This is a genomic window from Brevibacterium sp. UBA7493, assembly GCF_002479565.1.
Classification (GTDB): Bacteria; Actinomycetota; Actinomycetes; order Actinomycetales; family Brevibacteriaceae; genus Brevibacterium; species Brevibacterium luteolum.
Genome location: NZ_DLOD01000014.1, coordinates 57,672 through 115,342 on the forward strand (window position 1 = coordinate 57,672; position 57,671 = coordinate 115,342).

Below are 57,671 nucleotides of genomic sequence, written 5' to 3' on the forward strand. Positions count from 1 at the left end.
GCCGAGGTGGTCGACGCCGCCGCCTCCACAGATCTGAATGTGGTCCGCATCGACACGCTGTCCGATGCCCACGCTGCGGTCGAGGACATCGCCGCAGGAAACACCGACAGCCTTCCGCAGTGCGACGCCCAGCAGGGCGCGCGATGACACCGCTTCGACGAAAGGGAACGAGTGACGTTTTCCGCCGGTCAACCCCGTAAGCCCGGTTCGCCCGGTCGGCCGCAAGGGCGGTCGACGAAGGTCTCGCCGCTGGTCCTCACGCTCATCGGCGTGGCCGTGGTGCTGGGCTTGTTCGTCGTGTTCGCGCAGGTCTACACCGACATCCTGTGGTTCGATCAGCTCGGCTTCCTGCAGGTGTTCACCACCGAATGGGTCACGAAGATCATTCTGTTCGTCGTCGGGGTGCTCCTCATGGCCGCACCGCTGTGGCTGTGCCTGAACCTGGCCCACCGCAAGCGGCCGGTCTATGTGCCCACGACGCCGCAGCAGGAGAACCTCGACCGCTACCGCGAGGCCATCGAGCCGCTGCGCGCAGTCGTCACCGTCGTCGCCTCGCTCGTCGTCGGTGTGCTTGGCGGCATCGCCCTGTCAGCCTCCTGGCAGCAGGTGCAGATGTTCCTGCACTCCACCCCGTTCGGGATCAAGGATCCCGAGTTCGGCCACGACGTGTCCTTCTTCGTCTTCCAGCTGCCGGTCATCCGCCTCGTCGTCGACTACCTCGGAATGGTCGCGCTGCTGGCCTTCATCGGTTCGCTGGTCGCCCACTACCTGTTCGGCGGGCTGCGCCCCGGCGAGCAGCGCGGTCTCGACATGACCCGCGCGGCTCAGGTGCAGATCGCCGTGACCGCCGGCGTGCTCATCCTGCTGCAGGCCGCCCGCCTGTTCGTGCTGCGCTACGAGTCGCTGACCAACACCAGCGGTATCGTCACCGGTGCCACCTACACGACCAGCAACATCACGCTGCCCGCGATGCTCATCATCGCCCTGGCCGCGCTCGTCGTCGCGCTGCTGTTCCTTGCCAACGCCTTCCGCAGCATGTGGAAGCTCTCGATCGTCTCGGTCATCATGCTGCTCGTCCTCGGCGCCGTGTCGGTCATCGGCCTGCCGGCTGCCGTGCAGCAGTTCCAGGTCTCGCCTTCTGAGCAGTCCCTGGAGCGCGAGTTCATCCAGCGCAACCTCGACGCCACCCGCATCGCCTACGGCATCCAGGACGTCGATGTGATCCCGTACTCGCCGACCACCGAAGGTGAGCCCGGCGCGCTGCGCGCCGATGCCGAGACCGCCGCCTCGGTGCGTCTGCTCGACCCGAACCTGGTGTCCGATACGTTCCGCCAGCTGCAGCAGCAGCGCCCGTTCTACAGCTTCCCCGAACAGCTCGACGTCGACCGCTACCGCGTCGACGGTGAGATGCAGGACACAGTCATCGCGCTGCGTGAGCTCAACCCGGAATCGCAGGCGGAATCCTCGTGGCTCAACCAGGCCGTCGTCTACACCCACGGTTTCGGTGTCGTCGCCGCGTACGGCAACCGTCAGGGCAATGACGGACAGCCGTCCTTCCTCGAAGCAAACATCCCGCCGACCGGTGAGCTCGGCGAGTACGAGCCGCGCATCTACTTCGGAGAGCGCTCACCGCTGTACTCGATCGTCGGCGCACCTGACGGCGCCGACCCGCGCGAGATCGACTATCCCGCCGATGGCGACGACGGTGAGGCGCAGGTGTACAACACGTTCTCCGGTGAGGGCGGGCCGTCGGTCGGCAACTTCTTCAACCGTCTCGTCTACGCCGTGAAGTTCCAGGACGAGCAGATCGTCCTCTCCGATGCGGTCAACGACGAATCCCAGATCCTGTATGAGCGCACCCCGCGCGAGCGCATCAAGCGCGTCGCCCCGTTCCTCGAAGTCGACGGCGACCCCTACCCGGCTGTCATCGACGGGCGCATCAAGTGGATCGTCGATGCGTACACGACGAGCCCGCACTACCCGTACTCGACCCCGCAGGTGCTGCAGGACGCCACCCAGGACTCGAACACCGAGCGAAGCGGCAGTCAGCAGGCGCTGCCGCCGCAGCAGGTGAACTACATCCGCAACTCGGTCAAGGTCACCGTCGACGCCTATGACGGCGAAGTCGACCTCTACGAGTGGGAAGATGACGACCCGGTGCTCAAAACCTGGATGAAGATCTTCCCGGGCCTGTTCAAGTCCACCGATGAGATGAGCGCAGACCTCATGGCGCACGTGCGCTACCCCGAGGACCTGTTCAAGGTGCAGCGCCAGCTGCTCACCCGCTACCACGTCGACGACGCGAACTCCTTCTACACCGGCCAGGACTTCTGGACGCTGCCGACCGACCCGACGGTCAACCAGGAGCGCAACCTCCTGCAGCCGCCGTTCTACCTGACGCTGCGCATGCCCGGCCAGGAGAAGCCGTCGTTCTCGCTGACCTCGTCGTTCATCCCGCGCCAGGCGCAGGGCCAGACGCGCAACAACCTCACCGGGTTCCTGGCGGCTAACGCCGATGCCGGTGAGGAGGCCGGAACGAAGAGTGAGGACTACGGCCGGCTGCGTCTGCTGCAGCTGCCGCGCAACACGACGTTCCCCGGCCCGGGCCAGGCTCAGAACAACTTCAACACCGAGCCTGAGATCCAGTCGAGCCTCAACCTGCTGCGCCAGGGTGAGTCGCAGGTGCAGAACGGCAACCTGCTGACCCTGCCGGTGGCCGGCGGCCTGCTGTACATCCAGCCGGTCTACGTCCGCTCGGCCGGTGAGACCTCCTACCCGGTGCTGCAGCGCGTGCTTGTGGCCTTCGGCGAGCAGATCGGCTTCGCCCCGACTCTCGATGCCGCCCTTGACCAGGTGTTCGGCGGTGACTCTGGTGCCCAGGCCGGTGACGCCGGGCAGGCGCCTGAGGAGGATGAGGAAGGCGCTACTGGCGGCACGCAGCCGGGGGAGACTGCTGACCAGGCTCTCGCCAACGCCCTCGACAAGGCCAAGCGGGCTATGGAGGACTCCGACAAGGCCCTGCAGGACGGGGACTTCGCCTCCTACGGCGAAGCGCAGCAGCGTCTGCGCGAGGCCCTCGATGAGGCGATGAAGGCGGAGAACGAGGCCTCACCGGCTGACAGCGAAACCGAACCCGGTGACGCTGCCACCGACGGCGGCAACTGAACCTGCCGGCCCCACGCCCGAGGCGGCGGTCACCACTGCGGTGACCGCCGCCTCGGCGATTCAGGCAGTGTTAACAAGGTCACCATCAGGGATTTGGACGCACGTCAGGACTGCCGTATAGTAGAACGTGCGCCGCGGGGTGGAGCAGCTCGGTAGCTCGCCGGGCTCATAACCCGGAGGTCGGAGGTTCAAATCCTCCCCCCGCCACCACGGAGGAACCCTCAGCCACTGGCTGGGGGTTCCTCTCATTCACGATGCCGCCGAGCAGCTCCCCGAGGGAGATGTCGAGAGCGCTCGCGATCATCAGTAGCTCCGGGGCCGTGAATGAGAGTTGCCCGCGCAGGCGCTTTGATACAACCGACTGGCTGAGACCAAGGACGTCCGACAGCCATGCCTGTCGCAGGCCGCGGCGGGCCAACCATGCTCGGATCTCTCCACTTACTTTCAGATTCGCTTCCAACTGAAACGCGGTCGCGTCTGCGGTAGTTGTCATGTGACCAGGGTACCGCTGATTGTGCATGTTGGCTGCACGGGAAAGAAGAAATATTCACTACACGACACGACATGCTTGTCGTGTAGTCATGTGGTGACTATCGTAGCGACCATGAGATACCAGGATGCACTCAGAGGCAACATCAAGGCGGAGCTTGGTCGATCGAATCGGAAGGCGAAGGAGGCTGCGGCGGCGATTGGACTCGCGCCCGGCGTGTTCTCGTCTCGGCTGAATGGACGTACCGAGTGGCGAGTGGGCGAGCTCATTCAGCTAGCGATTGCACTGCGGATTCCGTTCGACAGGCTTGTAGAAGGGGTCGACGAGGACCAGCGTGAGTCCGGTGAGGTGAGTGTCTGATGAGCACCGCTCTGGTCAGCTCGTTCACCGCTGCCGAGGCCCGGGAGTTTACGGAAGAGCTCAAAGGCGATTACGGAGCGCTCCGCTCGAAGATCGACGCGGCGTGGCGTGGTCGCATTTGGACTGCTCTGGGGTACGTGTCCTGGCAGGACTATCTCGATGCTGAGTTTGTCGACGTGTCACTTAGACCCCCGAAAGAGCTTGAAGAGCAGGTCATCACTGAGCTGCGGGCTGCCGGGATGAGTATCCGAGGAATTGCTGCCGCGACTGAATTCAGTGAGGCAACCGTCCGGCGGCGGCTTGACCAGGCAACTGCGTCAAATGACGCAGTTGATCGAGTCATCGGTCTCGACGGGCGTGAGCGGCCAGCAAGGATGCCGGAGAAGGCAACTGGAGCTCGGACGGTCACTCCGGAGCGATCTGGGCCGGAGATCCTCGACGCGGAGATCATCGAGGAACCGGACACGTCCAACGGTCAGCTGACCGGGGGTGACCGCCTGGCCGGCGACCTCGGGATTGAGCCGGTCACGGTGGACATGACCGGTCACCAGGGACTGAGCCGACACCAGATCAACCGCCTGATCACGGAGCTGCACACGAGCGGATCGGCGCCCTTGCCGGTCGCGAAGAAGCGCGCCAAGACGCTGGAGCTGGCGCTGTCGTCCGGTCACGTCGATCCGGCCGGACTCGACACTGACCGGCTGGACGACCTCGCGGTCGAGGTCGCGGACACGATGGCGGTCCTGTCCGACCTGTTGGCGGTCATGGCCGGACACGAGTCCGGTCAGGTGACCGCTGCGTTGGGCAACCCGGACACTCTCGGGTCGGTCGAGAAGACGGCCACGAACCTCAGCGCAGTCACTCACGGTAACGCCAGGAGGGCGCGAGCATGAGCGCGAACAAGACGCCCAAGAAGCCCAAGACCGGCCGCGACGAGGCGGCACCGGCCCTGCCGGAAGCACCGACGCGAGTCATCCGCGTGAGCCGGCAGAAGGTGCGAGACGAGGTGTTCCGACACGACTGGAACTCGATCTCGGACACGGAACGAGCAGCGCGTGTGGCCGCGATCAGTGCGGCCGCGATGCCCGAGGGTCCGACGATTGGCCCCACCCGATGACCACGCGCGAGACAAGGCGAGGTGACGAGCAGTGACCGCAGAAACGACTCGCTGGGTGAGCAGTGAACAGACCGCCGGGGCGGGCGAGCCTGTATCCATCCCGCAGGCCGATGACGGCCGAGGAAGCACGGTGGCCCCGCTCCCGGGGAGGAGCGAGGCCACCACTACCGGAACGGGCGATGCAAGAGGTATTTCGATCACCGATCACGGTACGGGCAACGCTACCGGAGAAGACGTGCCGTCGTCACTGCGGATAACGAAGACCTCCCGGATCAACCCGGATGATCCACGGTTCATCCGCACGATCACCGCTGGTGTCGCCTTCGCTGGGCTGGTCGCTTTCGCAATCAGCTTCGTCGCGCTGATGGAGGTCGCGGCGTGGCTGGGGCTGCCGGAATGGATGCACTGGTCAGTCCCTGCGTTCATCGATACCGGCATCCTCGTGTACGCCGGATCGGTGCTGATCCACAAGGCCCGAGGGGAGAGGACGTGGCTGTCGTGGCTGATGCTCGGGGTGTTCACGGGCCTGTCGATCGTGGCGAACACCGCCCACTCCCTCGCGTACGGCGACACGACGGGAGAGTCGTGGCAGCCGGTTGTTGGCGCGGTGATCGCGGGCATGGTGCCGGTGGCGGTGTTCACCGCGACCGAGCAGCTCTCGCGTGTGGCGGTGGAGGATCCGATCTCCCGGCGACGAGAGCTGCAGGCGGAAGCCGAGTGGCATGCCGAGCAGGCCGATCGGGAGCGCAACCGGCTGGAGAGGGAAACTCGGCAGGAGCGGGCGGCCCAGGACGCCGCGATCGCGCGTGAGGAGCACGAGACCAGGCTGGCGGTGCTGCGTGCACAGCGTGACGTGCGGGTGGAACAGGCTGCGGTCCTCGCTGCTGAGGGGAAGTTCGAACTGCCCACGGTTTCTCGTCCTCTGCACCTGGTGACTGCGCAGGAGACACATGGTGCCAAGTCCTCCACAGAAGCGAGCGGGGGCGCTCGGCGGGCACGTCCGGGGAGGACCTCGAGGAGGTGGCTGCGTTCGTCGCTCAGCGCACCGCGGTTGGTGAGGACACGAGCGGGGCGGACCTTGGACGTGAGTTCGGGTTCAGCGACAAGACCGGTCGGCGGCGGCTGGCGAAGCTGCGCGAGGAACGTCCGGACGTGTTCATCGAAGCCCCGGCCGACGACGGTGCGGTCGGGGCAGGGCAGAGGGAGTCGTGATGATCGACGGACAGTTCGACCTGCTTGACGAGCTCCTGGAGCTGGTCGAGGGCCAGGATCCGGAACAGGTCCGGAGGGACGTCGAGGACCAGCGTCCTCGTAGCGAGAAGGACGAGAGGAGGACTGGTCGTGGCGACTGACATGTTGACGTGGGCGAGACGGCAGGTGTTCGAGCCGATGAACCTGTCGAGCTCGGAACGGTTCGTACTGCTCCTGTTGGCCGATAACTCGTCATGGGATGAGGAGACGGGCCGCTGGTACGCCTTCCCCTTCCAGAAGACACTGGCGCGGGAGTCCGGGCTCTCGGAGCGGACCGTGAAGCGGGCGATCAGCCGGCTGCTGGAATTGGGATTGATCAGCACCGAGCGTCGTAAGCGGGTATCGGGCTTCATCGCTGGCAACGGGTACGTGTTCCACCCGGAAGTGGTCGCGGAGCCGATTGCGAGGACCGTCGATGACGCTGTCGAGGCGGTCGAGGAGCGGAAACCGGGGCCTGGATTCTCAAGTGGGGTCACAGTGTCCTCCCTTGAGATTGCAGGAGGGGACACAGTGGCACCTCCTGTGGTGGCAGGAGGGGACACCATGACCCCTGACCCACACGATCCGCATGATCCCAGGAGGGGACACAGTGTCCTCTCGGGTCCCCAGGGGACACCATGTCCCCTCGGAGGGGACACAGTGGCACTTCCCACGCGCGCGAATAGGGAGGACGTGCGCGCGCGTCTTAACCGTCATAGTGAATCGTCATCTTCTTCCACGGGTGCGGCGGCGGCAGGAGCCGTCTATGACGAAGACGACGATCAGAGCTCATCGCAGCCGAACCCAACCACCCACGAGACCAGGCGGGCTGCCGACGACGAGGCACGGGCGGAGCTGGGGCGTTGGCGAGGGGTGGACCTCGGTGTGCTGGGTGCGCAGGTGGTCGAAGCCACCGGCCTTGAGTCCGGTCGTGACGAGCTGGTGTGGCTGGTCGACGCGATCCTCGCGCGGTCACGTCGCCAGGTCGGCCGTCCGGCGAGCTTCGTGCGCACCGCAATCACCAATGATCCGGCAGGCACCCGCGCAGAGCTGTTGGCCCGGTTTGGGGCGACCCCGGCCGCGGTCGAGGGGTCGGCTGGTGGGGTGCAGCGGAAGAAGTCACCTCCGTGCCCGATCCCGGAGCACGCGGAGCAGGGACTGCTGAAGGTGAACTGTCCGGCGTGCCGGGGGATCTGGGAAGACCCCTTCCCCGCGGTGATCAAGCGGAGCGTGTTCGAATAGCTCGGCGGTGTGGTGCAGGAGCGAGTGCTGCGCGCCGCCGGGGTGGAAATCCTCGACGACGAGAGGGCGACCGCCTGAGCGGGCGGACGCATTGGGGGAGCTGGCGATGCAAGAGGCAGAAGACCAGATGCTGAGGGCGGGCAGTGACGAGTCGCCGTTCACCGGGGAAGAACTGATGGCGGCCGTCGACCAGGCTCGCGTGAGAGTGATCACTCCAAAGCTCCGCGGTGTGGGACTGTCCCGGTGGGCTGATGACGTCGCCGGTGAGGTCGCGTTGTCGGCTTGGAAGTCCCGTGGGCGTTTCGACCCGAACCTGGGGGCGCTTCAGAGCTGGGTGAACCGGATCGCTCAGTACCGGAGCGCGGACCGGATCGAAGCGGAGTCGAAGCGCAACGGCGATCTGCTGGCGGAGCGGGACGGTGACGGGCTGTCAGTCGAGGAGCAGCTGGTACGGGCCGAGGGTGACCGGAGTGACCAGGTGGCTGACGTGGCAGAGACGGTCGCTGAACGGCTGGCGATCGAAGAATGGCTGCGACCGATCATGTTCACCGCGGCACGGGTGATGGACCCCACGGCGTTCGTGCACGGGCTGCACACGCACATGTTGTTGGGACTGCCGCACGGATAGGTGACAGTCGGGGTGTCAGGCCGCGAGGGCCGCGGTGGGGTTCATGATGGTCTCGTATTCGATGGGGGTCAATCGGCTCAGGCGAGTCAGTCGATCGTGTCTCCCTGGACCGGGCCTTCGCGGTTCGACGCCCAGCCCAGTGCCGGGGCGACGTGCTGCGCGAAGGAGTGGAGCAGGCGTGCGTTCAAGTCGACGCCCAGCTGCGAGGGGATCGTGAGCATGAGGGTGTCCGCGCTCATGACGGCCGCGTCGTTCTTCAGCTCGTCGATGAGTTCGTCCGGCTCGCCCACGTATGTGCGGCCGAAGGTGGAACGGAACCCGTCGATGATGCCCACCTGATCCGAGCCCTGGCCCTGGCGCAGCTGATAGAACTGCTGATCTTCGGCGCTCACGACCGGGAAAACGCTGCGGCTCACGGACACGCGCGGCGTGTGTGCGTGTCCCGCGCTCGCCCACTCCCGGCGGTAGAGATCGATCTGCTCCGCCTGGAGGTCGCCGAACGCCTGTCCGGTCGCCTCTGTCAGCAGCGTCGAGCTCATGAGGTTGACGCCCTTCTGCGCCGCCCAGACCGCGGTGTCGCGGGAACCCGCACCCCACCACAGTCGCTCCTGGAGGCCGGGGGAATGGGGCTCGAGCGGCAGTTTCTGACCGGGCCCGAACTGCGCGGGATCTGCCGGCGCGATCGGTCGGCCGGAGATCGCCTCGAGCACTCGGTCGAAGGTCGCTCGTGCGATGTCGGCTCCGCGGGGATCTTCGGAGCCGGTGTAGCCGAAGGACTCCCACCCGCGCAGCGCGGGCTCGGGTGAGCCGCGGGACACGCCCAGCGCGATCCGGTTGTTCGCGATGAGGTCGAGCGCGGCGGCCTCCTCGGCGAAATAGAGGGGATTCTCGTAGCGCAGATCGATGACCCCGGTGCCCACCTCGAGGCGCTGGGTGCGTGCCGCGATCGCGGACAGCAGCGGGAACGGTGAGGCTGCCTGCCGCGCGAAGTGGTGGACGCGGAAGTACGCGCCGTTCACCCCGATCTCGTCCGCTGCGACCGAGAGGTCGATCGCCTGGGTGAGCATGTCGCGTGCGGTGTATCCGCTGGCGGGGGCTCCGTAGTGACCGAAGCTGAGGAATCCGAAGGCCTTCATGCCAGGTGAACGCCGGCAGTCGCAGACTGATTCCCCGTGAGTGTGCGACCCAGCCGCACCGAACGGACGATAAGCTCCGCATATGGGACTGACACACATGCAGGTGACGATGCCGCGTGCGTGATCCCCGGACTCCCTCGACGCCCGATGCTCCGCTGCCGGCCACGCCCTGGGCGGTCGTCGTCGCCCTGTCCTTCGCGGCGACCAGCGTGTCCTTCATGCAGACGCTCGTCGTCCCCATCCAGAACCACCTGCCGGAGCTCCTGGACTCGACCCGCAGCGCCACCGCGTGGGTCCTGACCGTCTCCCTCGTCGCCGCCGCCGTCACGACCCCGATATCCGGACGCCTCGCCGACCTGTGGGGCAAGCGCCGCGTCCTCCTCGCCCTCGTCGTCCTCCTCATCCTGGGCTCCCTCATCGCCGCGCTCGCGCCGGGACTCTGGTGGCTGCTGCTGGGACGCGCCCTCCAGGGCGTGAGCATGGGCGTCATCGCCGTGGGCATCTCCATCCTGGGCGACCTGCCGGACCGCCGCCTCAGCGTCACCGGCATCGCGTTCGTGAGCGCCAGCCTGGGCTTCGGCGGCGCACTGGGACTGCCGCTGGCCGCCTGGATCGTCCAGGTGGGCGACTGGAAGGCCCTCTTCTGGTCGACGGTCGGACTGGGCGTCGCCAATCTGCTCGTCGTCTGGTTCACCGTTCCCCGCTCGCCGGGCACGGGCCGCAGGGTGGACCTCCTGGGTGCGGCCGGCCTCGGTGTCGGCCTGTCCGGCATTCTCATCGCGGTCTCGCAGGGACCGCTCTGGGGCTGGACCTCGCCGTTGACCCTGGGCGTCGTCGGGGGAGGAGTCCTCGTGCTGGCCGGGTGGGTCCTCTTCGAGCTGAGGCTGGACGAGCCGATCGTCGACCTGCGCCAGTTCTCCCGCAGGCCGGTCCTGTTCACCAACCTGGGCGCCGTCGCGCTGGGATTCTCCTTCTTCGTCATGGAGGTCGCCTACCTCCAGATCCTGGAGCTGCCCGCGCACACTGAGGCCGGCCTGGGCCTGACCATGTTCGAGTCCAGCATGGCCTTGGTGCCGCCCTCGCTCGCCATGATGGCGGCCGCCCCCGTGGGTGCACGGATCACGAACCGCTACGGAGCCCGAGTCTCCACCTGCACCGGCGCCCTCGTGGGGGCCGCGGGCTACGGCCTCGTCCTGCTCTGGCAGGACGAGGTGTGGCACTTCATCCTCGCCGGCACCGTGTCCTGCGTGGGCGTGGCGGTCGCGTACGCGGCGATCCCCACGCTCATCATGGCGGAGGTCCCGCGCGAGGCGACGGGGTCCGCCGTGGGCGTCAACGCGCTCATGCGCAGCGTCGGCACCAGTTCCGGTGCGACGGTCACCGGCATGGTGCTCGCCTCCCGTGTCGTCATTGCCGACGGCGCCGAGGTCCCGGTCCTGTCCGCGTTCCTCACCACCTTCACCGCCGGAGCCGTCGCAGCGCTCGCCTGCGTCGTGCTGGTCTGGTTGTCGCAGGGCTCCGGTCGAGGAGAACGCGCCGCCGCCCGATGACAACGGCGCGAAAGTAGGTAGACTGGTCTACCTACTGACTGGCCGGCGAGTGGGGATGACATGGGTGCAGCGCGCGAACGACTGCTGGAGGCCGCGGCCAAGCGGTTCTACGACCGGGGGATCACCGCGACGGGGATCGACACGATCATCGCTGAGGCCGACGTCGCGAAGAAGAGCCTCTACAACAACTTCGCCTCCAAGGCAGACCTGGTGGATGCCTACATCGAGGAGCGGCACCAGGAGTGGCTCGAACTCCACGCCGTCCGTGCCGCCGCTGCGTCGACGGCGGCCGATCGTGTGCTGGCGGTCTTCGACGCATACCTGGACCACGCGAACGGCGCCTACGAGTTCGGCTTCCGCGGTTGTGGGCTCCTCAATGCGGCCGCAGAGCTCCCCTCCGGTGCGCCCGGGCGTGCGGCGGTTCGACGGCACAAAGAGCACGTCGAACGGATACTCGCAGACGACCTCGGCGCACTGACGGATCCGGATACCGCACGGGAGACGGCGGAGCACTTCAGCTTCCTGCTCGAGGGGGCCGTCGCCCGAGCGGGACTCGAGGGGACCTCGGACCGCCTGAAGCGGGCGCGCGGGATCGCTGCACGCATGATCACCGCGCTGTGAGCCGGACGTCTCTGTCCGGCGTCCTTGCCGTCCTCGTCGCAGCCGTCCTGTGGGGCACCACGGGGACTGCGGCGACTTTCGCCCCGGGCGTGGGTCCGCTGGCGATGGGAGCGGCCGCCCTGGGCGTGGGCGGCCTCCTGCAGGGGCTCATCGCGGTTCCCGCGCTGCTGCGGGAGCGTGCGGCAGTGGGTCTGCACACGGGCACGATCCTCGCGGGCGCTGCAGGTGTCGCGATCTACCCGCTGGCGTTCTACAGCTCCATGCACCTGGCCGGGGTGGCGATCGGCACCGTCGTCTCGCTGGGGTCCGCCCCGATCGCGTCCGGCCTCCTCGAGATGGTGCTGGAGCGCAGGCGACCCAGCACGTGGTGGGTGCTCGCCGCGGTCCTGGGCATCGGAGGCAGTGCGGTGCTGTGCGTCGCGAAGATGCACTACGCGCCCGCAGACCTCATGCGCACGGCGGCGGGTGTGGGTCTGGGCCTGGTCGCCGGCGCCACGTACGCCCTCTACTCCTGGAGCGCGCACCGCCTCATGCAGCGGGGTGTGGGGCGCGCCGCCGCGATGGGCTCGATCTTCGGCCTGGGCGGACTGGCGCTCATGCCAGTCCTGGCGACCACCGGAGCACCGCTGTTCGCTTCGACGCAGGCGTTCACGGTGGGTGCCTACATGGCACTCGTGCCCATGTTCCTGGGCTACCTGGCATTCGGGTTCGGCCTCACCCGCGTCTCCGCCAGCACCGCGACGACTCTCACCCTCACCGAGCCGGCGGTCGCGGCCGTCCTGGCCGTGACGATCGTGGGCGAGCGGCTGCCGCTCATCGGTTGGGCCGGGATCGCCGCGATCTGCGTCTCCCTCCTGGTCCTCGCGGTCGCGCCTGCGACCCCGCCCGCCGGTGATCGGGCCGGTACGGCAGGTGTCGCACCCGGCCCAGGTGGGACGGTGGCGAGTCCATGACGAGCACGGCAGTCTGAGTGCATGAGCACCGCGGGCATCGTGCTCGCGTTCTCCCTCGTGTCCTCCGTCGTCCAGCCCGTCTCCGGGGCGCTGGGCGACCGGTGGACGATGCGCTGGCTCATCCCCGTCAGCATCCTGTAGGCCGGGGCGGGGATCGCGGCGGTGGGCGTCGTCGACTCGTTCTGGTTCACCGCGATCGCGGCATCCGTGTCCGGCGTGGGCGTCGCCGCCTACCACCCGGCCGGTGCCGGCAGGGCGCGGGAGATCAGCGACGGCGAGCACGTCCTCATGTCGTGGTTCTCCCTGGGCGGGAACCTGGGCTTCGCGCTGGCGCCCCTGGTCGTCGCCGAGACCATCGGGGCGCTGGGTCTGCGAGCCAGCCCGCTGCTCCTGATCCCCCGGCCGGTGGCGGGGCGCTTCATCGCGCTCGCCTCCGTCGTCCTCTACGCGCTGCCGGCGCTCGCGTGGATCATGCTGGTGGGACTGCGGGACCCGTGAGGACGGTGGGACTCAGAGGCCGTACTGGCGGGCGGTGGCCAGCGCCTCCTCGAGCGACCCGGATTCCAGTTTGCGGTAGAGGCTGCGAACCTGCGATCGCACCGTGTTCTCCGACCGCATCTGCTGCTGCGCGATCTCCGCGCGGGTGAGCCCCTGACGCAGGGCGTCGAGGACGTCCGCTTCGCGCGGAGTGAGCACGGGGCGGCGGCGCTCCGCGACGAAGTGGGCGGGTATCTGGCGCAGCCGGTCCTGGGGCACCGGGTCGAGGCGCTGCAGGTGCTCTTCCGCAAGGGCGCCGTGGAGGCGCAGGAGCACGAGGTCGGGGAGTTCTCCCCGGCCGTGGGCCACCTCGGTGACCAGGTGGTCGATGATGTCCTCCCGGTCGTGACGGCCCAGGATCGCCTGCAGCTGCAGGGCGAGGTTCCGCCAGCGCGTGCCGGTCGTCTCGACGCGGGCACGCGTGAGGAGTGACGCGGCGCGGTCGGCGTCACCCATCAGCAGTGCGCGATGGGATCGCAGGACCGCCAGCGGGGCGAAGCCCGTCATCGCGTCGTCCTCCGCCTCCACGTCGAGCGGCAGCAGTGCCCCGTCGGTCGCGGCAGCGTGCTCGATGAGCCCCAGCAGCTGCCGCGCCAGCGGCATCGTGGCCGGATGCGCGTACTCGTACCGCACCCGGTGCGCCAGCGACAGGGCCTTCTCCGGCTCACCGTGGGCCAGATCCCGCAGCGCCAAGGTATACGCGTGGATCTGCCACGTCTCGTCCTGATCGGGCTCCGCCGGAAGCGTCCGGAGGATGTCATCCGCGCGGGGGAGGTCCAGCTCCGTCAGCGCCACCAATGCGCGGGCGAGGACGGCGGACCGACCCACGGTGGCCCGGCCCCAGCCCACGCGGTCGATCGACTGCGCATGCATCTCGATCCAGTGGCGCGCCTCCTCCGTGTCGCCGCGCAGCGCGCTGATGACGGCCAGCTTCGAGCTGCAGTCCGCCAGCAGGAACATGCGGTCCGTGCCGTCGACGCGGCGGTAGCCCTCCAGGCTGGCCTTGTACGCGCCGGCCAGGTCGCCCGCGAACTCCAGCGCGACTCCAGCGTGGAGATGGAGGATGCTCGCCAGCTGCGGACTGATCCGACGCGTGGTCTCGACACGCCGGGTCGCTGCCAGCAACCGGCGGGCGGCGTCCGCCGCATGCAGGTCGTGACCCATGATCCGCAGGTATCCGACCTCGACGAGGCCGTACGACAGTGCCTGGATCCCCGGTTCGCGGTACAGCGCGGTCATACGCGTGCGGATGCGCTGCGCGGCGGCGTCGTGGGCGTACTCCACGGAACCGTCGGGCAGGATGAAGTTCATCCCCTGGGGGCCCGCCCCCGCGAGGATGTACAGCGCCGCCGTGCCGAAGTCCCCCAGCAGGTGGTTCAGCATCCGTCTGGGGATCATCTCCAGGGCTTTCCGGAGGGTCCGGGCGTCCGAGGTGAACAGGTCCGCCCAGCGCTCTTCCAGCAGGCGTGCCAGCACGCCCCACTGGCGCGAGGCCCACGCACGGCTGATCGCCGGCAGTGCGCCCTCCGCATCCGCGACCGCCTCGATGGCCTTGGGCGCCAGTTCCGCGGACAGGGCGGCATCGTTGCGGTGGACGAGTTCCTTCATCCCGGACCGGATGAGGTCCGGCATGATGAGGCCCCCGTCTCCGTCGTCCACCAGCAGGCCGACCTCCTCGAAGGTCGACAGCGACGGGGCCCGGCCGTGCACTTCGTCGAAGTACACCTCGAGCGTGTGGTCCGTGATCGGCTCGAGGTAGGCGGCCTTCGCCATGTTCCAGCCCTCATCGATGCGCTCGATCCAGTGCGCCAGCGACGGCATGAGCGCTGTGAGGGCAGGGGTCGACGCTGCACCGTCCTGCGCGAGGGCATAGGCGGGGTCCAGCCAGCCTCCCGTCTGCTGGTGCACCTGCTGGGCGGGGAGGCCGGCCGCGTCTCCGGACGGGGTGAGCGAGGCGATCTCATCGGGCGTCAGCAGCAGATCGGAGACCTCCTCCTGTGCCCAGTCGACCAGCGCGAGCGATCCCCAGTCCAGGTCGAGGGAGTCGATGATGACGGCGACCCGCGACGGAGGGGCCGTGGGAGTGGCGGGGTCGGGTGACAGCACTGCGAGCGCCTGCGCGAGGGTGGATGCCGTCGTGAAGCCGGTGTGGGGCGGGGGGATGGTCTCGTCCGTCACGAAGACGACCGGGACGTCCTGCTGCTGGGACCAGGAACGGGCGAACCAGAGGCGTCCGGTGCCGTGGGGTGCGTGGATGACGAGGACCGTCTCCGTGCCGCGGAGCCGGGCGGAGAACCGTTCCCGGGAGGGGTGCGGGTGCGAGGCGATGTAGGAGGGCGGCACGCTGCGAACGATCACAGACGGCGCTCCCTCCTTCTTCGGAATGCGAACGGACCTCGCACTGAGATACGATCGTACTAGGTGGAATCAGCTTCGCCTCAGGGGGTGAATTCCAGGGTGAATCATCCGCTGGATTCCCAGGAAACGCTCAGTTCGTGCGCATGCGATCACTAGTCTCATGCCGTCGCTCCTGGTGACGGCAGCGCTGCGGATCACGCTTCGGTCGTCTCTCGACACGGGGCGCACAGTGCTGGGTCCCCCTGGGAGTCGAGACCCGAACCCCGCGATCGCCGGAAGCGCAGTCGCTCGTGCACGAATCGGAAGGAAATCCATGTCTCCACGTCCACCCGTACCCCGGGCGGCGCTCGCGCGACCCTGGGCTCTGCTGTTGACGCTGCTGCTGGCGCTCAGCTCCCTGCTGGTGCCCCAGCAGGCCTTCGCGAACGGCAGCGAGCCCTCGGACGGCAGCCCGATCGTCTTCACCGACATCAGCTTCGAGAACGACGCGTTCGCCAGCGGCACGCAGCAGCGGCTCAATGTCGAGTGGAAGATCGAGGACCGGGCGCAGAACCCCGTCCGCGTCGAGCTGGCGCTGCCGGCAGGACTCTCCGCGAGCAACGACCGCTTCGGTCTGGCCGGGCCCGACGGCGAGACCGCCGGTGAGTGCACCGTCCAGAACAACACGATCACGTGCACCGCTGATGAGGACTTCATCAACGCGAACCCGTACGAAGTCTCCGGTGACTTCTTCCTCCGGGTGACCGTGACGGAGAACAACAAGGAGACGGTCGAGCGCACGTTCGACATCGGCGGGTTCGACAACACCGTGACCCTGCACCGCAACGTCAACTGGTGCACGGAGGACTGCACGTCCGGCCAGCAGCGGCCCGGCAAGCGGGGCTGGTACGACAACATCAACGACCGGATCGTCTGGACCGTGGGCCTGCCCGCGGGGGATCAGGGCATGAAGGCCGGCGAGACGGTCACTGTCACGGACATTATGGACGAGGACGACTACACCCTGCTGCGCGAGGGCGCATACCCGCGCGTGCTCGAGGCGAAGTCGAAGTCGTACAACTCGTGGGGTCGCGAGGGCCTGGACTACCGGACGATGGATGCCGGGAAGGTGCAGTGGAGCGATGACTACCGCACTGCGACCTTCACGACCGAGTCCGGCCTGGGCTCCGACTACTCGCGCGGTTCCTGCGACGTGGTCGACGGCATCAAGTCCGACTGCACCCGCGGCACCGACGGCACCTTCTACGAAGTGCAGTGGCACGTCGAGGTGAACACGCCCGGCGACCTCCAGCCCAACGGCGACCGCCTCTTCTACAACGGCGCGGAGTACACCATCGCGGGTGAGAAGAAGACGATCGAGAAGGTCCAGACGCGTCGCCAGACCGGTGGCGGCAACATCGTGGGCCGCAACTTCGGCAAGTTCCAGGTGACGAAGGAGCTCCAGGGCGACACGACCCTCAACCCCCAGTTCGAGGTGACGTACAGCTACCAGGAGAAGGGCCAGGAGAGGAAGACCGTCACGAAGACGTTCCGCGCCGGCGACACTTTCACCAGCGAGGAGATCTTCCGCGACACCACCGTCACGATCGAGGAGATCAAGCCGACGGACCCGGACAACGTCACGTGGGACGACCCGGTCTCCACCGATGAGTTCGGCGACCCCGTCACGGAACTGACCTTCAGCGTCGAGAACGGGAACCTGGGGAACATCACGAAGCTGAAGCTCACCAACCGGGCGATGCTGGAGCGGGGGAGCTTCAAGGCCGCGAAGGCGATCGAGAACCCGGACGACGTCCCGCTGTCGGACGACCTGGAGTACACGCTCGCGTACAGCTACCCGGCGAACGGGGAAAAGGGCTTCCCGGCGGGTTCCGGCACGCTCACGCTGCCGGCCGACGGCACCGTCGTGGAGAGCGGGAAGCTCCCCGTGGGCGCAGAGCTGACGCTCGAGGAGATCAACTTGCCGCAGGTCCCGGGCGGCACGTGGGAGCAGCCCACGCTATCGCAGGACACGCTCACCATCGGTGAGGACGAGGTCGTGACGGTCGACGTGACGAACACGATCACGCAGGACCTGGGCAGCTTCCAGGTCACGAAGTCGACCTCGGGTGACGGCCAGGAGCTCATCCCGGAGGGCACGGAGTTCACCGTGACCTACAGCTACGAGGGCATCCATGGCTTCGACGGCGGCTCCGGTGAGCTGACCGTCAAGGCGGGCGAGACCTCCGCACCCAGCGCGGACATCCCCGCGGGCGCCACGGTGACCCTCGAAGAGCTCAACCCGGTGGACCCGGAGGGCGGCACGTGGGGCGATCCGCAGTTCAGCGAGACGACCTTCACGATCCAGAAGGACCAGGTCATCACGATCGACCTGGACAACCCGATCACCTTGAACGAGGGCACCTTCTCCGTCACCAAGGCGGTCGAGGGCGATGCAGCTCATCTCGTGGGCGAGGACGTCGCGTTCACGGTGGACTACGACTACACGCTGCCGGAGGGACTCTCCGCGGACCCCGCAACGGGATCCGGGACGCTGACCGTCCTGAACGACGGCCAGTCCGTCACCGCTGATCCGCTGCCGTACGGCACGGAGGTGGCCCTGTCCGAGGTCGAGCCCGGCCCGATCGCCGCGGCGACGTGGACCGGTTCCGAGTTCGACCACTCCACCTTCACGATCGGTGACGAGACCAGCTTCGCGGTGACGCTCACGAACTCGATCGAACTGGACCTGGGCGCGTTCAGCGTGCAGAAGTCCGTGACCGGCAACGGCGCGCACCTGGTGGGCGAGGGCACCGAGTTCACGGTGAACTGGTCGTACCCGGAGGGCGAGGGTTTCGAGGCCGACAGCGGAACGCTCACGGTCACCGCCGGAGGCGAGCCCGTCACGGTGTCGGACCTGCCCACCGGCGCCCAGGTGACCCTCGAGGAGGAGATGCCGTCGAACCCCGAGGGCGGCACCTACACGGGCGCGTCCTGGGATCCGGGCAACACGCTCACGATCGGCAAGGACACGACCGCTGAGATCGGACTGGAGAACACGATCGAGCTCAACACCGGCGACTTCTCCGTCGTCAAGGTGCTGGACGGCTCGGGCGCCGGCCTGATCTCCGAGGACGCTACGTTCACGGTCGACTACGAGTACGAGTCCGGCCCCGGTTTCGAGGCCGGTTCCGGGCAGCTCCAGCTGAACGCAGACGGCGAGCCCGTCTCCAGCGGTCCGCTTCCCTACGGCGCAGAGGTCCACCTGAGCGAGGCGACTCCGGTCGATGTCGAGGGCGCGACCTGGTCCTCGTACGAGTTCAGCCCGTCCGTCGTCACGATCGGTGACGGCAAGACTGCCGAGGTGACGCTCACGAACACCTTCGGCCTGAACGACGGCTACTTCTCCGTCTCGAAGGCGCTCGAGGGACCGGGCTCCGGCCTGGTGCCCGCGGACACCGAGTTTGTCGTGGAGTACTCGTACCCGGCCGGCAACGGCTTCGAGGCCGGCAGTGGCTCGCTGACGGTCAAGGCCGATGGCGAGGCCGTCACCTCTGAGGCTCTGCCGTACGGTGCGGTCGTGACGCTGGCGGAGGTGGAGCCCGTGAAGATCGAGGGTGGCACGTGGGTGGACTTCGCGTTCTCCACGGACACGCTCACGATCGGCGACGGGACGACCGTCGAGGTGTTGCTGACGAACACGCACGACCTCAACGGCGGACACTTCTCCATCCTCAAGGTCCTCGAGGGGTCGGGTACCGCGCTGGTGGACCCGCTGACCGAGTTCACCGTGGAGTACTCGTACCCGGCCGGCAACGGCTTCGAGGCCGGCAGCGGTGAGCTGACGGTCCGGGCCGACGGCACCGTCGTCACCAGCGACGCCCTGCCGTTCGGGGCTGAGGTCACGCTCGCGGAGGTCGCGCCCGTCGCGATCGAGGGCGGGACGTGGTCGGGCCACGAGTTCTCGAAGGACACCTTCTCGATCGGTGACAGGACGACCGTCGAGGTCACCCTCACCAACACGATCGAGGCGGACATTCCGGAGGAGGAGCCCTGCACCCCGGGCGACGACACCACCCCGGGTGACGACGACGGCTCGAGCGACGAGTGCGCACCGGGAGAGGAGGGGAAGCAGGACGACGACGCGGGCAAGGGCGGCGACGGGACTCTCCCGCGCACCGGAACCTCGGTCATCGGAGCGCTCCTGGCGGGCATGACGCTCCTGGCACTGGGTGTGCTGCTGAGCGCTCGCGCGTCGCGTCGCACGAAGGCCTGACCGGCTCCGGCTGTGACGGGCGGGGTCTGCACCCAGGGCCCGCCCGTCACGCCGGTTCAGCATGAGGAAGGGGATCCGATCACCGATCGGATCCCCTTCCTCATCCCCTCAGGGAGTCATCCCCTCTGGGCTTGACACATCTCAGGGCTTCACGCCACGCGACCGTCAGGCCCCCGGACGGTGGGGGAGTGCCGCCTCCTGGAAGAGCTGCTCCGCGATCGCGTCGAAGTCGATGTCCTCCTCCACGTACCAGTCGTTCATGTCCTCGTAGCCGCCGCCGTCCTCGATCCCGGCCTCGGCGACGATCCCCTGCCACTTCTCGACGGCCTCGGCCGTGCGCGCGCGGACGTCCGTGCCGATGATTCCCGATTCCTGGATCTCCTCGAAGAGCGCATCGTTGGTCTCGCCGATCTTCTTGTCCGTGTCCTCCGCCATCGGGCTGATCTCACCGCCGGCCTCCACCAGCTGGACCATCGAGCGGGCATGGCCCTCCGCGATGACCGCATTGCTGTCCGCGAAACCGTCCATCTGCGAGTCGAAGATGATCTGCTGGTAGGCCAGCGGCAGCTTCTTGAATCCGGTGCCGGCCAGGTTCGCACCCGCGGATCGGCCGGAGAGGCTGTTCTTCTCCGATGTGTAGGCCACGTGCTTGCCCACCTCGAACAGCCCGCTCTCCTCCGAGGGGAGGGTCTGGGCGAACGTGCAGTCGACCGTCCCGCGCTGCAGCGCCTCGAACACCTCGACGTACTCCATCGAGACGGGGGAGGCGCCCATGGCCGTCACCTGGTTCTCGTGCGCCACGCTCGCCACACGGATCTGACGACCCTTCATGTCGTCCAGCGACGTGCCCTCGTCCGCGCAGACGGACACGTACGAGCCGGTGCTGATCATGGGGGTGAGCGGAACGAGTCCCTGCTCCTCGTAGTTGTCCAGCAGCTCCTGCGAGTTCCACGCGAGGTCCACCAGTGCGGCGTTGCCCACCATCTCGCCCACGACGGGGGAGTTGGGCATGCCGGCCGTCGCGGTGGCGAGCGCGTTGAACTGCGGATGCTCCGTGGGGTTGTAGATGGGCAGGGCGTAGCAGACGTCGACGCGACCGTCCTGCAGCGCATCGTCGATCTCCCCGTACCCGGCGATCGCCTGGCCCCAGACGACGTCGACGGTGATCTTCCCGCCGGAACGCTCCTCCACGTACTCCTTGAAGCCGTGGCCGTTGCGCGCGGAGACCGACTGCGGGGACTGCGCGCCGGCCTGATACGTGATCTCGACGGGCTCCAGATCCTCCAGGACTGCGTCGACCTCCTCCTGCGATGCGCCGAATTCGAACCCGTCGCCTCCGCCTGCACCTCCGCCGCCGGAGGACCCGGCGCTGCCGGCGCATCCGCTGGCGACCAGGCCGATCGCTGCGATCGCGGCGATCCCCGCGGTCCTCACTGTGTTCACTGCTGCCATGCTCGTCACTCTCCGTTGAGTCGTCCGCACCTTCATCGGGCCGGCGGGCCGTGCCACTGTGCACGCTCGACAGTCACCCTGTCCCCGCCTCGGAAGACAGTAGCAACGGATCAAGCGAAAATCGAGATCAATTTCAACTCCGTGACCGGGCTGAGATCCGGACCGTGGCAGGGCTCCGGCCTCCGTGCGACTACTGTGGTGCGACAGACGAACAGGGTGCGACGGGCGACCACTGGAGGGGAGCGCATGGAGACGGGATCGGTCTACGACCGGATCAGGGAGAAGATCGTGCGCAACGACCTGCGCCCCGGGACCAAGATCAACATCGACGCGCTGGTGCGCGAACTGGGCGTGTCCCAGACCCCGGTGCGCGAGGCGCTCCACCACCTCGAGGGCGACGGGCTGGTCGAGCGCGTCAAGGGTCGCGGGTACTCCACCACCGCACTGCTGGACGCCATCGAGTTCCGGCACATGTTCGAGGTGCGGATGCTCCTGGAGCCGTGGTCCGCGCGCGTCCTGTCCTCCGACCGCATGACGAACCCCGGTGGCGACCTGGTGCGCCAGGTGGACGACTTCCGTGCCAGCGGGCAGGTCTCCCGCACCCACCTGGCGATGCACGATGAGCTGTTCCACAAGACGATCCAGCAGGCCACCGGGAACTCGTTCCTCTTCGCCGCGTTCGAGAGCCTCCACGCGCAGCTGCATCTCTTCCGCCTCTACGGCGATGACATCGAGGGCTCCCGGACGCTGGGGGAGCACTTCGACGTGACGCTCGACGAGCACCGGGATATCGCCCGTGCTGTCGCAGAGTGTCGTCCGGACGACGCAGAGGCCGCGATGCGCCTCCACCTGGAGAACTCCCTGCAGCGCTTCGCGCCCCAGATGTCCGGCGGAGCCGCACCCGGCACGACGGTGGCCGGCGTGCCCTCTGGGCGGATCCGTGGCCGTCTCCTCTGACGGAACCGGACTGGACCCGACCCCGCCGGGAGCTGGGCGGGCCGGTCACGCGCGGCGGCCTCGGGCGCGTCCGCAGTGCCCGCAGACATACCTGTGTGCGGGGGCCCATTCGGCTCCCACGTCGTATAGGATCACGGTGTTCTGTATGCGATGCGGCGGGCGCGGCCCCGTCCGCCCCTCACCGAAGGTGGTAGCGATGTCATCGGAGACATTGTCAGCTCCCGACGAGTCGCCCGTCGCCGGAGTGCACGCCTACCCGGGCACCCACACCCGCGGCTACAACCCGGACGGCTTCCCCGGCAGTGCGGTCGCCGGCGATGACGCGGACGGCATCGCCCGCGCGGACGACGGGTTCGTCCCGCTGCGGTGGCGGTCGCAGGAGTGGTTCGACAACCCCAATGAGCCGGACTCCACGATCCTCATACTGGAGCGCTACCTCAACTACGGGCTCAGCCAGGAGGAGTTGCAGTCGGGCAGGCCGATCATCGGCATCGCCCAGACCGGCAGCGACTTGGTGCCGTGCAACCGCCACCACATCGAGCTGGCGAAGCGCGTGCGCGAGGGAATCCGCGAGGCCGGCGGCATCTGCTTCGAGTTCCCCGTCCACCCCATCCAGGAGACGGGCAAGCGCCCCACCGCTGCGCTGGACCGCAATCTCCAGTACCTGGGCCTCGTCGAGACCCTCCACGGCTACCCGCTGGACGGGGTCGTCCTCACGACCGGCTGCGACAAGACGACGCCGGCGCTGCTCATGGCCGCCGCGACCGTCGACATCCCCGCGATCGTCCTGTCCGGCGGACCCATGCTCAACGGCTGGTACAAGGGCCGCCGCGTGGGCACCGGCACGATCGACTGGGAGGCGCGCGATCTGTTCGCCGCCGGGAAGATCGACAAGAACGAGTACTGGCAGATGGTCAAGCAGTCCTCGCCGTCGATCGGCCACTGCAACACGATGGGCACCGCCTCGACCATGAACGCGGTCGCGGAGGCTCTGGGCATGAGCCTGCCCGGCTGCTCCGCGATCCCCGCGCCCTACCAGGAGCGCCCCACGATCGCGTATCAGACCGGCCGCCAGATCGTGGAGATGGCGTACGCGGACCGCAAGCCGTCGGACGTCATGACGCGCGAGTCCTTCCTCAACGCGATCCGTGTGTGCTCGGAGATCGGCGGCTCGTCGAACGCGCCGTGGCATCTCATCGCGATCGCCCGTCACCTGGGCGTCGAGCTGGACCTGGACGACTGGCAGGAGCACGGGCACGAGGTGCCGCTGCTGGTCGACATGCAGCCGGCCGGCCGCTTCCTGGGCGAGGAGTTCTTCCGCGCCGGCGGCGTCCCCGCGGTCGTCAACGAGCTCATGAAGCAGGGTCTCCTCCACGAGGACGCGCTCACCGTCAACGGCCGCACGATCGGCGACAACTGCCGGGACACGACCGTGACGGACCGCGAGGTCATCCGCGACATCGGTGAGCCCCTCGTCGAGGCCGCCGGCTTCCAGGTCATGACCGGTTTCCCGCACCGATCGGCGTTTGGTGGCGGTTTGCCTCTGGTTCCGATCTGCGTGGCCCGTGTCTCAATAGGGTCGTCGAGTAATAGTACTACGACATTGTTTGATGCGCCTAGATGCTGTTACTCTCGCTAGAGAGCGTCGTGATGTCGTTCGTGGCCTCCAAAGATCAGCATCAACGAGGCAACTGTCGAGCCGATTGCGATTAGCCAGGTCCATCCGTCTACGCCGAAGCCGAAGATCGCGATCCAGGAGAAGATCGCGGTGCCGATGAGCGCGACGGGTAGGAGCCGGAGGGCGGTGGCGATGGCGAATAGGCCAGCGAGGCCGAGGACGAGGATTATTGCGATGTCCAACATGGCTGACTCCTTCGTCTAGGTACTTGGATTCTGAGAGTAGCTTCCGCCTCTGACGCAGCGGGGCCAATAGCTCGAAGGTGAGCAGTACGAGCACGGTGAGCATTGCGAATGCAGCGTCGAAGGCCGTCTGAAGTCGGTCCGTTAACCCGGAGGTCGAAGGTTCAAATCCTCCCCCCGCCACGAGAAAAGGCCCGCTGACCAGCAGAAATGCCAGGTCAGCGGGCTTTCTGCTCACTCAGAAAATGATCGGCTGCAGTGGTCAGCGGTGGCGTGCCTCGACCGTCCGGCAGGAGACGGACATCACGTGGAGTGCTGTGTGCACCGGCGGTCGTGGTGAGCCGATTGCACGCCGCTGACCGCTGGATGCAAGAATGACCTGGTGAAATCCTCCGCCGCCTACGTACTCGTCGTCATCGGCATCGTCGCCGCCGGCTTCAACCTGCGGCCCGGCGTCACCGGGCTCTCGCCGCTGCTTGACATGATGGCGCAGCCGCTGGGCTTGACCGCCGCATTCCTCGCCTTGATCGGGATGCTGCCCCCGCTCATCTTCGGCATCGCCGGATTCTTCACTCCGCGCCTGACGATCCGCTGGGGTGCTGTGAGCGTCATCAGCCTGGCGATGATTATCATCGCTGCCGGTCTGGCCATCCGGAGCGCCACCGGCTCACCGGTGGTCTTCCTGCTGCTCTCAGCGTTCGCGCTCATCGGCATGGGCATCGGCAACGTCGTCATCCCACCGCTGGTGAAGGGATTCTTCCCCACCCGGATCGGTCTGTTCTCGACCATCCACGTCGCAGCCCTGCAGTTCGGGACGTTCATCCCACCGGTGCTGGCGGTTCCGCTGGCGCAGGGACTGGGATGGCGGGGTTCACTGGCAGCGTGGTCGCTCGCCGCTGCCGTCCCCGCCGCGATCTGGCTGCTGCTGTGGATCCGGCGCGTCACCCCGGAAACCACGCCGAGCACGGCTGTGGTTTCGTCTGGCCGCTACCTGGAGCTCTTGGGCAGCAGCCGGGCGTGGGCGCTTATGCTCATGACCGGCATCACCTCGTTCAACAACTTCATCCTCTTCACGTGGCTGCCGCTGATCTTCGTGCGTGCCGGCCAGTCCGAGAGTTTCGGTGGGGCGATGCTCTCACTGGTCACCGCGATCCCGTTCCTCCTCGGACTGGTGCTGCCGATGTTCGCCGAACGCGTGCGCAGCCCGGTGGCTGTCGTCCTGGGATTCTCCGCCTGCCTGGCCGCCGGCTATCTTGGGCTGTGGCTGGCACCGGCTGCCGCACCAGTGCTGTGGACGGTGCTGCTGGGACTGGGGATCTCGACCTTCCCACTGGCGTTGACCCTCATCAGCCTGCGCTCCTCAAGTGCGGAGTCAGCCGCGGCCCTGTCCGGATTCGTCCAGGGGCTCGGCTACTGCCTGGCGGCCACCGGTCCGCTCATCTTCGGCTTCCTCGTCCAGTCCAACGTCGTCTGGCCGGCCTTCGCACTCGTCCTCGGCTCGGTCGCCGTCAAGGCCTTCGTCGCCGCACGCGCCTGCCAGCCCGGGGCGATCAGCTGAGCTTCTCGGCTGCTGACCGCACACGGCGTGCGGCCTCAGCGGTCTCCTCTTTGCTCTTGCAGAAGGAGTAGCGGATCGTCTGGGCGAAAGTCTCACGGGCCGGGGTGCCGGCTGCGCACAGCGAGGGTCCAGGGATCCCGGTGAAGCCGAACTCGCGGGTCAGCCGTTCGTTGAGGGCATAGGCGTCCTCATCGGTGGTGCCGGCGAAGTCGACGAGTGTGAAGTAACCGCCCTGCGGCTGGGAGACCCGCACACCGGGCAGCTGCTCGAATGCCGGCACGAGGATCTCCGAACGGGCAGCAAGACTCTGTGCTGAGCGGTGGGCGAAGTCCTCATGTTCGTTCAGGGCTGCAGCGACCGCCGGCTGGAAGGGTGCCCCGCCGGTGAAGCAGAAGTACTGCTTGACCGCCTGGATCGCTTCGCGCACCTCAGGTGCCGCGACCGTCCAGCCGATCTTCCAGCCGGTGATGTTGAAGCTCTTGCCAGCTGATGAGATCGACACCACCCGGGAGGGATCGTCGACGATGCTGGCCAGCGCCACGTGCGTGCGAGCGCCGAAGACGAGGTACTCGTAGACCTCGTCGGTGAGAATCCACGCGTCGTTGTCCACTGCGGCCTCGTAGATGCGGGTGAGCATCTCAGCGGTGAACACGAGCCCGGTCGGGTTGTGCGGGGTGTTGACGATGATCGCTGCCGTCTGCGGGCCGATGGTGCGTTCGAAGGCCTCCCAGTCAGGGGTGAAGCCGCCCTCGCCGTCCTCGATGAGCCCGACGGTGCGCAGCTTTCCGCCGGCCAGTGCGGTGGCGGCAGCGTAGGAGTCGTAGAAGGGCTCGAAGACGATGACCTCGCCGCCGCGGGGGACGAGGGCGACGATCGCGGCGCTGAGTCCCTCGGTTGCGCCGATGGTGATGAGCACCTCGTCAGCCGAGACGTCCTGTCCGTAGCAGCGGCGGCGCTGCTCGGCCACGGCGTCGATGAGCATACGGTGGCCCTGGCCTGGGGCGTACTGGTTGACTCCGGCGCGCATCGCCTCGGTCGCGGCGTCGATGAGGAAATCCGGCGTCGGGTCTCCCGGTGATCCCTGCCCGAGGTTGACCGCATCGTGCTGCCCGGCCAGGGTGGTCATCTGCCCGAAGATCGTCTCGCCGATCGACCCGTCGGCATTCACCAGCCCAGCCGCGGTGGCCATCTGGTGCCACGTCGGGGCCGCATACAGGTCGGGGTGGGCAGCGCCGCGGCTGCCGGACTGGGTGCCATCAGACATGGGTGAGAACCTCCGTGTGCAGTAGTCCGTTGGTGGCCAGGCCGTTGGCGCCGAAGGGCCCAGGCTGGCCGCCGAGATCGGTGAAGGAGCCGCCGGCTTCGGTGACGATCGGCACGAGCGCGGCCATATCGTAGAGTTCGAGCTCCGGTTCGCAGGCGACGTCGACGGTGCCTTCGGCGACCATCATGTACGACCAGAAGTCGCCGTAGGCCCGGGTGCGCCACACCTGGTCGGTCAGCGCGATGAACTTCTCGCGGTCCCGGTGGGAGGCCCATCCGGTCAGCGAGGAGTACGACAGAGACGCATCGGCGAGATCGCTCACCGTCGAGACCTGCAGGCGCTCAGGCTCGCCGCCGCCGAGACCAGCAGCCAGTGTGCGGTAGGCGCCGTGACCGGCGGCGGCATGCCAGCGCATCCCGAGGGCGGGGGCGCTGACGACACCGACGAGGGGTGTCTTGCCGTCGTAGAGGGCGATGAGGGTGGCGTAGACGGGCACTCCGCGCACGAAGTTCTTCGTCCCGTCGATCGGGTCGACGATCCAGCGCCGCGATGCCTGCCCGCGGCTGCCGAACTCCTCCCCGTAGAACGAATCGTCCGGCCGGTGCTCGGCGATCTTGGTGCGCAGCATCTGCTCGACAGCTTGATCGGCATCGGTGACCGGTGTCAGATCCGGCTTCGTCGAGACGTGGAAGTCATGCGTCCGGAAGCGCGGCAGGCTGATCGCATCGGCGGCATCGGCCAGGCGCAGCGCGAGTTCGAGATCGTCCATGGTGACACTGTAGCGGTGCCGCTGAGAGCACTTGCCGCCTGGTCGGCATATGGAAAAGGCAGGCGTCAGGGGAGTGGTTCAGTAGGCCGGCTGCTGCAGCCCGCTGAGCAGCCGGCGCAGGGAGGCAAGCCGCTGCGGCCCGGCATCCCCGGCCTTGCCCTCGGCGACCCACGCATCGAGGGCGCAGTCCGGTGCGTCATCGAGGTGTGTGCATCCGCGCGGGCAGTAGGCGGTGGCCTCGACGAGCTCGTCGAAGGCGGTGAGCACGCTGTCGATGTCGACGTGGGCGAGCCCAAAGCTGCGCACTCCGGGTGTGTCGATGAGCCAGCCGGCGTCCGGCAGCGGCAGGCACAGCGCCGAGGACGAGGTGTGGCGGCCGCGTCCGGTGACGGCGTTGACGTCGCCGATCGCCCGGTCGGCTGCCGGGATGATCTCGTTCATGAGCGTCGACTTGCCCACCCCGGAATGCCCGACGAGCACCGACAACCGTCCGGTCAGCTCCGGCAGCAGCTGCCTGATATGTGGGCGGCCGGTGGCGTCGAAGCCGCAGGCCACCACCCGCACGCCGGCAGCGGCATAGTAGTCGCGGATCGCATCGATCGGCGCCAGATCGAGCTTGGTGACCGCGATGAGCGGTTCCATATCGGCGTCGAAGGCGGCGACGAGCGCCCGGTCGATGAGCCCCCACGAGGGTTCGGGGTCGGCTGCGGCGGTGACGATGACGAGCTGGTCGGCGTTGGCCACGAGCACCCGCTCGGTCGCGTCGGTGTCATCAGCGCTGCGGCGCAGCAGCGTCTGCCGGTCGAGGATCTCGACGATGCGGGCCATCGTGCCATCCGCACCCGAGGTGTCGCCGACCACCCGGACCCGGTCGCCGGGGACGATGGAGCGGCGGCGCAGACGCGACGAGCGCACGCAGGTGACGATCGGCCCGTCGACTGGCGCCTGCCCGTCATCGTCGTGGACGACGACGCGGTAGCGGCCGCGGTCGACGGCCGTGACCATCGCCGTCGGGGCATCCGAATAGTCCGGGCGCTCCTTGGTCCGCGGCCGGGAGCCTTTGCGGTTGGGCCTGGGCCGGTAGTCGTCTTCGGTGAAGTTGTCGTACCGTCTGCCCATGCTCAGCGCTCGCCTGCCAGCATGCCCGACCACAGCTGCGTGAAGTCAGGCATCGTCTTGGCCACCGTGCCGGCGTCGATGACCTCGACGCCGTCGACGCACAGGCCGAGCACCGCTGCGGCCATCACCATCCGGTGATCGTGATACGTCTCGAACTGCCCACCGGACCGTGCCGGGGCGTGGATCGTGAGGGCATCAGCATGTTCGGTCACCTTCGCACCCAGCCTGCCGAGTTCGGCGGCGAGAGCGGCCAGCCGGTCGGTTTCGTGTCCGCGCAGATGCCCGATGCCGCGCAGCCGGCTCTCACCGTCAGCACACGCAGCGACAGCGGCGGTGACGGGGGTGAGCTCGCCGACAGCCGAGAGATCGACGTCGATCGGGGCCACCGCCTCGGGCCCGGTGACGCACAGGGTGCCGTCAGTCAACTCGACCTGGGCGCCGAAGCTCTCAGCCAGGCCGCGGAAGGCATCACCGGCCTGCGTCGTCTCGGCAGGCCAGTGCGGCACGCACACCTGCCCGCCGGTGACGATCGCAGCGGCGAGGAAGGTCGCGGCGTTCGACAGGTCCGGCTCAACCGTGACGGTGAACCCGCGCGGCCGGCCAGGAGCGACCGTCCACTCGTGCTCACCGGTGGCGGAGGCGTCGATGCCGGCCAGACGCATCGTCTCCAGGGTCATCTCGATGTGCGGGCGCGAGGGCACAGCGTCGCCGGTGTGGACGAGGGTGAGCCCGTCGTCGAACAGGCAGCCGGCCAGCAGCAGCCCGGAGACGAACTGGCTGGAGGCCGAGGCGTCGATCTCGATCCGCCCGCCGGCCACGCCGCCGGGGGAGTGCAGGTCGAAGGGCAGCGAAGTCGCACCGGCGGTGATCTCGACGCCGAGGTCGCGCAGCGCGCCGATCATCGTGTCCATCGGCCGCACATAGGCCTGTGCGTCGCCGTCGATGCGCACGCTGCGGCCGGTGGCAGCGGCCAGCGGCGGGATGAAGCGCATGACGGTGCCGGCCAGCCCGCAGTCGACGGTGGCGGCGTCCGCGCCCGAGGCGGCGGTCGGCAGCGGGGTGATCGTCACCTGGCCGTCGGTTGAGCGGTCGACCTCAGCGCCGAGTGCGGTGATCGCTGCGAACATGAGCTCGGTATCACGGCTGATGAGCGGGTTGATGATCGTCGAGGGCTCGGCTGCGACCGCGGCTAAGGCGATGTAGCGGTTGGTCAGGGACTTGGAACCGGGTACTGCGACTGTGGCCCGCACCGGTGCGGTTGCACGCGGGGCGGGCCACAGCGAGACGTCGCGCTGGGTCATCGAGTTCAGCCGAAGTTGACGGCGTCCATCGCCTTGGCGGAGGTCTTCTCGACGTTCTTGCGCAGGTCCTGCGCCGCGTGCTGGACGCGCCAGGCCAGGCCCGGCTTACCGGCGGTGTCGACGCTGGCGATGAGCGCGCCGCCGATCATCGAGGTCTTCGTCAGCAGCGAGACCTGCGAACGCTCCTCCTTCGGAGTCAGCAGCTGCTCACCGATGACGTCGATGAGGTAGGTGCCGACGAGGACCGTGGCGGAGAAGCGCGGGAACTTACCGATCGCCAGCAGCGAACCGGCGGCGACCTGGGCGACACCGGTGGCGCGAGCGGCGAGCTCAGCGTCGATCGGGATGTCAACCTGCTTCTTCACGGCGTTGATGACCGGGGTGATCGAATCGGTTGCGGCCTGCGGATGCTTGATCCGGGAGACGCCGTTGGCGATGTAGGCCGAAGCGAGCATAGGACGGGCGATGAGGCGAACCAGGGACACGGTGGCTTCCTTCCGATTGACGTCGATGAGTCGAGCCTGGCTCAAGCATAGTCGAAGATCAGACCCATGCCATGCGCCGGCGTGCAGATGAGCCGCTGGCTGCCGGCAGCTGGGACTGTGAGCGTGCCGGCAGGCGATTGTGAGACAAGGTGCCTTGTGTAGACGATGTGGCCGGCCGGGGTCAGCTGCGGCGCAGTTGGCTCATGAGCGGGCAGTCGAACGGGTCGCGGGCGGCCAGGCCGACCCGGTTGAGGTAGGCGATGACGATCCCGTAGGAGCGCCACAGGCTCGTCTCGGTGTAGGGGACGTCGAAGCGCTGGCAGGCGTCGCGGACGATGAGGCGGGCCTTGGCCAGGTGCGGGCGCGGCATGGAGGGGAAGAGGTGGTGTTCGACCTGGTAGTTCAGTCCGCCCATGAGCGCGCTGGCCCACCAGCCTCCGGCGATGTTGCGGGAGGTGCGCACCTGCTTGGTGAAGAAGTCGATGCGCTTGGCGTCGTGGGCGAAGACCGGCATGCCCTTGTGGTTGGGGGCGAACGAGGCGCCCATGTAGACGCCGAAGACGGCCAGCTGCACGCCGAGGAAGGCGAACGCCATGCCGATCGGCAGGAAGGCGAAGATGGCGGTGAGCAGGACGGCGAAGCGGGCGGCGATGAGGCCGAGTTCGGTCCAGCGTTGCTTGACCGGTCCGCGGCTGCTGAGGTGCTTGAGTCCCTGGAAGTGCAGGTTGATGCCCTCGAGGGTGAGCAGAGGGAAGAACGCCCAGCCCTGGTAGCGGGTGAGCAGGCGGCGCAGCCCGCGTGCCTGGGCGGCGTCTTCGGGCAGGAAGGAGATCGTGTCGACGGCGATGTCGGGGTCTTTGCCGACCCGGTTGGGGTTGGCGTGGTGGCGGGAGTGCTTTGAATCCCACCAGCTGTAGCTCATGCCCACGACACCGCAGCCGAGGAGGCGGGCCAGCCGGTCGTTGGCTGGCCCGGAGGAGAGGATCTGGCGGTGGGCGGCCTCGTGGGAGAGGAATGCCACCTGGGTGAAGACGACGGCAAGGCCGGCGGCGATGAGCAGCTGGAACCACGAGTCGCCAAGCAGGATGAACCCTGCTGCCAGTCCGGCGAAGGCCAGTGTGAGGCCAGCACTGAGCAGCAGGTAGAAGACAGGGGTGCGGGCGAGGAGTCCGTGGGCGCGGATGGTCTGGGAGACCTCGGCGTAGGTGCGGGCAGCAGGCGGGAAGTCCTCAGGCCGCAGATAGCGGCTCGTCCGGGTCGGCTGGACGGCGGTTGGCGGTGGTGTCTGTGCGGCTGGCATGGGCAGGGCTCCTTCGGGTGTGGATGCGGGGATCCGTCAGTGCCCAGGGCAGCCGGCGGAGGAGGGGTGACCGCAGAACGCGGTCAGCGCGGTGATGGGAGGTGGGTATGCATCAGCGGGGCAGGGTCGTCAGACCGCTGCCCCGCTGATGTCAGGAGTCTCAGAGGACGCGCACCGAGGTGGCCTGCGGGCCCTTCGGGGTGCTCTCGGAGGTGTACTCCACCGTCTGGTTCTCCTCGAGGCTGCGGTAACCCGAGCCCTCGATGGCGCTGAAGTGCGCGAACACGTCAGCCGAGCCGTCGGAAGGCTCGATGAAACCGAAGCCCTTTTCAGCGTTGAACCACTTGACGTTGCCTGTAGTCATTGTTTTTCCTCTTTGTGTAGATATGGCCATATTCATGACCGCTTGCTCCATGCCGATTGAAGTGACATGGAAATCTGTGAAATGCACATCACGGCAGAGTTCTGCCTGGGCGCATGTAAATGAGATGAACTGAGAATTATGCTGTCCGGCTTCCGCGAGTCAGAGCCTCTCAACTGCCAGCATATGTGCGGGCAGGAGCAGGTGTGCAGCAAAGGAACGCGGCGAAGGTGCCGCGCAGAGAATGGGGGAAACTGAGATAAGCCAACCGAATCGTCAGTGGCACGTCCGCGAGCTAATCGCAGGTGCCGAGATGAACAACAGCAAACCGATTCATAATCCTTGACGAAATCGGATGTGCCGAAGCGGATATCCCGAATTCATCGGGCTTGAACCGCCTTGGACAAGTTCAACTGTATCAGCAATTCCGGCTCACACGAATTCGCTTGTTGAGAAGGGTGTGAAATCAGAGTGAATGATGGGCGTCTCACCAGGGTCGGGACCGGTGCCGGGATCTGCTCAGGCGACGTGACGAATGGAACCCTGCCGCCGTCTCGGGCACGGAATGATCGAGGGGCCGGATGCGTTGTCGCTCATGAACGATCAACCGTGCACGGTCGGCACGACCAGGCAGGAAGGGGCGATGCGATGCCAGTCATAGAAGCGCAGACGCATAAGCGCGTACTATGGACGGTGATGACGAAACCTCTTGCTCCAGACGCACCCGAGTCCTCACCGCCGGATGAGAACCTCGATGCCGCCCAGGCTGACGAGATCACTGAGACGCCCGAAGAGCAGCATGCGCGGTTTGAGCGCGATGCGCTCGAGTACGTCAACCAGCTGTATGCGGCTGCCCTGCGCATGACGCGCAACCCGGCTGATGCCGAGGACCTCGTGCAGGAAACCTATGTCAAGGCCTACGCGGCCTTCCACCAGTACAAGAAGGGCACGAACCTCAAGGCCTGGCTGTACCGGATCCTGACGAACACCTTCATCAACTCCTACCGCAAGAAGCAGCGCCAGCCGCAGGAGTCCAGCGGTGAGGGGATCGAGGACTGGCAGATCGCACGCGCGGCCAGCCACACCTCATCCGGTGGCCGCTCAGCTGAGCTCGAAGCCCTTGATCACCTGCCGGATTCCGACATCAAGGAAGCGCTGTCGCAGCTGCCGGACGACTTCCGGATGGTCGTGTACTACGCCGATGTCGAAGGTCTGCCGTACAAGGAGATCGCCGAGATCATGGACACGCCGATCGGCACCGTGATGTCGCGTCTGCACCGCGGCCGGCGCCAGCTGCGCGAGATGCTGTCCGACTACGCCCGTGAGCGCGGCTTCGGCGTTGAGAAGGACGGCGACAAGGCTGCTGCCGGGAAGAAGCCGGCGAAGAAGGACACGACTGCGAAGAAGACGACCGAGGAGGTGTCCTCATGAGCGAAGAACCCATCAGCCACACCGGCTGCTGTGACGAGCAGAATCGCCAGAACAGCCTCATGCGGATCTACAACTACCTCGACGGCGAGCTGACGCGCGACGAGATCGACGTCATCAAGGATCACCTGGCCAACTGCTCACAGTGCCAGGACGACTACACCATCGAGGCGCTGCTCAAGGAACTCGTGCGCCGCTCCTGCTGCCAGGATCAGGCACCGGCCGGGCTGGCCGAGCGGATCCGGGCGCGGATCGTCGTCGAGCGCCGCACCTACGTGCGCCGCACGTTCGGCTGAGAGACGGCATGCGAAAGGCGGGGCGGAGATGTGATCTCCGCCCCGCCTTCGCCAATGTCTGAATAGATCAGGTGTTGGGACGCTTGCCGTGGTTGGCCCCACGCTTCTTGCGATCCTTACGCTTGCGAGCGCGCTTGCTTGCCATCTCGGTTCACTCCTTCTTTCGAATCCAGTCTATTTTTCCACACCCGTGCCAGCGGGGCAAAACAGTCCAGGCTGCAGGACGGGCGGTGCGAGGTGTTCAGCGCCCGGCGAGCACGTCGGGCACACCGAGCCAGTCGAACCAGCCGCGGTGGATGACGAGCCAGGCCAGCAGCCCGTAGCCCTCCTGGCTCGGCAGGCCGGTTGACGACGAGGCGATCTCCCGCTGCCACACAGCATGACCGCGCAGGGGAGTGAAGGTGTCGACGTAGGGCACACCTCGGCGATGGGCGACATCAGCGAAGCCTGCGTTGAGATCGGCGATCGACCGGTTCGTCAGCTCCCCGATCGCCGGCGGCGGGCCGACGACGAACGTCGACACCTCAGCAGCCAGGGCCGCATCGAGGATGTTGGCGAGGTTGAGCCGTGACCGGGCGGTCGAGAGCCCGGCATCGATGTCAGCGGTGCCCGGGGCGATGACGAGGCGGTTGTCGGTCTCAGAGGAGAACCGGCGCATCGCCTCTCCGATGCAGCGATCGTGCAGGTCAGCCGAGGTCTCCTCAGGGGCTGCCAGGGTGTAGAAGTTCGCGCTCGGCAGCGCGGGATGCGTGCGGACGGCGACACGGCCGACCCATCCGAGACCACGACCATCGCCGTGGCCGGCAACGAGTTCGCTGCCGGCCACGACGATCGAAGTGGACTTCGGGTTGCTCACGCTTCAGCGCTCGAAGACGCGCTCGATGAGCTCAGCCTGCTCAGCATCGTGGACGAGCTTGAGTCCGGTCGCAGGCGAGGCCGAGGAGGCCCGGGCGACGACGCGGACGTCGCGGCCGAGCACCGGAACCAGGTTGAGTGCCATGAACGGCCAGGCGCCCTGGTTCTCCGGCTCCTCCTGCGCCCAGATGAGCTCGGCGTCGCCGTACTGATCGAGCACCTCGGCGATGGCATCTGCCTCAAGCGGGTAGAGCTGCTCGACGCGCACGATCGCAGTCTTGTCGTCTCCGGCCTTCTTGCGCTTGGCCACCAGATCCCAGTACAGCTTGCCCGAGACCATGATGACGCGGTCGACCTGCTTGGCATCGACGGAGTCATCGGCGATGACCGGCTCGAACTTGCCGGAGGTGAACTGCTCGACCTGGGTGGCCGCGGCCTTGAGGCGCAGCATCGACTTCGGGGTGAAGACGATGAGCGGGCGCTTGTTGGGTGTGTGTGCGTGGCGGCGCAGGAGGTGGAAGTACGATGCGCCGTTCGAGGGCATCGCCACCGTCATGTTGTTCTCCGCGCACAGCTGCAGGTAGCGCTCGATGCGAGCCGAGGAGTGGTCCGGTCCCTGGCCTTCGAAGCCGTGGGGGAGCAGCAGCACGATGCCGCCGTTCTGCGCCCATTTCTGCTCCGAGGACGAGATGTACTCGTCGATGACGGACTGGGCGCCCTGGGCGAAGTCGCCGAACTGTGCCTCCCAGCACACGAGGGCGTCCTTGCGTTCGACTGAGTAGCCGTACTCGAAGCCCATCGCCGCGTATTCGCTCAGCAGCGAGTCGTAGACCCAGAACTTCGCCTGGTCGTCGCTGAGGTTCGACAGCGGCGTCCACTCGTTGCTGTTCTGGTGGTCGATGATGACCGAGTGGCGCTGGGTGAAGGTGCCGCGGCGCGAGTCCTGGCCGGCGAGCCGGACCGGCACGCCCTCCATGAGCAGCGAGCCGAAGGCCAGCAGCTCGGCGAAGCCCCAGTCGATGCCGCCGGAGCGCGACATCTCCTCGCGCTTCTCCAGCAGGCTCTTGAGCTTCTTGTGCACCTCGAAGTCTTCGGGCACCTCGGTGTGGACCGAGCCGATGCGCTCGACGATCTCCTTCGACACAGCCGTCTTGACGGTGTTGTCGGTCTCGAGGTCGTCGGGTCGCTGGTAGCCCTGGGTGAAGGTGGTGTCCTTCTCGGAGCTGTCCTTCTCGGCTTCCTTGGTCTCGGCGAAGGCGGATTCGAGCTTGGACTGGTAGTCCTTGAGCGCTTCCTTCGCCTCGTCCTCGGTGATGCAGCCACGGCCGACGAGCGATTCGGTGTAGAGCTTGCGCACCGAACCCTTCTTCTCGATGAGCGAGTACATCACCGGCTGGGTCATCGACGGGTCGTCGCCCTCGTTGTGTCCGCGGCGGCGGTAGCACACGAGGTCGATGATGACATCGCGGTTGAACTCCTGCCGGTACTCGAACGCCAGCTGGGCGGCGCGGTAGACGGCCTCCGGGTCATCGCCGTTGACGTGCAGCACCGGGGCGCTGATGATCTTGGCGACATCGGTGCAGTAGTACGACGAGCGGGCCGAGGCCGGCGGGGTGGTGAAGCCGACCTGGTTGTTGATGACGACGTGGATCGTGCCGCCGGTGCGGTAGCCGCGCAGCTCCGACAGGTGCAGCGTCTCAGCGACGACGCCCTGGCCGGCGAAAGCGGCATCGCCGTGGACGAGGACCGGCAGTACAGTGAAGCCACCCTCGCCCTGGTCGATGACGTCCTGCTTAGCACGCGTGATGCCCTCGAGCACCGGGTTGACGGTCTCCAGGTGGCTCGGGTTGGCAGCGACCTGCACCTTCGTCGAGTTGCCCGACGGGGAGGTGAAGGAGCCTTCGGCACCGAGGTGGTACTTCACGTCGCCGGAGCCCTGGAAGCTGTCCGGGGCCATGGTGCCGTCGAACTCGCGGAAGATCTGCGTGTAGCTCTTGCCGGCGATGTTGGCCAGCACGTTGAGGCGGCCGCGGTGGGCCATGCCGATGGTGACCTCGTCCATGCCGACATCAGCGGCCTGGTTGAGGACCTCGTCGAGCAGCACGATCGCCGACTCGCCGCCTTCGAGCGAGAAGCGCTTCTGGCCGATGTACTTCGTCTGCAGGAAGGTCTCGAAGGCCTCAGCGGCGTTGAGGCGGCCGAGGATGTGGCCCTGCTCAGCGCGGGTGAGCTCCTCGTGCGGAACCTCCAGGCGCTCCTGGAACCAGCGGCGCTGGGCCGGATCGGAGATGTACATGTATTCGATGCCGGTGGTGCGGCAGTACGAGTCGCGCAGCAGTCCGAGGATGTCGCGCAGCGGCATGATCGGCTTGCCGCCGAATCCGCCGGTCGGGAACATCCGCTCCAGATCCCACAGCGTCAGGCCGTGCTGGTTGATGTCGAGATCCGGGTGCGAGCGCTGCCGGTAGACGAGCGGATCGGTGTTGGCCATGAGGTGGCCGCGGTTGCGGTAGGCGTCGATGAGTTCGATGACGCGGGCGGTCTTGTTGACGTCGTCCTGGTCACCGGTGTCGACATCGGGCACCCAGCGCACCGGCTCGTAGGGCAGGCGCAGCGAGGCGAAGACGTCGTCGTAGAAGCCGTCCTTGCCGAGCAGGTACTCGTGCACGGTGCGCAGGAACTCACCGGAGCCGGCACCCTGGATGACACGGTGGTCATAGGTCGAGGTCAGGGTGAGGATTTTCGAGATCGCCAGGCGGTTGATGGTCTCCTGGCTGGCGCCCTGGTACTCGGCCGGGTAGGTCAGCGCGCCGACGCCGATGATGCAGCCCTGGCCCTTGGTCAAGCGCGGGACTGAGTGCACGGTGCCGATGCCGCCGGGGTTCGTCAGCGAGACGGTGGTGCCGGCGAAGTCGTCAGCGGTGAGCTTGCCTTCGCGGGCACGGTCGACGAGGTCGTCGTAGGCGTCGACGAACTCCTTGAACGACAGCGTCTCGGCCTTCTTGACGTTGGGCACCAGCAGCGAGCGGGTGCCGTCCTTCTTGGGCACGTCGATGGCCAGGCCGAAGTTGATGTGGCCGGGCTTGACCATCACCGGCTTGTCGTCCTGGATGTCGTAGTAGACGTTCTGGTTCGGGTTGGCCTTGAGCGCACGGATGACGGCGTAGCCGATGAGGTGCGTGAACGACACCTTGCCGCCGCGGGTGCGCTTGAGGTGGGAGTTGATGACGATGCGGTTGTCGATGAGCGCCTTGGCCGGCAGCGAACGCACCGAGGTGGCGGTCGGAACCGACAGCGACTCGTCCATGTTCTGGGCGATGAGCTTGGCCGGTCCGCGCAGCTTGACGACCTCGTCCTCGCTGGTCTCGTTGTTCGCCGGCTTCGCTGCCGAGGTGGTCGACCGCTTGCGGGCAGCCGCAGCGGACTTCGACTCCGCCTTCTGGGTCTCCGACTCCGTGACCGAGGGCGTGACACCCTTCTGCTCGGTGGAGCTGATCTGCTTCTCCTTGGCGGGGGCGTCCTTCGCAGCGCCGGTGTCCTGGTGGGCGCTGACGTCGTCGCCGGACCTCTTCTGGATCCTCTTCTCAGATGGCTTCTGCGCAGAGGGCTTCGAACCGCCGCCGGAACCGGCCGATCCGTCGCCGTTCTCGAACTTCTCGAAAAACGGCCACCATGACTTGTCCACTGAGTTCTTGTCCGCCTGGTACTGCTCATACAGCTCTTCGACAAGCCATTCGTTTGACCCGAAGTCTTCGACGCTGCGGGTGCTGGTCTGTTCCGACACGGCGGGAATCGCCCTCTTCCTTATCTGGATATTAGACGGTTTGGCACAATATTAGCGCTTCCGCGCGACAATCTCCCGTCTGAAAGGGACACTGGTGCTATGCGTTTTCTCACGGAACATCCTCCACATGACCTGACGTACTCCGATGTCTTCCTCGTCCCGCGCCGGTCGTCGGTGGCATCGCGTTTCGCAGTCGATCTCTCCACCTCGGACGGCACCGGCACGACGATCCCCTTGATCGCGAGCAATATGACAGCGGTGTCCGGGCGCCGGATGGCTGAGACGATCGCCCGGCGCGGCGGCATGGCCGTCCTGCCGCAGGACATCCCGCTGCCGGTGGCCGCCGCCACGATCGGGTGGATCAAGGAGCGCCATACCGTCTACGAGACCCCGGTGCGCGTGTCGGTCGACGACACGGTGCTCTCAGCCCTGCACCTGCTGCCCAAGCGCGCCCACGGCCACGCCGTGGTCGTCGACGACGACAGCCGCGTGCTCGGCACTGTCTCCCGCTCCTCGCTCACCGGTGTCGACCAGTTCACCTCCGTGCACCGAGTGATGGAGCCGATCGAGGAGCCGGTGCAGGCCTCCCGCCTCGACGACCCCACCCGCGAGGTGCTCGCCGGCGTCTACGAAGAGCTCACCTCCCAGCGGCGGGACTTCGTGCCCGTCGTCGACGGGCAGACCCTCGTCGGCGCGGTGACCGCGCAGTCGATTCTGCGCTGCTCGATCTACACCCCGGCCCTCGATGAGCAGGGCCGTCTGCGCGTAGCCGCCGCCGTCGGCGTCAACGGCGATGTCGCCTCCCGCGCCCAGGCGCTCGTCGCGGCCGGCGCTGACGTCCTCGTCGTCGACACCGCCCACGGACACCAGGAGAAGATGCTCGAGGTGCTGGCCGCCATCAGCGGCCTGGAGCTCGGCGTGCCGATCGTTGCCGGCAACACGGTGACCGCTGACGGCACCCGCGACCTTGTCGAGGCCGGTGCCACCATCGTCAAGGTCGGTGTGGGCCCGGGCGCGATGTGCACCACCCGCATGATGACCGCCGTCGGCCGGCCGCAGTTCTCCGCAGTGGCCGAATGCGCAGCCGCTGCCCGCGAGCTCGGCGCCCACGTGTGGGCAGACGGCGGGGTCAAGCACCCGCGCGATGTCGCCCTGGCACTCGTGGCCGGTGCCTCCCAGGTGATGATCGGCTCGTGGTTCGCCGGCACCCTTGAGAGCCCCGGCGATCTGCTCGTCGACCCCGACGGCCGCCAGTACAAGGAGAGCTTCGGGATGGCCTCAGCTCGCGCCGTGGCCGCCCGCACGCAGAGCGACTCGGCCTTCGACCGCGCCCGCAAGGGCCTGTTCGAAGAGGGCATCTCCTCAGGAAAGATGTTCGTCGACCCGGCCCGGCCCGGTGTCGAGGACCTGCTCGATGAGATCACTTCCGGAGTCCGCTCCTCATGCACGTATGCGGGTGCGCGCACACTCACGGAATTCGCCGAGCGCGCCCAGGTCGGCGTCCAGTCCGCCGCCGGCTACCAGGAGGGCATGCCGGTTCATCACTCCTGGTGAACAGGCTGGCATCCGAGATACTCGCCCCGTACCCGAGGCGGTGCTCGCCGCACATGGCGACCACCGCCTCGGGCGCGGTAAGCTTCTTGCATGACCAGTGACAGTCCCGGCCGGCGTGAAGCCGGCAGCCCCGATCAACCCCGAATACCCGGCATCAGCCCCGCCGCCCGCGACGCCGCCCTGCTGATGCGAAGCTCTCCCCGGCGTGTACGCGCCGCTCACGGTCACCTGGCGGCAGGGGACAGCCGCTGATGGAATGGCTTCTCCTCGCCCTCGCCCTGCTGCTCATCCTCGGCACCGGCGTGTTCGTCGCAGCCGAGTTCTCTCTCCTCACCCTTGACAAGCACACCGTCGATGAGGCCGTCGCACGCGGCGAACCGGGATCGAAATACCTGCGCAAGGGTGTCACACATCTCTCCACACAGCTCTCCGCAGCACAGGTCGGCATCACGATCACGACCCTGCTGACCGGCTATCTCATGGAGCCCTCTCTCGGTGCGCTGCTGCGCGGGCCCCTGCGTGCCCTCGGGCTGCCCGAAGGCGCCTCCGGCAGTATGTCCCTGACGATCGCGCTGCTCATATCGACCCTGCTGTCGATGGTCGTCGGTGAGCTCGTGCCGAAGAACATGGCGATCTCCTCGCCGCTCAAGACCGGCAAGATCTTCGTCCCGCTGCAGTACTTCTTCTCCGTCGCCTTTCGCCCGATCATCGCCGTCCTCAACGGCACGGCGAACAAGGCGCTGCTGGCGATGGGCATCGAACCGCAGGAGGAGGGTTCAGCCGGCCGCTCGGCCGATGAGCTCACGGCACTCGTGCGCCACTCGGCCCAGGAGGGCACGATGAACGAGCAGACCGCCGATCTGCTCACCCGCACGCTCAGCTTCTCCCAACGCACCGCCGAAGACGTCATGACCCCGCGCACACGGATGGTCACCGTCAAACGTGAGACGACTGCTGCTGAGATCGTCGAACTTGCCCGCTCGACCGGATTCTCCCGGTTCCCCGTCACCGGCGAGTCCCGCGACGAGATCGAAGGCGTCGTGCACATCAAGCAGGCCGTGGCCGTACCGCTGGCCAACCGCGCCGATGCCTACGCCGCAGGCCTTATGACCGAGGTCGCCGAGTTCCCCGAGACCCTTGCCCTCGACCCGCTGCTCATGGAGCTGCGCTCGCGCGGCACCCAGATGGCCGTCGTCGTCGACGAATACGGCGGCACCGCCGGTGTCGTGACCTTGGAAGACGTCGTCGAGGAGCTCGTCGGCGAGGTCGTCGACGAACACGACCGGCTCTCGGTGACCGTCCGGCCGGCCCGAGACGGTTCGTGGATCATCCCCGGACGGCTGCGCCCCGATGAGGTCGCCGGCTTCATCGGCGTCGAGATCCCCGAAGACCCCGACTACGAAACGGTGGCAGGCTTCGTGCTCATGGAGCTCGGTCGGATCCCCGAAGTCGGCGACACCGTCCGCATCGAAGACGCCACCCTGACTGTCGAGCGCCTGCACGGCCGGCGCATCGAACGCCTGCGGCTGCGCCCGGACTACTCCACCGTCGAGTGGGATGAGAGCTCCTGGCCGGTCGGAGACTCGAGCGCAGGAGGTCAGCCATGAGCGATTGGCTGGGTCTCGTGTGGCTCGTCGTCCTGCTGCTGGGCAACGCCTTCTTCGTGGCCGCGGAGTTCGGCATCGTCTCGGCCAAGCGCTCGCAGATCGAGCCGAAGGCCGAAGAGGGATCGAAGGCAGCGAAGACGACGCTGTTCGCCATGGAGCACGTCTCGCTCATGCTGGCGATCTGCCAGCTGGGCATCACTGTGTGCTCACTGCTGCTGGGCAATGTCGCAGAACCGGCGATTCACCACCTGCTCGTTGGCCCGATGAGCTTCCTCGGCGTGCCCGAGGCGCTGTCTGGGCTGATCGCCTTCATCATCGCGCTGTCGGTGGTGACGTACCTGCACGTCGTCGTCGGCGAGATGATCCCGAAGAACATCGCGCTCGCCGTCTCCCAGCAGGCGGCCATGCTGCTCGCCCCGCCGCTGGTGGTGCTGGCCCGCATCTTCGGCTTCGTCATCCGCCCGATGAACGCTTTCGCCAACCGGATCCTCAAGCTCATGGGGGTCGAACCGCGCGACGACGTCAACGCCGCCTACACGATCGAGGAAGTGCAGTCGATTGTCGCCGAGTCCCAGCGCGAGGGACTGCTGAGCGATGACACCGGGCTGCTCAAGGGCGCCCTGGAGTTCTCCGACAAGACCATCGGGGACGTCATGGTGCCGATGGACCGTGTCGTCACCGTGGCTGAGGATGTCACACCTGCGCATATCGAGCAGCTGGTCGCCCGCACCGGCTTTTCGCGCTACATCATCCTCGACAGCGACGGGGAGCCCGGCGGCTACATCCACGTCAAGGATGTGCTCTACGCCGACACGGAGGACGACTATGCCTCCGAGATCCCTGATAAGCGCTTCCGTTCGCTGGTGACGCTGCGCGCTGCCGACGAGATCGAGGACTCCCTCGATTCGATGCAGCAGGCAGGACACCACGTCGGCCGGGTGCTCGACGAGAACCATCGCACCGTCGGCATCCTGTTCCTCGAAGACGTCATCGAGGAACTCGTCGGCGAGGTGCACGATGTCATGCAGCGTGCTCCGCGGGTGCGCAGGGTCGACTGATTCTGCGGCGCCTGCACCGGAATCGAGTGAAATAGCAGAAGTGAAACAACAGTGGAGTCGCCAGTCGCCGACGTATGGCCCGGGCGTGACTGAGACGAGGGACAACACAACAGTTCTGTTACATATCGACACGCGTGGCGATGCGCCGACGAAAGAATTTTCGGCGTATGTGCGCCTGATATGAGACCGTGTACGCGCATGCGCGCTGTAATCGGGTGAATCGCCCGCACGGGTGATGCGCGGGTGGCGAGCGACATGACAACTCGTAACATTGTCGTTATAGTGCTGTGACGTGTGGTCGGTCGCCGTGACAACACGGCTGCGGCACAGAGGTGTGACAGCACCACGACAGATTCTGCAGTAGAGACAGTTGGGAGATGAGTAGTGGCACAGGAGCCGACACCATCGGTCGCCATGACTCGCCGCGAACGCCGGGAGCAGGAGAACGCGAACCGCACACGACGTGCATCCTTCCGCATCCCAGGCACCCACCCGAACCGCGCCACCAGCACCGCTGACAGCGCTCTGACCCTGCCTGCCTCCCGCACGCGCAAGGTCGGAGCCGGTGCCGTGGCCTACCGCGGATCCGATGGCTCGCTCGTGCGCTCCTACAAGCGCCGCCGCCTGGCAACTGTCTCGGCCATGGCCTCGGTCTCCGTCGCCGGCAGCGCCATCGCCGCGATGCTGCTCATCGGCAACACCTCCACGCAGGACCAGGTCGCCGCCGGCAGCACCCTCGACGCCGCAGCGACCAACGTCGTCGGAGCCGAATCGGTCCAGACGAACGTCACCTCCGCCGGCAACGAGTCCGGCACCCAGAACTACGCCGGCGGCGTGCCGAGCGCCAAGAAGGATCGCGACGCCGAGGCCGCCTCGCGCTCCGTCACCCGCACCGTGCTGCCCGGCTGCTCCGGTGAAGCACCCTCCGGTGACTACAGCAACGGCCAGGTTCCCGATGACTACCTGTGCGACGTCGGCATCGGCAAGCACAAGCTGCGCGCAGACGCCGCTGTCGCCTTCGCTGAGATGAACGCCGCGTTCAAGGCCGAGACCGGCAAGGACATGGCCATCACCGACTCCTACCGCACGCTCGAGTCCCAGGTCTCGGTCGCCGGCCGCAAGCCCGGCCTGGCCGCCCGCCCCGGCACCTCGATGCACGGCTGGGGTGTGGCCCTCGACTTCGGCGGCGGTGCCGCCAGCGCCTCGGGCGAGCAGTACAACTGGCTCGTCAAGCACGGCAAGGAGTACGGCTGGGAGAACCCCGCCTGGGCGAAGACCTCGAAGTACGAGCCGTGGCACTGGGAGTACGTCCCGGCCCGCGACAAGATCAAGGGCCAGTGACGCACTGAGCCACCGCCGCGTCGCTGCCCGACAGCGCCGCGGCATCGTGGCTCGGCTCACCAGTCACCGGTGCGCGTGACAGCGCACATGAGTGCTAGTATTGTCGAGTTGCCAGCCCGCGTAGCTCAGCGGATAGAGCGTCTGCCTCCGGAGCAGAAGGTCGTAGGTTCGAATCCTGTCGCGGGCGCGACATCAGGCCCGTCACCTGGAAATCCAGGTGGCGGGCCTGCTTCGTCCCCGCTGCCTGTCAGCTGCTGGCAGGACATGTCGCCCCGCTCACACCGATACCGAATAGCGGGCCTCAAGTCGCTTAGCCACGGGCAAGGTAATACGCTAAGCACGTGACTCCCGAACAGCTCAAAGAAGCCATCCGCTCTGCCATCGGCCAGCTGAACATGCAGCACGGCTACGCCATCGAAGCACCCGCCCGACTCGTCGTCGAGCGACCGAAGAACCGCGCCCACGGCGACTGGTCTTCCAACGTGGCACTGCAGACGGCGAAGAAGGCCGGGCTCAACCCACGGGATCTGGCCACCGAGATCGCCGAGGTGCTGGCGGCCGATGAGGGCATCGACACCGCCGAGGTGGCCGGCCCGGGATTCATCAACATCCCCTTGGCAGCCGGTGCCGCCGGTGCGCTGGCTGCTGACATCGTCACCGCCGGTGACGACTACGGCCGCACCAAGACGCTTGCCGGTCACATCATCAATATGGAGTTCGTCTCCGCCAACCCGACCGGCCCTCTGCACCTCGGCCACACCCGCTGGGCAGCCCTTGGCGATGCGATCGCCCGCGTGCTCGCCGCTGCTGGCGCGAACGTCACCGCCGAGTACTACATCAACGACGCCGGCGCCCAGATGGACGTCTTCGCCGACTCCGTCGTCGCCCGCATGCTCGGCCGCAACGTGCCTGCTGGAGGCTACCCCGGCGGCTACGTCACCGAGATCGCCGAGACCATCGCCGCCCAGGACCCGGAGCTCACCGCCGAGGTCAAGGCCACCGCACAGGTGCCCGAATCCGACCCTGAGGAACCGGCACCGGCCGTCATCCCCGATGACGTGCGCGCCCGCCTGCGCGCCCGCGCCTACGAACTGCAGATGGCCGACATCCGCGACACACTCGCCGACTTCGACGTCAGCTTCGACGTGTGGTTCTCCGAAGCCAGCCTGCACAACTCCAACGCCGTGACCGAGGCGGTCAACCGGCTGCGCGAACAGGGCCACGTCTACGACGAGGGCGGGGCGGTCTGGCTGCGCACCACCGAGTTCGGCGACGACAAGGACCGCGTGCTCATCCGCGCTGACGGCAACCCCACCTACTTCGCCGCCGACGCCGCGTACTATCTGGATAAGAAGGACCGCGGCTTCATCGAAAAGATCTACCTCCTCGGCGCCGACCACCACGGCTACGTCGGCCGGCTCAAGGCGATCGCAGCAGCTGCCGGCGATGACCCCGAGAAGAACATCGAGGTGCTCATCGGCCAGCTCATCAAGGTCAACGGCGCCAAGCTGTCCAAGCGCGCCGGCAACATCATCGAGCTGCGCGACATCATCAACTGGCTCGGCCGCGATGCCGTGCGCTACTCACTGGCCCGCCAGCCGGCCGACTCGCCGCTGACCCTGGACCCCGAGGTGCTGCGCAGCGCCAGCAACGACAACCCGGTCTACTACGTCCAGTACGCCCACGCCCGCTCGCAGTCGGTCGCCCGCAACGCCGAGGCCGCCGGCATCACCACCGAGGCCTTCGACGCCTCAACACTGGCGCATGCCACCGAGGCAGCACTGTTGGCCGCCCTGGCCGACTTCCCGCGTGTCGTCGCCCAGGCCGCTGAGCTGCGCGAACCCCACCGGGTGGCCCGCTACCTCGAAAGCCTCGCCGGCACCTTCCACAAGTGGTACGACAGCTGCCGTGTCACCCCGCGCGCCGGTGAGGACATCGAACCGGTTCACTCCTCGCGCCTGGTCCTCGACCTCGCGACCGCGACCGTGCTGCGCAACGGCCTGCGCCTGCTCGGCGTCAGCGCCCCGGAGCGGATGTAATGCCAGCCCATATCGCCGGCATCCTGCATGCCACCCCACCACCGGTGTGGCTGCCGTACCCCAATGACGTCAATGCGCTCATGCCCTCGCTGTGGTCGCGCAGCGTTGACAAGACCCCAGGCGGCGAGCTCACCATCGCCGGTCACCGCGTCACTGAGCTCGCCGAGACGTACGGCTCACCGCTGTACGTCCTCGACGTCGCCGACCTCAAGCACCGGGCCGCTGACTTCGTCACCGCCTTCTCCGAGGCGTTCGCCGCGATCGGCACCGAGGCGAAGGCCTACTACGCCGGCAAGTCCTTCCTGTGCACCGCTGTCGCCGACTGGGTCGCAGGCGAAGGAATGGGCATCGACACCTGCACCCTCGGCGAGCTCATGGTTGCCCACCGCGCCGGCGTCGACCCGCGCACCGTCGGGCTGCACGGCAACAACAAATCCGATGAGGAGATCGCCTTCGCCCTCGACTGGGGGATCGGCCGCATCGTGCTCGACTCCTTCGACGAGATCCCGCGGGTCGCCGCTGCCGCCCGCGCCCGAGGTGTCCGCGCCCCGGTCATGCTGCGCGTCACCGTCGGCGTCGAAGCCCACACCCATGACTTCATCGCCACCGCACACGAGGACCAGAAGTTCGGCCTGTCCCTGCACAGCGGTGACGCCTTCGACGCCGCGCAGCGGATCGCTGCCAGCGAGGACCTCGACTTCATCGGCCTGCACAGCCACATCGGCTCGCAGATCTTCGAATCCTCCGGCTTCGACATCGCCGCCACCCGGATCATCGAGCTGCGCGCCCGCATCCTCGACGAACTCGGCATCGACCTGCCCGAGGTCGACCTCGGCGGCGGCTTCGGCATCCGCTACACCTCCCAGGACACCCCGCTGACCTTCACCGAGATGGCCAGACGGCTCGCCTCCGTCGTCGCCTCCGCTTGTGAGGCCACCGGCTCGACGCTGCCGGCGGTGTCCTTCGAGCCGGGCCGGGCGATCTCCGGGCCGTCGATCTTCACCCTCTACACCGTCGGCAGCACCAAGGTCGTCGAAACCGGGTCAGGGGAGCGGCTCTACGTCGCTGTCGACGGCGGCATGAGCGACAACATCCGGACCGCCCTCTACGACGCCGACTACTCCTGCACCCTGGCCAACCGCGACTCCGCCAGCGAACCGGCAGTCGTGCGCGTCGTCGGCAAGCACTGCGAAAGCGGCGACATCATCGTCCGCGACGAATACCTGCCCAATGACGTCACCCGCGGCGACCTCATCGCCGTCCCGGACACCGGCGCCTACTGCCGGTCGCTGTCATCGAACTACAACCACGTCCCGCGCCCAGGTGTGCTTGCCGTCGACGGTGAGCAGCTCGGCTGGGTCGTCCGACCCGAATCCCACGCCGACATCCTCGCCTGGGACACCGGCTTCAGCCCGTCGGCCGCTGACGCAGACGTCCAGGCACCCGAGTCTACTGACGAGCTCGCGCCCCACGAAAGAAGGAGCACCACACGATGAAACCCCTCAAGGTTGCCATGCTCGGCTGCGGTGTCGTCGGCACCGAAGTCGCCACCCGCATCCTCGGCAACGCGGCCGACCTCGAAGCCCGCATCGGCGCCCCGCTGGAGATCTCGGCTGTCGCCGTGCGCGACGCCGGCAAGGACCGCCCCGGCATCCCGTCCGAGCTGCTCACCACCGACACCGCTGCCGCCATCGAAGGAGCCGACATCGTCGTCGAGCTCATGGGCGGCCACGAACCGGCCCGCGAACTCATCCTCACAGCCCTGCGCTCCGGCGCCTCGGTCGTGACGGCGAACAAGGCGCTGCTGGCCAGCGACTACTCCGAGCTGCTCGCCGCCGCCGAAGACGCTGAAGTGCGCCTGGAGCACGAGGCCGCTGTCGCCGGTGCGATCCCGATCATCCGCCCGGTCGTCAACTCGCTGGCCGGTGACCGCATCACCCGCGTGCTCGGCATCGTCAACGGCACGACGAACTACATCCTCGACCAAATGGAGAAGGAGGGCTGGGACTTCGACCACGCCCTGGCCACCGCCCAGGAACTCGGGTACGCCGAAGCTGATCCGACTGCCGACATCGGCGGCCACGACGCAGCCGCCAAGGCCGCGATCCTAGCCTCTCTTGCCTTCCACACCCGCGTGAGCATAGACGACGTCCATGTCGAGGGCATCACCGGCGTCACCGCCGACATGGTCGAGACCGCCTCCGCGCAGGGCTTCACCATCAAGCTGCTGGCGATCTGCGAAACCATCGAAGACTCACCGGCCGGCCCAGGCGTCTCCGCCCGCGTCTACCCGGCACTGCTGCCCAAGGACCACGCGCTGGCCAGCGTCGGCGGGGCGTTCAACGCTGTCTTCGTTGAAGCCGAAGCCGCAGGCTCGCTGATGTTCTACGGCCAGGGTGCTGGCGGCGCACCGACCGCCTCGGCAGTCCTGGGCGACATCGTCTCGACCGCACGCCGCAAGGTCCTCGGCGGCACCGGCCAGGCCCGCCGTTCGATCGGCAACCGGCTGCCGGTCCTGCCGATCTCCGCGATCCGCACCCGCTACCAGATCACCTTCGACGTCTTCGACCGCCCGGGTGTTCTCGCCCAGATCTCGCAGGTCTTCGCCGAGGAGGGCACCTCGATCGAGCTCATGCAGCAGACCCAGCTCGAGCCCACCGACGACGACGCCCCGCAGCGCGCCAAGCTCGTCATCGCCACCCATGCGGGCACCGATGCCGCGCTGGCCAAAACGGTCGAGCGCGCCGTCGCCCTCGACGCCGTCAACGAGCTCAAGTCCGTCCTGCGCATCGAAGGCCACTGAGCCGGGCCCACCGGCACACCACCATCCCGTGAAGGAGACCCCATGACCGCTGCCCACCGCCACCAGTGGCAGGGCGTCATCGAGGAGTACCGCGACTTCCTCGACATCGCCGCCGAATCCCGCGCCGTCACCCTCGGCGAGGGCGGCACCCCGCTCATCCACGCCGAGAAGCTCTCCGAGCGCACCGGCGCCGAGGTGTGGGTCAAGTACGAGGGCATGAACCCGACCGGGTCGTTCAAGGACCGCGGCATGACGATGGCGATCTCGAAGGCCCTCGCCTACGGCGCCAAGGCCGTCATCTGCGCCTCGACCGGCAACACCTCGGCATCGGCGGCCGCCTATGCGACGAAGGCCGGGCTGACGTGTGCGGTGCTCGTGCCGGCCGGCAAGATCGCAGTCGGCAAGATGAGCCAGGCCGTCGCCCACGGTGCCGAGCTGCTCGAAGTCGACGGCAACTTCGATGACTGCCTGACCCTGTGCCGTAAGCTCTCAGAGGCCTACCCGGTCCACCTCGTCAACTCGGTCAACCCCGACCGTATCGAGGGCCAGAAGACCGCTTCTTTCGAGATCGTCGACGCTCTCGGCGACGCCCCGGACATCCATGTGCTGCCCGTCGGCAACGCCGGCAACATCACCGCCTACTGGAAGGGCTACCGCGAATACGCCGCCGCCGGTCTGGCGACTGCGACCCCGCGTATGTGGGGCTTCCAGGCCGCCGGCGCCGCCCCGCTCGTCAAGGGCCATCCGGTCGATGACCCGGAGACCGTCGCGACCGCCATCCGGATCGGCAACCCCGCCTCGTGGGATCAGGCGATCGCCGCGCGCGAGGAATCCGGCGGCGTCATCAAGGCCGTCACCGACGAGGAGATCCTCGCTGCCCACCGGCTGCTGTCCTCGACCGAGGGCATCTTCGTCGAACCCGGTTCCGCCGCCTCGATCGCAGGCCTCCTGCAGCAGGCTAAGGCCGGTGAGATCCCGGCCGGTGCGCGCATCGTGTGCACCGTGACCGGACACGGGCTCAAGGATCCGCAGTGGGCGCTGCACACCGCTGACGGCTCCGATCTGACTCCCACCCGGGTGCCGGTCGATGCGGTCTCGGCTGCCCGCGAGCTCGGACTCGAGGACGCGTGATGACGAGCACCGCACCGGTCGCCCCGCAGGCCGTCGCCGAGGTCGAGGTCACCGTGCCTGCCACCTCGGCCAACCTCGGGGCCGGGTATGACAGCTTCGGCATCGCGCTTGACATCCGCGACACCGTCCGCGCCCGCCTGCACGACGGGCCGGTCGATCCCAGCGACTGCGTGCGCATCACCGGTGAGGGCGCCGGGGTGGTCCCGACAGATCAGGACCACCTCATCCTGCGGGTCATGCGCGAGGTGCTCGCCGCCCGCGGTGTTGAGACCGCTGACCGGATCAGCCTGGAGTGCGACAACGTCATCGCCCACTCCCGCGGGATGGGCTCCTCGGCCGCTGCCGTCGTCGCCGGTATCGCGATCGCCGATGCGGCCAGCGCCTTCGCCGGGCTGCCGGCACCCTCACCCGAGGAGAAGCTCGCCTGGGCCACGCACTTCGAAGGCCACCCCGACAACGCCGCCCCGGCGATCTTCGGCGGGGTCACCGTTTCCTACTCCGACGGCCACGGCCAGGCCCGCTCGGTCTCCGTGCCCGTCGCCGAAGATATCTCAGCGGTGCTCATCGTCCCCGATGAGCGGCTCGACACCTCGGTGGCGCGTTCGCTGCTGCCCGAGACCGTCCCGCACGCCGATGCCGCAGCCAACGCCGCGATCGCCGGCCTGTTCGTCTACGCCATCGGCCATGACCCCTCGCTGCTGTTCGACGCCACCGTCGACCGGCTGCACCAGAACTACCGCCGCCCGGCAATGACCGCCTCGCTCGAACGCGTCGATGCGCTGCGCGCCGCCGGGCTGGCCGCCGTCGTCTCCGGTGCCGGGCCGACCGTGCTCGTGCTCGGATCCGATGACGATCTCGCCGCTCAGGTGGGCGAGGTGCTCACCGGCGACTCCGCCCGCATCGTCCCGGCGGCCATCGCCGAAACCGGCGTCGAGGTCATGACGACCGACTGCCGGCTGCGCACCTGACCTGCCCGCAGACGCAGCCAGACACCCGGGACCGGGTCGAACCGCCTCGGCGACGGCGACAAGCTGGGCGGAAATTAGCGCAACGGGCGTCAACGCGCTAGGCTAGAGGCGTTCCCCAGCATTCTTCGCTTCACCGGCACCTCCATGTGATCGTGCCCCGCGACTCAGGTGGGAACGCTCTTCGTACCGCGCCGTCTCTGGCGTCCGAGGTACTTCATTTTGTGAATGCACGCAATCGTGCGTGTGGTCCGTCGCTGCAGCTCTGTGTTCATGCAGCTGCAGCCGAACGAGGGAGAAGGAACCTTCGTGTCAGAAAGCAATCTCACTGCTCTGCGTCTGCCCCAGCTTCAGGAAATGGCCGCGGGTCTCAACATCAAGGGATACCGTCGCCTGCGCAAGGGGGATCTCATCGCCGCTATCGAGAGCAGGACGTCGAGCCAGGCAGCAGCCAGCTCGGCACCCGCTGCCGCAGCTCCGGCTGCGCAGGAGCAGCCTGCGGCCCAGTCCGCACCCCAGTCAGATCAGCAGCAGGACTCTGCTGCCCAGGCGGCACAGACCCGCCAGTCCCAGCCCGAACAGCCCGCCCAGCAGCAGGCTGAGAAGCCCCGTCACGACGAGCAGGCCGATGCGCAGCAGCGCGACGACCAGCGCGGTGACGCTCAGCAGGATCAGGGCGAGTCCCGCGACTCCGAGTCGTCCCAGGACGACGAGGGCGGCTCGCGCCGTCGCGGCGGCCGCCGTGACCGCGGTGACCGTCAGAACCGCGGCGACCAGGACGGACGCGGCGATCGCAACGACCGTCAGGATCGCGGCGACCGCAACGATCGCGGACGCGGTGGCGACAAGAATTCCGACAACCGCAGCAACGACAACCGCGGTGGTCGCGACGACAACCGCAACCGCGATGACAACCGCGGCGGACGCGACGACAACAACCGTCGCGGCAACCGCGGACGCAACCGCGACCGCAAGCGCCGCGGACGCGGAGACGGCGACGATCAGGATCTGCGTCCCGATGACGTGCTCATCCCGGTCGGCGGCATCCTCGATGTCCACGACAACTACGCCTTCCTGCGCACCTCCGGTTACCTGCCCGGTCAGAACGACGTCTACGTCTCCGCTGGCATGGTCAAGAAGAACGGTCTGCGCAAGGGTGACGCCGTCGTCGGTGCGATCAAGCAGCCGCGCGAGGGCGATCAGCGCTCCAAGCGCCGCGAGAAGTTCGATGCGCTCGTCCGCCTCGACTCCGTCAACGGCCTGAGCATCGAAGACGCCAAGCGCCGCGTCGACTTCTCCAAGCTCACCCCGCTGTACCCGCAGGACCGCCTGCGCCTGGAGACGACCTCGAAGCTCATCTCCACTCGCGTCATCGACCTCGTCTCGCCGATCGGCAAGGGACAGCGCGGCCTCATCGTCGCCCCGCCCAAGGCCGGCAAGACGACAGTCATGCAGCAGATCGCCAACGCCATCGCCGAGAACAACCCCGAGGTCCACCTCATGGTCGTCCTCGTCGACGAGCGCCCTGAGGAAGTCACCGACATGCAGCGCGCGGTCAAGGGCGAGGTCATCGCCTCGACATTCGACCGCCCGGCCGACGACCACACGACGATCGCCGAACTGGCCATCGAACGCGCCAAGCGCCTCGTCGAGATGGGCCAGGACGTCGTCGTGCTGCTGGACAACATCACCCGCCTCGGCCGTGCCTACAACCTCGCACAGCCGGCCTCAGGCCGGATCCTCTCCGGTGGTGTCGACGCCAATGCGCTCTACCCGCCGAAGAAGTTCTTCGGTGCCGCCCGCAACATCGAAGGCGGCGGCTCGCTCACCATCCTCGCCACCGCTCTCGTCGAGACCGGCTCGAAGATGGACGAAGTGATCTTCGAAGAGTTCAAGGGCACCGGCAACATGGAGCTGCGCCTGAGCCGCCACCTGGCAGACAAGCGCATCTTCCCGGCTGTCGACGTCAACTCCTCGGGCACCCGCCGCGAAGAGAACCTCATGAGCCCCGAAGAGCGCAAGGTCATGTGGAAGCTGCGCCGCGTCCTCTCCGGCCTCGAACAGCAGCAGGCGCTCGAGCTGCTCATCTCGAAGATGAAGGAGACCGGCTCGAACGCCGAGTTCCTCTTCCAGGTGCAGAAGACCACGCCGCTGCCGAAGTCGGCGGCTGACGACAACTGACCGGCTGGCCCACCTGCATGAGTGAGACCGCCGACACGGCAGCCGATATCGACTCGCTGCGCCAGATGGTGCACATGCTCCGTGATGAGCATGCGCGCATCGAGCAGGAGCTGGCCGATCCCGAGGTGCACGCCAACCCGGGCACAGCCCGCCGGCTGACCCGCCGATACGCCGAGCTCGAGAAGGTCGTGTCCTGCTGGGGCGATCTCATCGCCGCCCAGGAGGACCTGGAGGCCTGCCGCGAACTCGCCGACGACGATCCCGGCTTCGCCCAGGAGATCCCCGCGCTCGAAGAGCAGCGCGCGGAGCTCCTGGGCGTGCTGCGGGATCTGCTCGTGCCCCGCGACCCGGACGACGACCGTGATGCGCTCGTCGAGATCAAAGCAGGGGAGGGCGGCGAGGAGTCCGCGCTGTTTGCCTCCGATCTGCTGCGGATGTACCAGCGGTGGGCCGATAGGCGCGGCTGGTCGACCGAGGTCATCGACACCACACCCTCAGACCTCGGCGGCTGCAAAGACGTCACCCTGGCCGTCAAGGCCAAGGACGAAGGCGCCTTCGGGTGGCTGAAGTTCGAAGGCGGTGTCCACCGCGTCCAGCGCGTGCCGGTGACCGAATCGCAGGGCCGCATCCACACCTCGGCCGCCGGAGTCATCGTCTTCCCCGACGTCGACGAACCCGACGAGGTCCAGATCAACGACGCCGATCTGCGCATCGACGTCTACCGCTCATCCGGACCCGGCGGCCAGTCGGTCAACACAACCGACTCGGCTGTGCGCATCACGCACGTGCCCACCGGCATCGTCGCCAGCTGCCAGAACGAGAAGTCCCAGCTGCAGAACAAGGCCGCCGCCCTGCGCATCCTGCGCGCCCGGCTGCTGGCCGCCCAGGCCGCCGAAGCCGCCGCAGAGGCCGACGACCGGCGCCGCTCACAGGTGCGCACCGTCGACCGCTCCGAGCGGATCCGCACCTACAACTTCCCCGAGAACCGGATCGCCGACCACCGCACCGGCTACAAGGCCCACAACCTCGACCAGGTGCTCGCCGGCGACCTCGATGCCGTCGTCGAATCCTGCCGCGCACTCGACCGCGCCCAGCGGCTTGAGGAGGCGCAGTAAGCGTGAATCCGGCCGCCGACACGGCTGGTGCGCAGCCGGCTGATGCGCTCATCGCCGCCGCCCGCGCCCGGCTGGCTGACGCCGGCATCGACACCCCCGGCACCGACGCCCGCCTGCTGCTGGCCCACGTTCTCGGGATCACCCATAAGGAGCTGTCACTGAAGCTGCTGCGCGGCTTTGAGGTGCCCGCTGACCAGGTGACCGACTTCGAGGACTGCCTGGCCCGCCGGGCCGCTCGCGAACCCCTCCAGCACATCACCGGCTCCACCGGCTTCCGCCATCTCGCCCTCCGCCTCGGGCCCGGCGTCTTCATCCCGCGCCCTGAGAGCGAACTCCTCATCGACCCAGCCATCGCCCATGCCGCGGCCCTGCGCTCCGGCGACGAACACACCGGCAACGGGCGGGCGCACGTCATCCGGATCCTCGACATGTGCACCGGCACTGGGGCACTGGCTCTGGCCGCAGCCACCGAGATCCCCGGAAGCGAGGTCCACGCCGTCGAGCTCTCCGCCGAAGCCTGCCGGTGGGCCGAGCGCAATATCGCCGCCACCGCCGAGGCGGTCGCTGCCGCCGGCTCGACCGTCACCCTCCATTCAGGTGACGTCACCGACGTCGTGCCTGGGCTCGGGCCCTTCGACATCGTCGTGACGAACCCGCCGTACGTGCCCGAGACCAACCAGCCCGACATCCCCGAAGTCACCGGCTACGACCCGGCCATCGCCCTCTACGGCGGGGGAGCAGACGGGATGGAGACACCGGCACAGATCATCGCGCTGGCTGCTGAGGCGCTGCGCTCCGGCGGGCTGCTCGTCATCGAACACGATGAGACGCAGGCCACGGCGATCCAGCAGGCCTGTGCTGCCGCTGGTCTGTCCGGTGCCGCCACGCACACCGACTACACTGGCAGAGACCGTTTCACCACCGCCGAACGCCTGGAAGGGCCGTGAATGTCGCGCACGTTCAGCATCGACAACGATGAGATGAGAGATCTGGTCTTCAGCGAATGCGCCCGGGTCCTCGAATCCGATGGGACCATCGTCATGCCGACCGACACCGTCTACGGCATCGCCGCCGACGCCTTCTCCGCCACCGGCGTCGAGAAGCTGCTCGCAGCCAAGGGCCGTGGCCGCGACATGCCGCCGCCGGTGCTCGTCGGCCAGCGCGAAGTGCTCATGGCGCTTGCCGAGGTGCCGAACACCTCCGTCTTCGAACTCACCAAGCGCTTCTGGCCAGGACCGCTGACGATCATCTGCGGCGCCCAGGCGATGCTCGACTGGGACCTCGGCGACACCCACGGCACTGTCGCTGTGCGGATGCCCGATCACGAGGCGGCCCTCGAACTGCTGCGCAAGACCGGACCGCTCGCGGTCTCCTCTGCCAACACCCACGGCTCACCGGCGGCCGGCAACGCCGCCGAGGCTGAGGAGATGCTCGGCGAGAGCGTCGACATCTACATCGACGGGGGAGAGGTGCCCGGGATCGGCGCCTCGACGATCGTCGACCTCACGCGCACCCCGCCGCGCATCCTGCGCGAGGGCCCGATCTCCGCAGCCGAGCTGCGCGAAGTGCTGCCCGATCTGGTGGACATCGCCGACCCGGCAGCCGAGGAACCGGAGACCACCGCCTCGGGCACGGAAGCAGCTGACGAAACCACGCAGGAGTAATCCCGCGTGCGCGCCTACCTCTTCATCCTCCTCGTCGCAGCGATCGTCTCGTACCTCGTCACTCCGATGGTGCGGCGCATCGCCGAACGCGGACTCATCTTCGCCCCGCTGCGCGCCCGCGACGTCCACTCCGTGCCCACCCCGCGCTTAGGCGGGGTGGCGATCTACGCCGGCCTGCTCGTCGGACTGCTGTTCGCCTCCCAGACCCCGTTCCTCGAGGAGCTGTTCGTCCAGCCCGGGGCGATCATCGGCATCGTCGGGGCGGCGACGATCCTGTGCGCCCTCGGCGTCGTCGACGACATCTGGGACCTCAACTGGATCACCAAGCTCGCCGGGCAGACCCTGGCGGCCGGATTCATGGCCTTCAACGGTGTGACGCTGCTGTCGATCCCCTTCAACTCCGTCATCATCGGCTCCCCGCGGATGTCGATCATCCTCACCGTGCTCGTCGTGCTCATCACCATCAACGCCGTCAACTTCGTCGATGGTCTCGACGGGCTGGCCGCCGGGATCGTGACGATCGGCGGCATCGCATTCTTCGTCTACTCCTACAGCCTTGCTGTCGACACGAGCTCCGACAGCTACGCCAACCTCGCCTCGCTCATCATCTCGCTGCTCGTCGGGGCCTGCCTGGGATTCCTGCCCCACAACTTCAATCCGGCCAGGATCTTCATGGGCGACTCAGGCTCGATGCTCATCGGGCTGCTGCTGGCCGCTTCGACGATCCGGGTGACCGGCCAGGTCGACCCAGCGCTGCTGTCGGATCAGCGCGTCCTCGCCACCTATCTGCCGATCATCCTGCCGGTGGCCGTGATGTTCCTGCCGCTGCTCGACCTCGGGCTGGCAGTCCTGCGGCGGATGTCTGCTGGCAAGTCGCCGTTCTCCGCTGATGCCAAGCATCTGCACCACCGTATGCTCCGGCTCGGGCATTCGCATGCCCGCGCCGTGCTCATCCTGTATCTGTGGACGGCGATCTTCGCTTTCGGCTCGGTGTCGTTCCTCATCGCCACCCCAGCCGTCAACGTGCCCATCATCCTCGGCAGCGTGGCGATCACGCTGTTCCTGACGTTCTACCCGCTGTATGCGCGCCTGCGCGCGAAGGAGGCCATCCGATGACCGACCCGAAGCCCGCCCCGCACGAGCGCCGCGAGACCGAGGTCGACCGGCAGTGGAAGAGCATCTGGCGTGCGCTGCTCATCCGCGGTGCGATCCTCGTTGTCACCGTCACCATCCTCGGCGGGCTGCTCGGCATGCTCTTCGCCGGCCAGCAGGGCCTCAACGGAGCGCTCGTCGGCGGGGGACTGGCCGCGATCTTCCTGCTCATCTCGCTGGTCATCATGTACATCGGCCGCAGCTGGAACCTCACCGTCATCGCCGGTGCGCTCGGCGTGGGCTTCCTGTTCAAGGCCTTCATCTTCATGATCGTCATCTGGCGGATCAAGGACGCCGCCTGGCTCGACGGGACGACGGCGTTCTTCACCATCGTCGCAGCTGTGCTCGGCACCTCGCTCATCGATGCGATCACCGTCACACGTGCGCGTGTGCCGACTGTTGATCCCGAAGCGCGCTGAAATGCCTCCGGACTCACCGATCGCAGCGTGAAACCGCGCAATTCCAGGGCTGTGACCAGGCATGTTGCCGCGGTGGAAAGCCCGAGATCATGCGGATCGGAGCAGGTGCAGGGATCGCCCAGCAATTTGTGAGTTTATTACTGCGATTGGTAGAGTACTCAAGGACCAGGTGCCAGTTCACCGGTCTCCATGATGTGACAATGCCGCTCCA

General features: G+C 67.4%; 48 protein-coding genes and 2 tRNA genes (1 of these 50 only partly in view). 35 read left to right on the plus strand and 15 right to left on the minus strand.

From position 1 onward, the window contains the following. From B4E96_RS08315 to B4E96_RS08325, 3 genes are all read left to right on the plus strand, one after another. Positions 1-147, plus strand: partial view of a YlbL family protein gene (locus tag B4E96_RS08315; protein WP_286957136.1) — the end only. Its footprint begins 1,041 nt before the window's first position; only the last 147 of its 1,188 coding nucleotides appear in the window; the start codon falls outside the window, past its left edge; it ends in the stop codon at positions 145-147. A gap of 24 nt (positions 148-171) precedes the next feature. Beyond that, a complete protein-coding gene (locus B4E96_RS08320; RefSeq protein ID WP_286957137.1) occupies positions 172-3,165 on the plus strand; it encodes a UPF0182 family protein in 2,994 nt (997 codons plus the stop codon). A 133-nt stretch (positions 3,166-3,298) separates the two neighbouring features. After that, positions 3,299-3,375: transfer RNA gene (locus tag B4E96_RS08325), tRNA-Met, on the plus strand. Here B4E96_RS08325 and B4E96_RS13390 read toward each other — a convergent pair. Next, positions 3,332-3,685 (minus strand): helix-turn-helix domain-containing protein, encoded by a 354-nt coding sequence (locus B4E96_RS13390; RefSeq protein WP_414632687.1) that lies wholly within the window; start codon positions 3,683-3,685, stop codon positions 3,332-3,334. The genes B4E96_RS08325 and B4E96_RS13390 overlap by 44 nt on opposite strands. A gap of 84 nt (positions 3,686-3,769) precedes the next feature. On the opposite strand from B4E96_RS13390, the gene B4E96_RS08330 reads away from it, so the two are divergent. From B4E96_RS08330 to B4E96_RS08355, 6 genes are all read left to right on the plus strand, one after another. Continuing rightward, the gene (locus B4E96_RS08330; RefSeq protein WP_286957138.1) at positions 3,770-4,015 is read left to right on the plus strand and encodes a hypothetical protein; all 246 of its coding nucleotides are present in this window, start codon (positions 3,770-3,772) and stop codon (positions 4,013-4,015) included. Beyond that, the gene (locus B4E96_RS08335; RefSeq protein WP_286957139.1) at positions 4,015-4,908 is read left to right on the plus strand and encodes a hypothetical protein; all 894 of its coding nucleotides are present in this window, start codon (positions 4,015-4,017) and stop codon (positions 4,906-4,908) included. The genes B4E96_RS08330 and B4E96_RS08335 overlap by 1 nt, the downstream gene beginning before the upstream one ends. Continuing rightward, positions 4,905-5,132, plus strand: a complete 228-nt coding sequence (locus tag B4E96_RS08340) for a hypothetical protein (RefSeq protein WP_286957140.1) — start codon at positions 4,905-4,907, stop codon at positions 5,130-5,132. The genes B4E96_RS08335 and B4E96_RS08340 overlap by 4 nt, the downstream gene beginning before the upstream one ends. A 31-nt stretch (positions 5,133-5,163) precedes the next feature. Next, positions 5,164-6,372, plus strand: coding sequence for a DUF2637 domain-containing protein (locus B4E96_RS08345; protein ID WP_286957141.1), 1,209 nt, complete (start codon positions 5,164-5,166; stop codon positions 6,370-6,372). 101 nt (positions 6,373-6,473) lie between these two features. Further along, positions 6,474-7,604, plus strand: coding sequence for a helix-turn-helix domain-containing protein (locus B4E96_RS08350; protein ID WP_286957142.1), 1,131 nt, complete (start codon positions 6,474-6,476; stop codon positions 7,602-7,604). Between the two features lie 106 nt (positions 7,605-7,710). Further along, complete coding sequence (locus B4E96_RS08355; protein ID WP_286957143.1) at positions 7,711-8,232, plus strand: sigma factor; 522 nt, start codon at positions 7,711-7,713, stop codon at positions 8,230-8,232. A gap of 86 nt (positions 8,233-8,318) precedes the next feature. On the opposite strand, the gene B4E96_RS08360 is transcribed toward B4E96_RS08355, so the two are convergent. After that, complete coding sequence (locus tag B4E96_RS08360; RefSeq protein WP_286957144.1) at positions 8,319-9,368, minus strand: LLM class flavin-dependent oxidoreductase; 1,050 nt, start codon at positions 9,366-9,368, stop codon at positions 8,319-8,321. A 116-nt stretch (positions 9,369-9,484) separates the two neighbouring features. On the opposite strand from B4E96_RS08360, the gene B4E96_RS08365 reads away from it, so the two are divergent. The 4 genes from B4E96_RS08365 to B4E96_RS08380 all read left to right on the plus strand — a co-directional run bounded on the left by B4E96_RS08365 (position 9,485) and on the right by B4E96_RS08380 (position 12,990). After that, positions 9,485-10,918, plus strand: coding sequence for an MFS transporter (locus B4E96_RS08365; RefSeq protein WP_286957145.1), 1,434 nt, complete (start codon positions 9,485-9,487; stop codon positions 10,916-10,918). Between the two features lie 60 nt (positions 10,919-10,978). Further along, positions 10,979-11,539 carry a TetR/AcrR family transcriptional regulator gene (locus tag B4E96_RS08370; RefSeq protein ID WP_286957146.1) on the plus strand — a complete coding sequence of 187 codons (561 nt, stop codon included), beginning with the start codon at positions 10,979-10,981 and terminating at the stop codon, positions 11,537-11,539. Further along, positions 11,536-12,492 carry an EamA family transporter gene (locus B4E96_RS08375; RefSeq protein ID WP_286957147.1) on the plus strand — a complete coding sequence of 319 codons (957 nt, stop codon included), beginning with the start codon at positions 11,536-11,538 and terminating at the stop codon, positions 12,490-12,492. Before B4E96_RS08370 ends, B4E96_RS08375 begins: the two co-directional genes overlap by 4 nt. Before the next feature lie 162 nt (positions 12,493-12,654). Continuing rightward, the gene (locus tag B4E96_RS08380) at positions 12,655-12,990 is read left to right on the plus strand and encodes a hypothetical protein (protein ID WP_286957148.1); all 336 of its coding nucleotides are present in this window, start codon (positions 12,655-12,657) and stop codon (positions 12,988-12,990) included. A 12-nt stretch (positions 12,991-13,002) separates the two neighbouring features. Here B4E96_RS08380 and B4E96_RS08385 read toward each other — a convergent pair whose 3' ends face one another. Beyond that, a complete protein-coding gene (locus B4E96_RS08385) occupies positions 13,003-15,387 on the minus strand; it encodes a LuxR C-terminal-related transcriptional regulator (protein WP_286957150.1) in 2,385 nt (794 codons plus the stop codon). A 313-nt stretch (positions 15,388-15,700) separates the two neighbouring features. On the opposite strand from B4E96_RS08385, the gene B4E96_RS08390 reads away from it, so the two are divergent. Continuing rightward, the gene (locus B4E96_RS08390) at positions 15,701-19,642 is read left to right on the plus strand and encodes a DUF5979 domain-containing protein (RefSeq protein ID WP_286957151.1); all 3,942 of its coding nucleotides are present in this window, start codon (positions 15,701-15,703) and stop codon (positions 19,640-19,642) included. A 165-nt stretch (positions 19,643-19,807) separates the two neighbouring features. Here the strand turns inward: B4E96_RS08390 and B4E96_RS08395 are convergent, their stop codons facing one another. Next, a complete protein-coding gene (locus B4E96_RS08395; RefSeq protein WP_286957152.1) occupies positions 19,808-21,094 on the minus strand; it encodes a TRAP transporter substrate-binding protein in 1,287 nt (428 codons plus the stop codon). A 246-nt stretch (positions 21,095-21,340) separates the two neighbouring features. Between B4E96_RS08395 and B4E96_RS08400 the strand changes: the two genes are divergently transcribed. Together B4E96_RS08400 and B4E96_RS08405 are read left to right on the plus strand one after the other, a co-directional pair. Further along, a complete protein-coding gene (locus B4E96_RS08400) occupies positions 21,341-22,051 on the plus strand; it encodes a GntR family transcriptional regulator (protein ID WP_286957153.1) in 711 nt (236 codons plus the stop codon). Between the two features lie 196 nt (positions 22,052-22,247). Beyond that, the gene (locus tag B4E96_RS08405; RefSeq protein ID WP_286957154.1) at positions 22,248-23,690 is read left to right on the plus strand and encodes a dihydroxy-acid dehydratase; all 1,443 of its coding nucleotides are present in this window, start codon (positions 22,248-22,250) and stop codon (positions 23,688-23,690) included. On the opposite strand, the gene B4E96_RS08410 is transcribed toward B4E96_RS08405, so the two are convergent. Beyond that, complete coding sequence (locus B4E96_RS08410; protein ID WP_286957155.1) at positions 23,687-23,914, minus strand: hypothetical protein; 228 nt, start codon at positions 23,912-23,914, stop codon at positions 23,687-23,689. The genes B4E96_RS08405 and B4E96_RS08410 overlap by 4 nt on opposite strands. A 379-nt stretch (positions 23,915-24,293) precedes the next feature. On the opposite strand from B4E96_RS08410, the gene B4E96_RS08415 reads away from it, so the two are divergent. Further along, positions 24,294-25,469, plus strand: coding sequence for an MFS transporter (locus B4E96_RS08415; protein ID WP_286957156.1), 1,176 nt, complete (start codon positions 24,294-24,296; stop codon positions 25,467-25,469). On the opposite strand, the gene B4E96_RS08420 is transcribed toward B4E96_RS08415, so the two are convergent. From B4E96_RS08420 to B4E96_RS08450, 7 genes are all read right to left on the minus strand, one after another. Continuing rightward, positions 25,462-26,733 carry an aminotransferase class I/II-fold pyridoxal phosphate-dependent enzyme gene (locus B4E96_RS08420; RefSeq protein WP_286957157.1) on the minus strand — a complete coding sequence of 424 codons (1,272 nt, stop codon included), beginning with the start codon at positions 26,731-26,733 and terminating at the stop codon, positions 25,462-25,464. The two genes, B4E96_RS08415 and B4E96_RS08420, sit on opposite strands and share 8 nt — an antisense overlap. Further along, on the minus strand, positions 26,726-27,502 hold the full coding sequence (hisN, locus tag B4E96_RS08425) for a histidinol-phosphatase (protein WP_286957158.1): 777 nt from the start codon (positions 27,500-27,502) through the stop codon (positions 26,726-26,728). Before hisN ends, B4E96_RS08420 begins: the two co-directional genes overlap by 8 nt. Before the next feature lie 78 nt (positions 27,503-27,580). Then, positions 27,581-28,621 (minus strand): ribosome small subunit-dependent GTPase A, encoded by a 1,041-nt coding sequence (gene rsgA, locus B4E96_RS08430; RefSeq protein WP_286957159.1) that lies wholly within the window; start codon positions 28,619-28,621, stop codon positions 27,581-27,583. 2 nt (positions 28,622-28,623) lie between these two features. After that, positions 28,624-29,922 carry a 3-phosphoshikimate 1-carboxyvinyltransferase gene (aroA, locus tag B4E96_RS08435; RefSeq protein WP_286957160.1) on the minus strand — a complete coding sequence of 433 codons (1,299 nt, stop codon included), beginning with the start codon at positions 29,920-29,922 and terminating at the stop codon, positions 28,624-28,626. 5 nt (positions 29,923-29,927) lie between these two features. Next, the gene (locus B4E96_RS08440; protein WP_259800294.1) at positions 29,928-30,452 is read right to left on the minus strand and encodes a DoxX family protein; all 525 of its coding nucleotides are present in this window, start codon (positions 30,450-30,452) and stop codon (positions 29,928-29,930) included. Between the two features lie 136 nt (positions 30,453-30,588). Next, the gene (locus tag B4E96_RS08445) at positions 30,589-31,707 is read right to left on the minus strand and encodes a fatty acid desaturase family protein (protein WP_259800293.1); all 1,119 of its coding nucleotides are present in this window, start codon (positions 31,705-31,707) and stop codon (positions 30,589-30,591) included. 160 nt (positions 31,708-31,867) lie between these two features. Continuing rightward, entirely contained in the window at positions 31,868-32,071 is a 204-nt protein-coding gene (locus tag B4E96_RS08450) for a cold-shock protein (RefSeq protein ID WP_259800292.1), read from the minus strand. Between the two features lie 645 nt (positions 32,072-32,716). On the opposite strand from B4E96_RS08450, the gene B4E96_RS08455 reads away from it, so the two are divergent. Continuing rightward, entirely contained in the window at positions 32,717-33,499 is a 783-nt protein-coding gene (locus tag B4E96_RS08455; RefSeq protein ID WP_286957163.1) for a sigma-70 family RNA polymerase sigma factor, read from the plus strand. Then, positions 33,496-33,792, plus strand: coding sequence for a mycothiol system anti-sigma-R factor (rsrA, locus tag B4E96_RS08460; protein WP_102159654.1), 297 nt, complete (start codon positions 33,496-33,498; stop codon positions 33,790-33,792). Before B4E96_RS08455 ends, rsrA begins: the two co-directional genes overlap by 4 nt. Positions 33,793-33,859: 67 nt before the next feature. Here the strand turns inward: rsrA and B4E96_RS13395 are convergent, their stop codons facing one another. The 3 genes from B4E96_RS13395 to B4E96_RS08470 form a co-directional block, all read right to left on the minus strand. After that, complete coding sequence (locus B4E96_RS13395; RefSeq protein WP_375544706.1) at positions 33,860-33,937, minus strand: 50S ribosomal protein bL37; 78 nt, start codon at positions 33,935-33,937, stop codon at positions 33,860-33,862. Between the two features lie 96 nt (positions 33,938-34,033). After that, positions 34,034-34,648: a GDSL-type esterase/lipase family protein gene (locus B4E96_RS08465; protein WP_286957164.1), complete on the minus strand. Its 615-nt coding sequence runs from the start codon at positions 34,646-34,648 to the stop codon at positions 34,034-34,036. A 3-nt stretch (positions 34,649-34,651) separates the two neighbouring features. Then, positions 34,652-38,431, minus strand: a complete 3,780-nt coding sequence (locus B4E96_RS08470; protein ID WP_259835250.1) for a multifunctional oxoglutarate decarboxylase/oxoglutarate dehydrogenase thiamine pyrophosphate-binding subunit/dihydrolipoyllysine-residue succinyltransferase subunit — start codon at positions 38,429-38,431, stop codon at positions 34,652-34,654. A gap of 99 nt (positions 38,432-38,530) precedes the next feature. On the opposite strand from B4E96_RS08470, the gene B4E96_RS08475 reads away from it, so the two are divergent. The 16 genes from B4E96_RS08475 to B4E96_RS08550 all read left to right on the plus strand — a co-directional run bounded on the left by B4E96_RS08475 (position 38,531) and on the right by B4E96_RS08550 (position 57,460). Further along, a complete protein-coding gene (locus tag B4E96_RS08475) occupies positions 38,531-39,985 on the plus strand; it encodes a GuaB1 family IMP dehydrogenase-related protein (RefSeq protein ID WP_286957165.1) in 1,455 nt (484 codons plus the stop codon). A 251-nt stretch (positions 39,986-40,236) separates the two neighbouring features. Beyond that, complete coding sequence (locus B4E96_RS08480) at positions 40,237-41,592, plus strand: hemolysin family protein (RefSeq protein ID WP_286957166.1); 1,356 nt, start codon at positions 40,237-40,239, stop codon at positions 41,590-41,592. Continuing rightward, complete coding sequence (locus tag B4E96_RS08485; RefSeq protein ID WP_259835253.1) at positions 41,589-42,650, plus strand: hemolysin family protein; 1,062 nt, start codon at positions 41,589-41,591, stop codon at positions 42,648-42,650. Before B4E96_RS08480 ends, B4E96_RS08485 begins: the two co-directional genes overlap by 4 nt. A 414-nt stretch (positions 42,651-43,064) precedes the next feature. Beyond that, a complete protein-coding gene (locus B4E96_RS08490; protein ID WP_286957168.1) occupies positions 43,065-43,991 on the plus strand; it encodes a M15 family metallopeptidase in 927 nt (308 codons plus the stop codon). Between the two features lie 114 nt (positions 43,992-44,105). Continuing rightward, positions 44,106-44,178 (plus strand) — tRNA-Arg (locus tag B4E96_RS08495). Between the two features lie 154 nt (positions 44,179-44,332). After that, on the plus strand, positions 44,333-46,030 hold the full coding sequence (gene argS / locus B4E96_RS08500; protein ID WP_286957171.1) for an arginine--tRNA ligase: 1,698 nt from the start codon (positions 44,333-44,335) through the stop codon (positions 46,028-46,030). After that, entirely contained in the window at positions 46,030-47,526 is a 1,497-nt protein-coding gene (gene lysA, locus B4E96_RS08505) for a diaminopimelate decarboxylase (protein WP_259856172.1), read from the plus strand. Before argS ends, lysA begins: the two co-directional genes overlap by 1 nt. Further along, the gene (locus B4E96_RS08510) at positions 47,523-48,833 is read left to right on the plus strand and encodes a homoserine dehydrogenase (protein ID WP_170273947.1); all 1,311 of its coding nucleotides are present in this window, start codon (positions 47,523-47,525) and stop codon (positions 48,831-48,833) included. The genes lysA and B4E96_RS08510 overlap by 4 nt, the downstream gene beginning before the upstream one ends. 42 nt (positions 48,834-48,875) lie before the next feature. Further along, positions 48,876-49,964 carry a threonine synthase gene (gene thrC / locus B4E96_RS08515; protein WP_286957172.1) on the plus strand — a complete coding sequence of 363 codons (1,089 nt, stop codon included), beginning with the start codon at positions 48,876-48,878 and terminating at the stop codon, positions 49,962-49,964. Continuing rightward, complete coding sequence (thrB, locus tag B4E96_RS08520) at positions 49,964-50,932, plus strand: homoserine kinase (protein WP_170273949.1); 969 nt, start codon at positions 49,964-49,966, stop codon at positions 50,930-50,932. Before thrC ends, thrB begins: the two co-directional genes overlap by 1 nt. Positions 50,933-51,202: 270 nt before the next feature. Next, positions 51,203-53,110, plus strand: coding sequence for a transcription termination factor Rho (rho, locus tag B4E96_RS08525; protein ID WP_259845784.1), 1,908 nt, complete (start codon positions 51,203-51,205; stop codon positions 53,108-53,110). 17 nt (positions 53,111-53,127) lie between these two features. Then, on the plus strand, positions 53,128-54,225 hold the full coding sequence (gene prfA / locus B4E96_RS08530; protein WP_414632686.1) for a peptide chain release factor 1: 1,098 nt from the start codon (positions 53,128-53,130) through the stop codon (positions 54,223-54,225). Between the two features lie 2 nt (positions 54,226-54,227). Then, positions 54,228-55,172 carry a peptide chain release factor N(5)-glutamine methyltransferase gene (gene prmC, locus B4E96_RS08535; protein ID WP_286957173.1) on the plus strand — a complete coding sequence of 315 codons (945 nt, stop codon included), beginning with the start codon at positions 54,228-54,230 and terminating at the stop codon, positions 55,170-55,172. Next, on the plus strand, positions 55,173-55,889 hold the full coding sequence (locus B4E96_RS08540; RefSeq protein WP_286957175.1) for an L-threonylcarbamoyladenylate synthase: 717 nt from the start codon (positions 55,173-55,175) through the stop codon (positions 55,887-55,889). A 6-nt stretch (positions 55,890-55,895) separates the two neighbouring features. Further along, complete coding sequence (locus B4E96_RS08545) at positions 55,896-57,005, plus strand: MraY family glycosyltransferase (protein WP_165883134.1); 1,110 nt, start codon at positions 55,896-55,898, stop codon at positions 57,003-57,005. Next, positions 57,002-57,460 carry a hypothetical protein gene (locus tag B4E96_RS08550; RefSeq protein ID WP_286957176.1) on the plus strand — a complete coding sequence of 153 codons (459 nt, stop codon included), beginning with the start codon at positions 57,002-57,004 and terminating at the stop codon, positions 57,458-57,460. Before B4E96_RS08545 ends, B4E96_RS08550 begins: the two co-directional genes overlap by 4 nt. Positions 57,461-57,671 lie beyond the last annotated feature (211 nt).

What these genes read in the sequence shown, in the direction of transcription:
- B4E96_RS13390 (WP_414632687.1), bottom strand. Translation starts at nt 3,685, where the DNA reads ATGCACAATCAGCGGTACCCTGGTCACATGACAACTACCGCAGACGCG.
- B4E96_RS08330 (WP_286957138.1), top strand. Translation starts at nt 3,770, where the DNA reads ATGAGATACCAGGATGCACTCAGAGGCAACATCAAGGCGGAGCTTGGT.
- B4E96_RS08335 (WP_286957139.1), top strand. Translation starts at nt 4,015, where the DNA reads ATGAGCACCGCTCTGGTCAGCTCGTTCACCGCTGCCGAGGCCCGGGAG.
- B4E96_RS08340 (WP_286957140.1), top strand. Translation starts at nt 4,905, where the DNA reads ATGAGCGCGAACAAGACGCCCAAGAAGCCCAAGACCGGCCGCGACGAG.
- B4E96_RS08355 (WP_286957143.1), top strand. Translation starts at nt 7,711, where the DNA reads ATGCAAGAGGCAGAAGACCAGATGCTGAGGGCGGGCAGTGACGAGTCG.
- B4E96_RS08360 (WP_286957144.1), bottom strand. Translation starts at nt 9,368, where the DNA reads ATGAAGGCCTTCGGATTCCTCAGCTTCGGTCACTACGGAGCCCCCGCC.
- B4E96_RS08370 (WP_286957146.1), top strand. Translation starts at nt 10,979, where the DNA reads ATGGGTGCAGCGCGCGAACGACTGCTGGAGGCCGCGGCCAAGCGGTTC.
- B4E96_RS08390 (WP_286957151.1), top strand. Translation starts at nt 15,701, where the DNA reads ATGTCTCCACGTCCACCCGTACCCCGGGCGGCGCTCGCGCGACCCTGG.
- B4E96_RS08395 (WP_286957152.1), bottom strand. Translation starts at nt 21,094, where the DNA reads ATGGCAGCAGTGAACACAGTGAGGACCGCGGGGATCGCCGCGATCGCA.
- B4E96_RS08400 (WP_286957153.1), top strand. Translation starts at nt 21,341, where the DNA reads ATGGAGACGGGATCGGTCTACGACCGGATCAGGGAGAAGATCGTGCGC.
- B4E96_RS08405 (WP_286957154.1), top strand. Translation starts at nt 22,248, where the DNA reads ATGTCATCGGAGACATTGTCAGCTCCCGACGAGTCGCCCGTCGCCGGA.
- B4E96_RS08410 (WP_286957155.1), bottom strand. Translation starts at nt 23,914, where the DNA reads ATGTTGGACATCGCAATAATCCTCGTCCTCGGCCTCGCTGGCCTATTC.
- B4E96_RS08420 (WP_286957157.1), bottom strand. Translation starts at nt 26,733, where the DNA reads ATGTCTGATGGCACCCAGTCCGGCAGCCGCGGCGCTGCCCACCCCGAC.
- hisN (WP_286957158.1), bottom strand. Translation starts at nt 27,502, where the DNA reads ATGGACGATCTCGAACTCGCGCTGCGCCTGGCCGATGCCGCCGATGCG.
- rsgA (WP_286957159.1), bottom strand. Translation starts at nt 28,621, where the DNA reads ATGGGCAGACGGTACGACAACTTCACCGAAGACGACTACCGGCCCAGG.
- aroA (WP_286957160.1), bottom strand. Translation starts at nt 29,922, where the DNA reads ATGACCCAGCGCGACGTCTCGCTGTGGCCCGCCCCGCGTGCAACCGCA.
- B4E96_RS08445 (WP_259800293.1), bottom strand. Translation starts at nt 31,707, where the DNA reads ATGCCAGCCGCACAGACACCACCGCCAACCGCCGTCCAGCCGACCCGG.
- B4E96_RS08450 (WP_259800292.1), bottom strand. Translation starts at nt 32,071, where the DNA reads ATGACTACAGGCAACGTCAAGTGGTTCAACGCTGAAAAGGGCTTCGGT.
- B4E96_RS08455 (WP_286957163.1), top strand. Translation starts at nt 32,717, where the DNA reads ATGCCAGTCATAGAAGCGCAGACGCATAAGCGCGTACTATGGACGGTG.
- rsrA (WP_102159654.1), top strand. Translation starts at nt 33,496, where the DNA reads ATGAGCGAAGAACCCATCAGCCACACCGGCTGCTGTGACGAGCAGAAT.
- B4E96_RS13395 (WP_375544706.1), bottom strand. Translation starts at nt 33,937, where the DNA reads ATGGCAAGCAAGCGCGCTCGCAAGCGTAAGGATCGCAAGAAGCGTGGG.
- B4E96_RS08475 (WP_286957165.1), top strand. Translation starts at nt 38,531, where the DNA reads ATGCGTTTTCTCACGGAACATCCTCCACATGACCTGACGTACTCCGAT.
- B4E96_RS08480 (WP_286957166.1), top strand. Translation starts at nt 40,237, where the DNA reads ATGGAATGGCTTCTCCTCGCCCTCGCCCTGCTGCTCATCCTCGGCACC.
- B4E96_RS08485 (WP_259835253.1), top strand. Translation starts at nt 41,589, where the DNA reads ATGAGCGATTGGCTGGGTCTCGTGTGGCTCGTCGTCCTGCTGCTGGGC.
- B4E96_RS08490 (WP_286957168.1), top strand. Translation starts at nt 43,065, where the DNA reads ATGACTCGCCGCGAACGCCGGGAGCAGGAGAACGCGAACCGCACACGA.
- lysA (WP_259856172.1), top strand. Translation starts at nt 46,030, where the DNA reads ATGCCAGCCCATATCGCCGGCATCCTGCATGCCACCCCACCACCGGTG.
- B4E96_RS08510 (WP_170273947.1), top strand. Translation starts at nt 47,523, where the DNA reads ATGAAACCCCTCAAGGTTGCCATGCTCGGCTGCGGTGTCGTCGGCACC.
- thrC (WP_286957172.1), top strand. Translation starts at nt 48,876, where the DNA reads ATGACCGCTGCCCACCGCCACCAGTGGCAGGGCGTCATCGAGGAGTAC.
- thrB (WP_170273949.1), top strand. Translation starts at nt 49,964, where the DNA reads ATGACGAGCACCGCACCGGTCGCCCCGCAGGCCGTCGCCGAGGTCGAG.
- rho (WP_259845784.1), top strand. Translation starts at nt 51,203, where the DNA reads ATGCAGCTGCAGCCGAACGAGGGAGAAGGAACCTTCGTGTCAGAAAGC.
- prfA (WP_414632686.1), top strand. Translation starts at nt 53,128, where the DNA reads ATGAGTGAGACCGCCGACACGGCAGCCGATATCGACTCGCTGCGCCAG.
- B4E96_RS08540 (WP_286957175.1), top strand. Translation starts at nt 55,173, where the DNA reads ATGTCGCGCACGTTCAGCATCGACAACGATGAGATGAGAGATCTGGTC.
- B4E96_RS08550 (WP_286957176.1), top strand. Translation starts at nt 57,002, where the DNA reads ATGACCGACCCGAAGCCCGCCCCGCACGAGCGCCGCGAGACCGAGGTC.